Annotated in this window: 61 protein-coding genes (2 of these 61 only partly in view); 43 read left to right on the top strand and 18 right to left on the bottom strand. The window is 24.7% G+C overall.

Annotated features, from left to right (window positions below; translation table 11 throughout):
• Positions 1-795, top strand: partial view of a Nif3-like dinuclear metal center hexameric protein gene (locus BUA19_RS01810; protein ID WP_072723160.1) — the 3' portion only. The gene continues 306 nt to the left of window position 1, outside the view; 795 of the gene's 1,101 nt are visible here — the last part of the coding sequence; its start codon lies off the left edge, out of view; its stop codon occupies positions 793-795.
• 71 nt (positions 796-866) lie between these two features.
• The gene (locus BUA19_RS01805) at positions 867-1,562 is read left to right on the top strand and encodes a zinc ribbon domain-containing protein (protein WP_072723159.1); all 696 of its coding nucleotides are present in this window, start codon (positions 867-869) and stop codon (positions 1,560-1,562) included.
• Between the two features lie 24 nt (positions 1,563-1,586).
• On the opposite strand, the gene BUA19_RS01800 is transcribed toward BUA19_RS01805, so the two are convergent.
• Positions 1,587-1,811 (bottom strand): hypothetical protein, encoded by a 225-nt coding sequence (locus BUA19_RS01800; protein WP_072723158.1) that lies wholly within the window; start codon positions 1,809-1,811, stop codon positions 1,587-1,589.
• Positions 1,812-2,002: 191 nt separating this feature from the next.
• On the opposite strand from BUA19_RS01800, the gene BUA19_RS01795 reads away from it, so the two are divergent.
• From BUA19_RS01795 to BUA19_RS01775, 5 genes are all read left to right on the top strand, one after another.
• Entirely contained in the window at positions 2,003-2,605 is a 603-nt protein-coding gene (locus BUA19_RS01795) for an acetate uptake transporter (RefSeq protein WP_072723157.1), read from the top strand.
• A gap of 194 nt (positions 2,606-2,799) precedes the next feature.
• On the top strand, positions 2,800-2,973 hold the full coding sequence (locus tag BUA19_RS01790) for a XapX domain-containing protein (RefSeq protein ID WP_072723156.1): 174 nt from the start codon (positions 2,800-2,802) through the stop codon (positions 2,971-2,973).
• A gap of 25 nt (positions 2,974-2,998) precedes the next feature.
• Entirely contained in the window at positions 2,999-3,166 is a 168-nt protein-coding gene (locus tag BUA19_RS01785; protein WP_072723155.1) for a DUF1427 family protein, read from the top strand.
• A gap of 83 nt (positions 3,167-3,249) precedes the next feature.
• Positions 3,250-4,071 carry an aminotransferase class IV gene (locus BUA19_RS01780; RefSeq protein WP_242939220.1) on the top strand — a complete coding sequence of 274 codons (822 nt, stop codon included), beginning with the start codon at positions 3,250-3,252 and terminating at the stop codon, positions 4,069-4,071.
• Positions 4,072-4,198: 127 nt separating this feature from the next.
• Positions 4,199-5,299 carry an NAD/NADP-dependent octopine/nopaline dehydrogenase family protein gene (locus BUA19_RS01775; protein WP_072723153.1) on the top strand — a complete coding sequence of 367 codons (1,101 nt, stop codon included), beginning with the start codon at positions 4,199-4,201 and terminating at the stop codon, positions 5,297-5,299.
• A gap of 44 nt (positions 5,300-5,343) precedes the next feature.
• Here the strand turns inward: BUA19_RS01775 and BUA19_RS01770 are convergent, their stop codons facing one another.
• The 3 genes from BUA19_RS01770 to BUA19_RS01760 all read right to left on the bottom strand — a co-directional run bounded on the left by BUA19_RS01770 (position 5,344) and on the right by BUA19_RS01760 (position 7,102).
• A complete protein-coding gene (locus BUA19_RS01770) occupies positions 5,344-5,529 on the bottom strand; it encodes a hypothetical protein (RefSeq protein WP_072723152.1) in 186 nt (61 codons plus the stop codon).
• 81 nt (positions 5,530-5,610) lie between these two features.
• A complete protein-coding gene (locus tag BUA19_RS01765) occupies positions 5,611-6,399 on the bottom strand; it encodes an N-acetylmuramoyl-L-alanine amidase family protein (protein WP_084601884.1) in 789 nt (262 codons plus the stop codon).
• Positions 6,392-7,102 (bottom strand): L,D-transpeptidase family protein, encoded by a 711-nt coding sequence (locus tag BUA19_RS01760; protein ID WP_072723151.1) that lies wholly within the window; start codon positions 7,100-7,102, stop codon positions 6,392-6,394. The genes BUA19_RS01765 and BUA19_RS01760 overlap by 8 nt, the downstream gene beginning before the upstream one ends.
• 101 nt (positions 7,103-7,203) lie before the next feature.
• Here BUA19_RS01760 and larE point away from each other — a divergent pair, with 101 nt between their 5' ends.
• The 6 genes from larE (at position 7,204) to BUA19_RS01725 (ending at position 13,483) form a co-directional block, all read left to right on the top strand.
• Positions 7,204-8,409, top strand: a complete 1,206-nt coding sequence (larE, locus tag BUA19_RS11880; RefSeq protein ID WP_084601883.1) for an ATP-dependent sacrificial sulfur transferase LarE — start codon at positions 7,204-7,206, stop codon at positions 8,407-8,409.
• Positions 8,410-8,474: 65 nt separating this feature from the next.
• Positions 8,475-9,617, top strand: coding sequence for a THUMP domain-containing class I SAM-dependent RNA methyltransferase (locus BUA19_RS01745; protein WP_072723150.1), 1,143 nt, complete (start codon positions 8,475-8,477; stop codon positions 9,615-9,617).
• A gap of 171 nt (positions 9,618-9,788) precedes the next feature.
• Positions 9,789-10,832: a spermidine/putrescine ABC transporter ATP-binding protein gene (gene potA / locus BUA19_RS01740; protein WP_072723149.1), complete on the top strand. Its 1,044-nt coding sequence runs from the start codon at positions 9,789-9,791 to the stop codon at positions 10,830-10,832.
• 4 nt (positions 10,833-10,836) lie between these two features.
• On the top strand, positions 10,837-11,673 hold the full coding sequence (locus BUA19_RS01735) for an ABC transporter permease (RefSeq protein ID WP_072723148.1): 837 nt from the start codon (positions 10,837-10,839) through the stop codon (positions 11,671-11,673).
• Entirely contained in the window at positions 11,667-12,440 is a 774-nt protein-coding gene (locus BUA19_RS01730) for an ABC transporter permease (RefSeq protein WP_072723147.1), read from the top strand. Before BUA19_RS01735 ends, BUA19_RS01730 begins: the two co-directional genes overlap by 7 nt.
• Positions 12,441-12,451: 11 nt before the next feature.
• Positions 12,452-13,483, top strand: coding sequence for an ABC transporter substrate-binding protein (locus tag BUA19_RS01725; protein ID WP_072723146.1), 1,032 nt, complete (start codon positions 12,452-12,454; stop codon positions 13,481-13,483).
• Between the two features lie 56 nt (positions 13,484-13,539).
• On the opposite strand, the gene BUA19_RS01720 is transcribed toward BUA19_RS01725, so the two are convergent.
• Positions 13,540-14,469 (bottom strand): TIGR01212 family radical SAM protein, encoded by a 930-nt coding sequence (locus BUA19_RS01720; RefSeq protein ID WP_072723145.1) that lies wholly within the window; start codon positions 14,467-14,469, stop codon positions 13,540-13,542.
• 160 nt (positions 14,470-14,629) lie between these two features.
• Between BUA19_RS01720 and yyaC the strand changes: the two genes are divergently transcribed.
• Both yyaC and BUA19_RS01710 read left to right on the top strand, forming a co-directional pair.
• Entirely contained in the window at positions 14,630-15,235 is a 606-nt protein-coding gene (yyaC, locus tag BUA19_RS01715; RefSeq protein ID WP_072723144.1) for a spore protease YyaC, read from the top strand.
• A gap of 124 nt (positions 15,236-15,359) precedes the next feature.
• Positions 15,360-15,593: a hypothetical protein gene (locus tag BUA19_RS01710; RefSeq protein WP_072723143.1), complete on the top strand. Its 234-nt coding sequence runs from the start codon at positions 15,360-15,362 to the stop codon at positions 15,591-15,593.
• 34 nt (positions 15,594-15,627) lie between these two features.
• Here BUA19_RS01710 and BUA19_RS01705 read toward each other — a convergent pair whose 3' ends face one another.
• Genes BUA19_RS01705 through BUA19_RS01690 form a run of 4 tightly spaced genes read right to left on the bottom strand, consistent with a single transcriptional unit; the run spans position 15,628 to position 19,953 of the window.
• The gene (locus BUA19_RS01705; protein WP_072723142.1) at positions 15,628-16,761 is read right to left on the bottom strand and encodes a TolC family protein; all 1,134 of its coding nucleotides are present in this window, start codon (positions 16,759-16,761) and stop codon (positions 15,628-15,630) included.
• 23 nt (positions 16,762-16,784) lie between these two features.
• On the bottom strand, positions 16,785-17,984 hold the full coding sequence (locus tag BUA19_RS01700) for an ABC transporter permease (RefSeq protein WP_084601882.1): 1,200 nt from the start codon (positions 17,982-17,984) through the stop codon (positions 16,785-16,787).
• A 23-nt stretch (positions 17,985-18,007) separates the two neighbouring features.
• A complete protein-coding gene (locus BUA19_RS01695; RefSeq protein WP_072723141.1) occupies positions 18,008-18,703 on the bottom strand; it encodes an ABC transporter ATP-binding protein in 696 nt (231 codons plus the stop codon).
• An 11-nt stretch (positions 18,704-18,714) separates the two neighbouring features.
• On the bottom strand, positions 18,715-19,953 hold the full coding sequence (locus tag BUA19_RS01690; RefSeq protein WP_072723140.1) for an efflux RND transporter periplasmic adaptor subunit: 1,239 nt from the start codon (positions 19,951-19,953) through the stop codon (positions 18,715-18,717).
• Positions 19,954-20,410: 457 nt separating this feature from the next.
• Between BUA19_RS01690 and BUA19_RS01685 the strand changes: the two genes are divergently transcribed.
• The 7 genes from BUA19_RS01685 (at position 20,411) to BUA19_RS01655 (ending at position 27,713) form a co-directional block, all read left to right on the top strand.
• Positions 20,411-21,058 (top strand): HDIG domain-containing metalloprotein, encoded by a 648-nt coding sequence (locus BUA19_RS01685; protein ID WP_072723139.1) that lies wholly within the window; start codon positions 20,411-20,413, stop codon positions 21,056-21,058.
• Between the two features lie 168 nt (positions 21,059-21,226).
• Positions 21,227-21,751, top strand: a complete 525-nt coding sequence (locus BUA19_RS01680; protein ID WP_072723138.1) for an FmdE family protein — start codon at positions 21,227-21,229, stop codon at positions 21,749-21,751.
• Positions 21,752-21,754: 3 nt separating this feature from the next.
• Complete coding sequence (locus BUA19_RS01675) at positions 21,755-22,561, top strand: class I SAM-dependent methyltransferase (RefSeq protein ID WP_072723137.1); 807 nt, start codon at positions 21,755-21,757, stop codon at positions 22,559-22,561.
• Positions 22,562-22,581: 20 nt separating this feature from the next.
• Positions 22,582-24,162, top strand: a complete 1,581-nt coding sequence (locus tag BUA19_RS01670) for an ABC transporter substrate-binding protein (protein ID WP_072723136.1) — start codon at positions 22,582-22,584, stop codon at positions 24,160-24,162.
• A 7-nt stretch (positions 24,163-24,169) separates the two neighbouring features.
• Positions 24,170-25,147, top strand: a complete 978-nt coding sequence (locus BUA19_RS01665; protein ID WP_072723135.1) for an ABC transporter permease — start codon at positions 24,170-24,172, stop codon at positions 25,145-25,147.
• Between the two features lies 1 nt (position 25,148).
• On the top strand, positions 25,149-25,985 hold the full coding sequence (locus BUA19_RS01660) for an ABC transporter permease (protein ID WP_072723134.1): 837 nt from the start codon (positions 25,149-25,151) through the stop codon (positions 25,983-25,985).
• A gap of 15 nt (positions 25,986-26,000) precedes the next feature.
• Positions 26,001-27,713, top strand: coding sequence for an ABC transporter ATP-binding protein (locus BUA19_RS01655; protein WP_072723133.1), 1,713 nt, complete (start codon positions 26,001-26,003; stop codon positions 27,711-27,713).
• On the opposite strand, the gene BUA19_RS01650 is transcribed toward BUA19_RS01655, so the two are convergent.
• From BUA19_RS01650 to BUA19_RS01635, 4 genes are read right to left on the bottom strand one after another with little or no spacing between them, the layout of a single operon-like run.
• A complete protein-coding gene (locus BUA19_RS01650) occupies positions 27,706-28,248 on the bottom strand; it encodes a hypothetical protein (protein ID WP_072723132.1) in 543 nt (180 codons plus the stop codon). The genes BUA19_RS01655 and BUA19_RS01650 overlap by 8 nt on opposite strands.
• Positions 28,249-28,269: 21 nt before the next feature.
• Positions 28,270-28,932 carry a DUF1292 domain-containing protein gene (locus BUA19_RS01645; protein WP_072723131.1) on the bottom strand — a complete coding sequence of 221 codons (663 nt, stop codon included), beginning with the start codon at positions 28,930-28,932 and terminating at the stop codon, positions 28,270-28,272.
• Positions 28,933-28,944: 12 nt separating this feature from the next.
• Positions 28,945-29,604: a PspA/IM30 family protein gene (locus BUA19_RS01640; protein WP_072723130.1), complete on the bottom strand. Its 660-nt coding sequence runs from the start codon at positions 29,602-29,604 to the stop codon at positions 28,945-28,947.
• Between the two features lie 24 nt (positions 29,605-29,628).
• Positions 29,629-29,949 (bottom strand): YbjQ family protein, encoded by a 321-nt coding sequence (locus BUA19_RS01635; protein WP_072723129.1) that lies wholly within the window; start codon positions 29,947-29,949, stop codon positions 29,629-29,631.
• Between the two features lie 286 nt (positions 29,950-30,235).
• On the opposite strand from BUA19_RS01635, the gene BUA19_RS01630 reads away from it, so the two are divergent.
• From BUA19_RS01630 to BUA19_RS01595, 8 genes are all read left to right on the top strand, one after another.
• Positions 30,236-30,826 carry a DUF1836 domain-containing protein gene (locus tag BUA19_RS01630; RefSeq protein WP_072723128.1) on the top strand — a complete coding sequence of 197 codons (591 nt, stop codon included), beginning with the start codon at positions 30,236-30,238 and terminating at the stop codon, positions 30,824-30,826.
• A gap of 22 nt (positions 30,827-30,848) precedes the next feature.
• Positions 30,849-31,673 carry a 5'-methylthioadenosine/S-adenosylhomocysteine nucleosidase family protein gene (locus BUA19_RS01625; protein ID WP_072723127.1) on the top strand — a complete coding sequence of 275 codons (825 nt, stop codon included), beginning with the start codon at positions 30,849-30,851 and terminating at the stop codon, positions 31,671-31,673.
• A complete protein-coding gene (locus BUA19_RS01620; RefSeq protein WP_072723126.1) occupies positions 31,645-32,655 on the top strand; it encodes an SPL family radical SAM protein in 1,011 nt (336 codons plus the stop codon). The genes BUA19_RS01625 and BUA19_RS01620 overlap by 29 nt, the downstream gene beginning before the upstream one ends.
• A gap of 14 nt (positions 32,656-32,669) precedes the next feature.
• Positions 32,670-33,368, top strand: coding sequence for an SDR family NAD(P)-dependent oxidoreductase (locus BUA19_RS01615; RefSeq protein ID WP_072723204.1), 699 nt, complete (start codon positions 32,670-32,672; stop codon positions 33,366-33,368).
• A gap of 127 nt (positions 33,369-33,495) precedes the next feature.
• Positions 33,496-33,762 (top strand): metal-sensing transcriptional repressor, encoded by a 267-nt coding sequence (locus BUA19_RS01610; protein ID WP_072723125.1) that lies wholly within the window; start codon positions 33,496-33,498, stop codon positions 33,760-33,762.
• Between the two features lie 8 nt (positions 33,763-33,770).
• A complete protein-coding gene (locus tag BUA19_RS01605) occupies positions 33,771-36,218 on the top strand; it encodes a heavy metal translocating P-type ATPase (protein ID WP_072723124.1) in 2,448 nt (815 codons plus the stop codon).
• A 147-nt stretch (positions 36,219-36,365) separates the two neighbouring features.
• Positions 36,366-36,962, top strand: coding sequence for a DUF3793 family protein (locus tag BUA19_RS01600; RefSeq protein WP_072723123.1), 597 nt, complete (start codon positions 36,366-36,368; stop codon positions 36,960-36,962).
• Positions 36,963-37,056: 94 nt separating this feature from the next.
• Positions 37,057-37,281: a hypothetical protein gene (locus BUA19_RS01595; protein WP_072723122.1), complete on the top strand. Its 225-nt coding sequence runs from the start codon at positions 37,057-37,059 to the stop codon at positions 37,279-37,281.
• Between the two features lie 53 nt (positions 37,282-37,334).
• Here BUA19_RS01595 and BUA19_RS01590 read toward each other — a convergent pair whose 3' ends face one another.
• On the bottom strand, positions 37,335-38,273 hold the full coding sequence (locus tag BUA19_RS01590) for a cache domain-containing protein (RefSeq protein ID WP_072723121.1): 939 nt from the start codon (positions 38,271-38,273) through the stop codon (positions 37,335-37,337).
• A 101-nt stretch (positions 38,274-38,374) separates the two neighbouring features.
• Here BUA19_RS01590 and BUA19_RS01585 point away from each other — a divergent pair, with 101 nt between their 5' ends.
• The 6 genes from BUA19_RS01585 (at position 38,375) to truA (ending at position 43,926) form a co-directional block, all read left to right on the top strand.
• Positions 38,375-38,776, top strand: a complete 402-nt coding sequence (locus BUA19_RS01585; RefSeq protein WP_072723120.1) for a beta/alpha barrel domain-containing protein — start codon at positions 38,375-38,377, stop codon at positions 38,774-38,776.
• A gap of 61 nt (positions 38,777-38,837) precedes the next feature.
• A complete protein-coding gene (locus tag BUA19_RS01580) occupies positions 38,838-39,728 on the top strand; it encodes a TcaA NTF2-like domain-containing protein (RefSeq protein ID WP_143145344.1) in 891 nt (296 codons plus the stop codon).
• 25 nt (positions 39,729-39,753) lie between these two features.
• Positions 39,754-41,085, top strand: coding sequence for a hypothetical protein (locus tag BUA19_RS01575; protein ID WP_072723118.1), 1,332 nt, complete (start codon positions 39,754-39,756; stop codon positions 41,083-41,085).
• Positions 41,086-41,100: 15 nt separating this feature from the next.
• On the top strand, positions 41,101-41,787 hold the full coding sequence (locus BUA19_RS01570) for a response regulator transcription factor (RefSeq protein ID WP_072723117.1): 687 nt from the start codon (positions 41,101-41,103) through the stop codon (positions 41,785-41,787).
• A gap of 1 nt (position 41,788) precedes the next feature.
• Complete coding sequence (locus BUA19_RS01565) at positions 41,789-43,162, top strand: sensor histidine kinase (protein ID WP_178137413.1); 1,374 nt, start codon at positions 41,789-41,791, stop codon at positions 43,160-43,162.
• A gap of 26 nt (positions 43,163-43,188) precedes the next feature.
• Positions 43,189-43,926, top strand: coding sequence for a tRNA pseudouridine(38-40) synthase TruA (gene truA, locus BUA19_RS01560; protein WP_072723115.1), 738 nt, complete (start codon positions 43,189-43,191; stop codon positions 43,924-43,926).
• Positions 43,927-43,975: 49 nt separating this feature from the next.
• Here the strand turns inward: truA and BUA19_RS01555 are convergent, their stop codons facing one another.
• Complete coding sequence (locus BUA19_RS01555) at positions 43,976-44,356, bottom strand: DUF4363 family protein (protein ID WP_072723114.1); 381 nt, start codon at positions 44,354-44,356, stop codon at positions 43,976-43,978.
• 5 nt (positions 44,357-44,361) lie between these two features.
• Positions 44,362-45,009 (bottom strand): DUF421 domain-containing protein, encoded by a 648-nt coding sequence (locus BUA19_RS01550; protein WP_072723113.1) that lies wholly within the window; start codon positions 45,007-45,009, stop codon positions 44,362-44,364.
• A gap of 186 nt (positions 45,010-45,195) precedes the next feature.
• On the opposite strand from BUA19_RS01550, the gene miaB reads away from it, so the two are divergent.
• From miaB to hfq, 5 genes are all read left to right on the top strand, one after another.
• Positions 45,196-46,629, top strand: coding sequence for a tRNA (N6-isopentenyl adenosine(37)-C2)-methylthiotransferase MiaB (miaB, locus tag BUA19_RS01545; protein WP_072723112.1), 1,434 nt, complete (start codon positions 45,196-45,198; stop codon positions 46,627-46,629).
• Between the two features lie 64 nt (positions 46,630-46,693).
• A complete protein-coding gene (mutS, locus tag BUA19_RS01540) occupies positions 46,694-49,309 on the top strand; it encodes a DNA mismatch repair protein MutS (protein ID WP_072723203.1) in 2,616 nt (871 codons plus the stop codon).
• Entirely contained in the window at positions 49,306-51,153 is a 1,848-nt protein-coding gene (mutL, locus tag BUA19_RS01535) for a DNA mismatch repair endonuclease MutL (protein WP_143145343.1), read from the top strand. Before mutS ends, mutL begins: the two co-directional genes overlap by 4 nt.
• Before the next feature lie 12 nt (positions 51,154-51,165).
• Positions 51,166-52,110 carry a tRNA (adenosine(37)-N6)-dimethylallyltransferase MiaA gene (miaA, locus tag BUA19_RS01530; protein WP_072723111.1) on the top strand — a complete coding sequence of 315 codons (945 nt, stop codon included), beginning with the start codon at positions 51,166-51,168 and terminating at the stop codon, positions 52,108-52,110.
• Between the two features lie 39 nt (positions 52,111-52,149).
• Entirely contained in the window at positions 52,150-52,395 is a 246-nt protein-coding gene (gene hfq, locus BUA19_RS01525; protein ID WP_072723110.1) for an RNA chaperone Hfq, read from the top strand.
• Between the two features lie 22 nt (positions 52,396-52,417).
• Here the strand turns inward: hfq and BUA19_RS01520 are convergent, their stop codons facing one another.
• Entirely contained in the window at positions 52,418-53,446 is a 1,029-nt protein-coding gene (locus BUA19_RS01520) for a tyrosine-type recombinase/integrase (RefSeq protein ID WP_084601880.1), read from the bottom strand.
• Between the two features lie 155 nt (positions 53,447-53,601).
• Here BUA19_RS01520 and BUA19_RS01515 point away from each other — a divergent pair, with 155 nt between their 5' ends.
• Entirely contained in the window at positions 53,602-54,903 is a 1,302-nt protein-coding gene (locus BUA19_RS01515) for a methionine gamma-lyase family protein (RefSeq protein WP_072723109.1), read from the top strand.
• A gap of 269 nt (positions 54,904-55,172) precedes the next feature.
• On the top strand, positions 55,173-57,098 hold the full coding sequence (locus BUA19_RS01510) for a type I glutamate--ammonia ligase (protein ID WP_072723108.1): 1,926 nt from the start codon (positions 55,173-55,175) through the stop codon (positions 57,096-57,098).
• Between the two features lie 36 nt (positions 57,099-57,134).
• Here the strand turns inward: BUA19_RS01510 and lexA are convergent, their stop codons facing one another.
• A protein-coding gene (lexA, locus tag BUA19_RS01505) for a transcriptional repressor LexA (RefSeq protein WP_242939219.1) crosses the window boundary here: on the bottom strand, positions 57,135-57,671 show its 3' portion. Its footprint extends 87 nt past the window's final position; 537 of the gene's 624 nt are visible here — the last part of the coding sequence; its start codon lies beyond the right edge, outside the window; the stop codon is at positions 57,135-57,137.

Genomic DNA, 57,671 nt, shown 5'->3' with positions numbered 1-57,671 from the left:
GATATAGCTTATGATGGGTTAAATGATGCAATTGCTAATGTTTTAGATTTAGAAGATGTAAAAATTCTTGATAAAACTTATACAGAAAGTTTATACAAAATAGTAGTTTATACTCCTGTTTCTCATGAAGAAAGTGTAAGAAATGCCATGGCAAAAGCAGGGGCTGGTCATATTGGAAATTATAGTTGCTGTACATTTAATACAAAGGGAATAGGAACTTTTATGCCTCTTGAGAATACAAATCCATATATAGGAAGAAAAGGTGGTTTAGAAACAGTGGAAGAAATAAAAATAGAAACAATATGTAAAAATAGAAATCTAAATAATGTAATAAACGAAATGTTAAAAGTTCATCCTTATGAAGAAGTGGCATATGATATATATAAATTGAAAAATGAAGGCCAAGAATATGGAATTGGTAGAGTGGGTTTAATTAAAGAAAATATGACACTTGGAGTATTTTCACAAATAGTTAAAGAAAAATTAAATCTTAAAGATTTGAGATTTGTAGGTGACCCTAATAAAGAAATAAAAAAAGTAGCTATTGTAAGTGGTTCAGGATCTGAATTTATAATTAAAGCTTATAATAAAGGAGCTGATGTTTTAATTACAGGAGATGTAAAATATCATGATGCTCAAGATGCCGTTGAAATGGGAATGGCAGTAATTGATGCTGGACATTTTGGCAGTGAAAATATATTTTCAGATGTAGTAGTAGAATATTTAAAAAAGGAATTAAAAAATGTATATGTAATAAAATCAGGTATATACATAAATCCGTTTGTAACAATATAAGGAATAGCAGTGTCTATTCCTTTATTATTTGTTAATAAATTAATGGTTTATATAAATTGGAGGGTGGTATTGTGGAAGAGTTAATAATAATACAAAAAAGTTATGATTTAATTTGTGAGATTGAAAAAAGAATAGAATATTTAAAAAATTATCCAAAGCTTATTCAAATACGACAAAAAGCTTATAAAATTGATGATATTCAAAGTAAGTGGAGAAAAAAATTAGATATTTCAAGAAGTAATTTAAAAATACTAGAAGATGATTTAAAATCTAAAGACCAGATATTAAATGATATTGTAAATGAATTGTATAGTGGAAAAATAAATAATATAAAATTGCTTGAAACATTGAAAAATAAGGAAGAGAGAATAAATAAAGAAAAAGAGGTTATAGAAAAGGAAGTTATAGATATAATGGGGAAAATTGATATATATACTAGAGAGGTTAATAAATATAAATATAAGTTAAATTTAATAGAAGAAAACATAGAAAAATTACAATCACAAATAGAAGAAAAAATAAGAATATATGATAAAAAAATATTGGAATTAAATAAAAATATAAAAAACATGAGAAAGGAAATTGATGTTGAAATTTTAAAAAAATATGATTTAATAAGAAAAAAACATAAAAATGCAATAGTAAAAGTAGTAAATCAAACTTGTAGTGGTTGTAATTTAGGAGTATATTTAAATACAATTGATATTTTAACTCGAAAAGGTATAGTAGAGTGTGAAAATTGTGGTAGATTTTTGTATATAGAATAAATTAACCTGTAAAATCAGGTTAATTTATTTATTTTCTTTTATGTATACTTTAGGTATGTATAGGTTGATATTTTCAAGTGAAGTAATATAATTATAGATTATATCAGGATTACTTTCAATGCTTGTGTGCTTGAAAGGTATAGAGCTAATCACATTTCCTTTGTATAAAATTTTTACAATTTCTAATTCCTTTATAAATTCAATTTGGATATGTTTATTAAGTCTTAAAAGGTCATTTAATTTATTCAATTTATTTCACCGCCTGTAGATGTAATAATTTTGATTTTGATGATTACAGTATAGTATTTTTTGCATATATACGTCAAGTGATTATATTTTTTATACATAAAATGTCAAAAAATATTTTAAAATGTCGAAAAATATGATATTATATCAAAGGTGAAAAAATAAAATAATAATATTTAAAGGAGGATTTTAAAATGCAAGATGTAAAAATTTCTACAGCGGATCCATCTGCATTAGGATTATTTGGACTTGCAATAGTAACTTTAGTAGCATCGTCTCAAAAACTTGAGTTTACACAAGGAGTATCTTTTATAATTCCATGGGCAATATTTTTAGGAGCTTTTGCGCAATTATTCGCTTGTATTAATGATTCTAAAAAAGGAAATACTTTTGGAACAACAGCTTTTGGTGGATATGCATTTTTTTGGTTTGCAGTTGCATGTTCTTGGCTTATTCAAAATGGAGTATTTGGGGAAAAACTTGCCTCAAATGTAGACTCTAAACAGCTTGGATTCGCATTTGTTGGGTATTTAATATTTACTATTTATATGACTATTGGTGCTATGGAAACTCATAAGGTATTATTTATTATATTTGTATTAATTGATTTTTTATTTTTAGGATTATCACTTAGTTCATTTGGTATAATGCCTAAAATGGCACATAAGATTGCTGCATATTCAGAATTTTTTATATCGATGTTTGCTTTTTATGGTTCAGCTGCGTCTGTGTTGAATATTCATTTTGGAAGGGTATTTTTACCGGTAGGGAAGCCATTTGGAATATTTAAAAAGTAAATATTATAATAATTTTTACTTCTGTTATTGGATTAACTTACAGTCTGATAACAGAATTTTTTTGTTTTTGACATTTGTATTGAAATTTGTTTTAAAAAAATATATAATAAGCATGAAATCGGTAACATATAAATAAAAAAATAAAAAATGAAAATTTAATAATAGTCATAAATATATTGAAAGGATGTAAGTGTATGAATGATTTAAAAGTAATATTATTATCAATTTTAACTGGTATGGTAACTGGTATAGTATTTACATTTTTGAAATTTCCTTTGCCAGCACCACCAACTCTTCCTGGATTTATGGGGATATTTGGGGTATGGTTTGGAGCATTTATTGTAAATAAAATTTCAAATAATAATTAACATATTTAAAAAGGAGCGAATGAACATGGGAGAATTATTTGTTATATCTTTTAAAGCTGCTTTAGCAGGTTCTATACTTGGAGCTGTATGTCAAAAATTAAAGTTACCTCTTCCTGCTCCACCAGTTTTAGCAGGTGTTATGGGTGTTTTTGGGGTTTTACTTGGAGGTAAAATTGCAGGGTTGTTTTTTTAGTCTACAAAAAGTCCAGTGTATAAATTGGACTTTTTGTATTTATATATTGTAAAAAGGTGTGAAAAGTCGTGGGAGAATTGAATTTGAAATATTATATATATAATGGAAAAATATATTCTGTTAATGAAAAAAAATATTTTGACAAAATATCAAATCCAGTAATATATGAAGTTATACGTATTATAGATGGACAGCCTTTGTTTTTAGAAGAACATTTAAGGAGAATGCAGAAATCGGCAAGTTTGTTAGGTATTAATTTAAACAAATCAAAAGAGTCAATATCAAGTGAAATATATAGATTGATTGATAAAAATAATTGCAATAATATGAATGTAAAACTTTTATGTAGTAATTTGTATGATGACAATCAGGATTTTTTTGTTTATTTTATAAAAAGTTATTATCCAGATAAATCTGTGTATCAAGAAGGAATACGTACCATACTGTATTTTTCAGAAAGAAAAAATCCAAATGCTAAAATTATTGATATTACATTAAGAGAAAAAATAAATAAAAAATTAAAGGAAGAAAATGCTTTTGAGGCTTTGCTTGTAAATCATGAAGGTTTAATTACAGAAGGAAGCAGGTCGAATATATTTTTTGTAAAAAATAGCAAGTTATATACAGCACCTTCGAAAAGTGTATTATTAGGAGTAACGAGAAGTAAAATTATGGATATATGTAAAAAATTAGATATTGAAGTTGTAGAAAAATTTATAAGTAAAGATGAAATCTATAATTTAGATGGAGCTTTTATGACAGGTACTTCTGTGGATGTACTTCCTATAAAAATTATAGGTAATGTACTAATTGATTCTGCTGAAAATACTCTAGTAAATAAAATAAAAAGAGCATATGAAAAAGAGAAAAAAGAATATATTGAGTTAAAAAAAGTATGTGATTAGTAAATTTTAATTATGTTTAATATTTTGTATATTTGGTATAATATAAATGTCGTTATTAAAAATTTAATAACGACATTTATATTTAAATTTGGAAAGGCAGGTGAAAATCCAGATTAATGGATAGTTAATGAAAAAAAATGTTACTATTATTGGAGCGGGAAATGGAGGATTTGCAGCAGCAGCTGATTTAACATTAAAAGGTTATCGGGTTACTCTATATCATGATGATGTAAGAAGGAAAACAGTAGAAGATTTAATGAGGACTAATATTATTCAATTGACAGGAGTAAAAGGAGAAAGAGAAGTTAAAATTTATAAGGTTACAACTAATATAGAAGAAGCCATGGCAGAATCTGATATAATTATGTCAACAATTCCAGCTTATGGACAAGAATATATAGCTAATAAAATGATTCCGTATTTGAGGAAAGAACATAGGATAATTTTAGTTCCTGGAAGTACAGGAGGGGCATTGATTACGGCTAAAATATTTTATGAAGAAGGTAAACTTGATGGAGTGAAAATTTCTGAAATGCACACACTTCCTTATGCATGTAGAAAAATCAGTTCAACTGGAGTTAATATATTATTAGAATGTAAAAAGTTGTATTTTGCTACTTTTCCTGCAAAATATAATAAAGAAATGTATAATATAGTAAAGGAAATGTATCCTGCTATTGAATTAGTTACAGATGTACTAGAAACTTCATTAAATAATGGAAATCCTGTGTCTCATCCAGCACCAGTAGTATTAAATGCTGGTAAAATAGAATACTCTAAAGGAAAACATTATCATTACAGAGAAGGTATAACTCCTTCTGTAGCTCGTGTTAATCAAAAAATAGATTTAGAAAGACAAAAAATATGTAAATTATTTGGATATAAAGTGATAGATATTAAAGATAGATTGTATTTAATGGGGTATGCACCAAAGAGAAATACTTTATATGAATGTTATAGAGATAGTGAAGTTTTTAATCCGCTTAAAGGACCTAAAGATTTAAATGATAGATATTTAACTGAAGATACACCATATTCATTAGTAGCTTTAGCAAGTATTGGTCGTAATTTAGGAATTGAAACACCTGTTATGGATTCGGTAATAACTTTAGCTTCTGCATTAAAAGATGAAGATTATTGGAAAGAAGGAAGAACTTTTGATGATTTAGGATTTAAGGGGATGGATTTAGAAAAAATAAAATATTTTCTTCAAAATGGGTATGATTAAAATCCATAGCTTATTTTTAAGCCATGGATTTTAATTTTTAAAAATTACTTTCTTCCTTTTCTTTTTGCTTTTATAGTTCTGTTATATGCTTCTTTGCTGAGTTTTCCAGTCAAATTGGAATCCTTGATATCAAGACCTAATTCTGCTGCAGTTTCGATATTCATTTCGTTAGAATTTAAAATACTCGGTTTTTTTGTGTTCTTTTCATCGACTTTGTTTCTTTTTTGCATATTAATTTCCTCCCTAATATTTGTACTCATTTATTATTTTTACCTATGTTTAAAAATATATATTAGGAAGAATGTGTAAAATTAATATGAATTTACTAGTTGTATTTTTGAATTATCAAGTTCATTTAAGTATTTTATTATTCCGTTGCTGATAGCTATAGCTATTTGTTGTTTGTATTTTTCATTTTTAAGAAGTTTTCTATCATAATAATTAGTTATAAAACCTATTTCAATTAAAACTCCTGGTGATTTAGTTGTTCGTAATATATAAAAGTTTTGAGGTAGTAATCTAGTTTTGATATTAGAGTTTAAAAATTTTTTGTATACATTGTTATTTATGGATTTAGCTATTTTTTCAGCTAAATATTTACTTTCATATGAGTTTTTATAATAAAATATTATAATACCTCTATCTGGTGTATAATCGGGATTTGAATTAGTGTGTATACTGACAAAAGCATTAGCTTTATTTTTGTTTATTATATTTTTTCTAGCATCTAAGTCTTTTTTGTATCTTGATGAATTGAGTTTGCTTTTATTTTCCAAAGAAATATCTTTTTCTCTTGTCATTATTACATTAGTGATTTTATTTTCTAAAATTTTTTTTATTTTTAAGCTAACATCTAAATTTATATCTTTTTCTAAAAGTTTATTGTATGAAGTTCCGGGGTCTATACCGCCATGGCCAGGATCTATAACTACTGTACTACATAAAAAAGTTTGCGGTTTAAATGTACTGATATAATTTTTTAATATAAATATTATAGATGATAAAATAATTATTAAAATTATAAATAAATACTTTTTATTAATTTTGATTATTATAAAATTATTTTTAAACATAGACTCACCTTTCATTTTATTATTCAAAAAGTTTAACACCTAATGCTTTATAAAACTCATTGTCAATACTATGGTTAATTGTGAGATTATTATTTTTTCTGAATTTGATAACATAATATTTCATTTCATCTCCATATATTCCATTAACATATCCAGGGTAATATCCTTTTTTTTTCATAAGTCTTTGTATTTCATATACATCTGAACCTCTATCTCCTGGATTTATCACTCTAAAACCGTTTCCAAAAGGACCATAAGGACCTCCGGATATTACGACGGTAGTACCATATTCTATTAGTGGGTATAATTCTTCAATATCTTTATTAAACATTCTTATACATCCGTGAGATAAATTTTTTCCTATAGAGTAGGGTTTGTTTGTTCCGTGAATACCATATTTACCCCATGGCACATTAAATCCCATCCATCTAGTTCCGAAACCTTCTCCCCAAGTTCCTTTACTAATAATAGTCCATGTTCCAATAGGTGATGGTGTAGATGGTTTTCCTGTAGCTATAATATAGCTTTTTTCAATTTTTTCATTAGATTTATTTATTAAATAAAGTCTTTTATCGTTTATATCAATGAAGATTTTGTATTTATTTTTATGATTAACTTTATTTTGAATATTGATATAATTACTTGTATGATTTTGAATATATCCATTATATAAGTGGTTAATGTAGAATACAAATAAACTTAATATTAATATATATATGAATTTTTTCAATTACTATCCCCCCTGCATTAAGTATATGATTAATAAATTAAGTTAATTCTATTAGAGTATGCTTTTAATATGATAAAATATATTTAATAGGAGGTAATGTTATGGAAGTTATGCTTTATACAGATGGAGGATCGAGAAATAATCCAGGAGATGCGGGAATTGGGGTAGTAATAATGGATAATGAAGGAAATATAATAAAAGAAATAGGGGAATATATAGGAGTTGAAACAAATAATGTAGCTGAGTATAAAGCTTTTATTAGAGGGTTGGAAGAATGTCTAAATTTAGGATATAGTAGAGTAAAAGCTCATTTGGATAGTCAGCTTATAGTAAAACAAATATTAGGAGAATACAAAGTGAAAAATAAAAATTTAAAAGTTCTTTATGAAAAAGCGAAAAATATTATAAAAAAAATAGAAGAATTTGAAATTGTACATATAAAAAGAGCTTTAAATAAAAAAGCTGATTATTTAGTAAATAAAGCTATTGATAAAAAAAATACATCTCAAACACAATTGAAATTAAAACAACTTAAAACTATATTAAAAGATATGGAAAGTATTGCGGTAGCATTTTCAGGTGGAGTAGATAGTACTTTTCTTTTAAATGTTGCTAAGGAAGTTTTAGGAGATAAAGTAATAGCTATAACTGTTAATGCATTTATACATGCTAAAAGAGAGTTAGAGGAATCAAAAAAATATGCAGATCAAATAAGAGTAAAGCATATAATTCTTCAAATTGATAATATAAATATAAAAGAGTTTGTAGATAATACACCTGATAGATGTTATTATTGTAAAAGAGAAATATTTACTAAAATAAAAGAAATAGCAAAAAAATACGATGTAAAATATATTGTAGATGGAAGTAATGTAGATGATTTAAAAGATTTTAGACCGGGAATGAGGGCTTTAAAAGAGCTTAAAATTATAAGTCCATTAAAGGAAGTAGGTCTTACTAAAAATGAAATTAGACAGTTATCTAAAGAGTTAAATATACCGACATGGGATAAGCCATCTTTTGCATGTCTTGCATCGAGAATACCGTATAATAATAAAATAACAAAAGAAAAGTTAAATATGATTGAATTAAGTGAAGAATTTCTTTTAAGTCTTGGATTTAAACAAGTGAGAGTTAGGCATCACGGTGAAATTGCAAGAATTGAAATATTAAAAGATGATATGAATAAATTTTTTGATTTAAAATTAATAGAAAAAGTAAATTGTAAATTTAAAAAAATAGGGTTTGATTATGTAACATTAGACCTTTCTGGTTATAGAACAGGAAGTATGAATGAAACATTGTAAATTCATAGTAGTATGTGATAAAATAAGTTGACAATTATAGATTTAATACGGTAGGGAGGATATTAATGGAAGATATAACTTTGATAGCTCCATGTTTTTTTGGAGTTGAAAGAGTGCTTAGAAGAGAAATAGAAAATTTGGGTTATGAAATTGAGCGAGTAGAAGATGGAAGAGTATTTTTTAAAGCTGATAAATATGGAATTTGCATTTCAAATATTTGGTTAAGAACTGCAGAGAGAGTATTACTTAAAATAGGGGAATTTGAGGCTAAGAGTTTTGAGGAGTTATTTGAAAATACAAAACAACTTCCTTGGCACAAATATATAAAAGAAGATGCAGTTTTTCCTGTAACAAAAGCTTCTTCTATAAGATCAAAGCTTTACAGTACAACAGATATTCAATCTATTGTAAAAAAAGCAGTAGTTGAAAGTTTAAAGGAAAAATATAATGTAAATTGGTTTTCAGAAGATAGTAAAGAGAAATATCCTATTCATGTATTTATAAATAAAGATAAAGTTACGATATCTATAGACACAACTGGAGATGCTCTTCATAAAAGAGGATATAGAGAAGTTTCTAGTAAAGCACCTATAAGAGAAACACTTGCTGCAGCACTTGTTTATTTGACGCCATGGAAAAGAGGGAGACCTTTAATTGATCCATTTTGCGGTTCAGGTACAATTCTTATAGAAGCTGCTATGATAGGACTTAATATGGCTCCAGGTCTTAATAGAGAATTTATTTCGGAAAATTGGAGTATAATAGATAAAAAGTTTTGGTGGAATGCTAGAAAACAAGCATTTAACTTAATGAAGAAGGATACTGATTTTAAAATATATGGATATGATATAGATGATAGAGTGCTTGAAATTGCTAAAGAGAATGCAAAACTTGCTGATGTAGATAATTACATTCATTTTGAAAAACGAGATATGAGAAATTTAAATAGTGAGGATACATATGGATTTATAATTACAAATCCGCCTTATGGAGAAAGACTTGAAGATAAAGAAAAAGTAAAAAAACTCTATAAAGCCATGGGAGATGTATTTAAAAATTTAGATACTTGGTCTTTTTATATAATAACTTCTTATGATAAATTTGAAGAAGTTTTTGGAAAAAAAGCTACTAAAAAAAGAAAATTATATAATGGTATGTTAAGAACTGATTTATATCAATATTTAGGTCCAAAACCACCGAAAGAGTAGTAAAATTTTGCTACTCTTTTGGTGGTTTTTATATTTTTAGTTTTTATTATTGACAAAATTAGATAAAAGTTTTAAAATTATAACTTGAGTTTAGTTTTAGTAAACTTTTTGTTTACTAAAACTAAATATAAAATATTGATATAAAATGAATTTAATCAAGGAGGGATTTAATTGACTCAATATATAATTGAGCTTAAAAATATATGTAAAGAATTTGAGGAAAAAAAAGTTCTTAATGATATAAATATAAATATAAAGCCAAAGGAGTTTGTAACACTTCTTGGACCTAGTGGTTGTGGTAAAACTACGACATTGAGAATTATAGGTGGGTTTGAAAATGCAACTAGTGGAGATTTATATTTTGAGGGAACAAAGATAAATAATATGCCACCCTACAAAAGACAAATTAACACTGTTTTTCAAAAATATGCATTATTTCCTCATATGAATGTGTTTGATAATATAGCATTTGGACTTAAAATAAAAAAAATTTCTAAAGAAAAAATAAAAGAAAAAGTTGAGTATATGTTAAAATTAGTTAATTTGGAAGGGTTTGGAAAAAGGAAAATAAGCTCTTTAAGTGGAGGACAACAACAAAGAATTGCAATAGCAAGAGCTTTGATTTGTGAACCTAAAGTTTTATTACTTGACGAACCTCTTGGAGCTTTAGATTTAAAGCTGAGAAAAGAAATGCAATTAGAGCTTAAAAATATGCAGAAAAAATTAGGAATTACGTTTATTTATGTAACACATGATCAAGAAGAGGCACTTACCATGTCTGATAGAATAATTGTAATGAGCGAAGGGAAAATTCAACAAATAGGAACACCTGAAGATATATACAATGAACCAAAAAATAAATTTGTAGCAGATTTTATAGGAGAAAGTAATATTATAGAAGGAATAATGCTTAGTGATTATAAAGTAAAGATTGAAAATAGAGTATTTGAATGTCTTGATAAAGGATTTGAAAAAAATGAAGAAGTGGACATAGTAGTAAGACCTGAAGATATACAAATTACAAAACCAGAAAATGCAAAAATAAAAGGAGTAGTAAAGACTGTTGTATTCAAAGGAGTTCATTATGAAATTGTTGTAGAAGATGAAGAAAAAGTAGAGTGGATTATTCATACTATACATATGTCAAAAGCTGGAGAAAAAGTAGGACTTATTATAGAACCAGATGCAATACATGTTATGAAAAAGGGGGTATAAAAAATTGAAAAAAAAATGGCTTACTGTTCCTTATATATTGTGGGGGATAGCATTTACAGTTGCTCCTTTAATATTAATAGCTATATATAGTTTTTGTTCTCGTTCTACTTATGGACAAATAGTTTATAAATTTACATTTGATAATTATAAAAAATTTATGGAGCCTATTTATATAAATGTACTTATTAAATCTATACTTCTTGCATTAGAAAGTACTTTAATATGTTTTGTGTTAGGGTATCCTATGGCTTATATAATATCAAAATCGAATGTAAAAAAGAGAAATTTAATGATTGTATTATTTGTACTTCCACTTTGGACAAATTCTCTTTTAAGAACATATGCATGGATGGGTATTTTGAGAGAAAATGGATTAATTAATCAAATATTGTTATCAATAGGAATGATAAAAGAACCTCTTAAGTTACTTTATAATGATGGAGCAGTACTTTTAGGGCTTGTATATAATTTTCTTCCTTTTATGGTTTTACCAATATACTCTGTTTTATCTAAGATAGATGAAAATTTAATAGAAGCATCTTCAGATTTAGGAGCAAATTCATTTTTTACATTTATAAAGATTATTTTTCCTTTAAGTATACCTGGAGTTATATCGGGAATTACGATGGTTTTTATGCCGGCTGTTAGTACTTTCATTATTTCAGATCTTTTAGGTGGAGGACAAACAATACTTTTAGGAAATCTAGTACAAAATCAATTTTTAGTAGCTAGAAATTGGCAGTTTGGTTCTTCGATTTCAATTATATTAATGGTTATAATAATGATTGGAATGAAAGTGCTTGGAAAGCAAGATAAAGAGGAAGGAGGTACACTATGGTAACTAAATTGATAAAAAAAGTGTACTCGACATCTATATATTTATTTCTATATCTTCCTATATTTTTATTAATACTTTATTCGTTTAATAACTCTAGATACTCAGCTAATTGGAGTGGATTTACTTTAAAATGGTATAAAGAATTAATTGTAGATACTAGTATAATAAGTGCTTTATATAACACTTTAACTATAGGAATATTGTCTGCATTAATAGCTACGATAATTGGAACAATAACTGCTATAGCTGTTCATAATATGACTCCAAATGCAAAAAATACTTTTTTAAATTTAATATATATACCTGTAATAAATCCAGATATAGTAATAGGAATATCTTTGCTTGCATTGTTTGTATGGTTTAAAGTAAAACTTGGATTTTTAACTATTTTAATTGCTCATATAACATTTAATATACCTTATGTTGTTTTGGCAATTTTGCCAAAACTTAAGCAGCTTAATCCTCATCTTGAAGAAGCGGCTTTAGATTTAGGAGCATCGCCTTTATATGCTTTTTTTAAGGTAATACTTCCTGAAATAATGCCTGGAATTATAACTGGAGCATTGTTTGCTTTTACATTATCTCTTGATGATTTTATAGTAACTTTTTTTAATACAGGTTCAGGTATTAATACATTACCTATAAAAGTATATTCAATGACGAAGAGAGGAGTAAGTCCTAAAATAAATGCTGTTTCAACAATAATGTTTATGAGTGTTTTGATTTTGCTTTTAATATTACAAAAAAGAACAAAAAAAATTGATGAGTAGGAGGGATTTAATTGAAAAAGATATTGACTTTTTTTATTGCTGTTATTTTAATATTTTCTTTAACTGCTTGTGGAGAAAAAAAAGCTGTTCTTAATGTTTATAATGCAGGAGATTATATTGATCCACAAGTATTAAAAGATTTTGAAAAGGAATTTGGAATTAAAATAAATTATGAAGAATATGGAAGTAATGAGGAAATGCTTGCTAAAGTTCAAGCTGGTGGAACTGCTTATGATGTTATAGTTGCATCGGATTATATGATACAAGCTATGATAAGACAAGGATTACTTGAAGAAATAGATATGAACAGCTTTGAAAATTATAAAAATATAGGTAGTGAATTTAAAAATTTAGCACATGATCCAGAAAATAAGTATTCAGTACCATATTTTTGGGGAACTATGGGGATTATTTATGATCCTGCAAAAGTTGATGAAAAAATAGATAGCTGGAGTGCTTTATGGAATCCTAAATATAAAGGACAAATTATAATGCTTGATAGTCCAAGAGATACTATTGGTGTTGCTCTTAAAAAATTAGGATATTCATTTAATACTAGAGATTTAGAAAAACTTGAAGAAGCTAAAAAAGAACTTATAAAACAAAGAGCATTAGTAAAGGCATATGCTGTTGATGCGATTAAGCAAATAATGCTTTCTAAAGAAGCTGCTATAGCACTTGCTTGGTCTGGAGATGGTATAGCAGTAACAAGGGAAAATCCAAATTTAAAATATATAATACCTAAAGAGGGAACTAATCTTTGGTTTGATTGTTTTGCAGTACCAACTACAACTAAACAAAAAGAGAATGCGAAGTTATTTATAAATTATATGATGAGACCAGATGTTGCTGCAAAATGTTCAAATTATGTAGGATATTCAACTGCTAATAAAGAGGGGATGAAGCTTTTACCAAAAGATTTAAGAGAAAACGAGAGTGCTTATCCAAAAGGGAATATATTTGAAAAAGGAGAAATATTTGAAGATTTAGGTGATTTTACAACAGAATACGATAGAATATGGACAGAAATTAAGTCTTATTAATTTAACAAAAAATCTCACATAAAAAATTTTTTATGTGAGATTTTTTGTTGTGAATATTATTTTGTTTTTTGAAAATATTTACCTTGGTAAGAATTTCTTGATTTTAATTCTTTATCTATACCATTTAAAATACTTCTTTTATCAAGGCTCCACCATGGTTCAAGAAGTGTATCTTTTGATCCATCACCTGTTACTCTATGAACTGTTATTTTGGGATTTAGTCTTTCTAAAATATCACATATTAAGTGTATATATTCTTCTTTTTCTAATAATTTAAATTTATTTTCTAGATAATACTTTTCTAGATCAGTTCCTTTTATAATGTGAAGAAGATGAAGTTTTACACCTTGAATGTCCATTTCAGAAATTTTATCTATAGATTCAAACATCATTTCTTTTGTTTCATTAGGTATACCTAATATTAAATGAGTTACTATATTTATATTTTTTTCTCTTAATTTTTTTACTTTTTCTTCAAATAAAGAAAAATCATATCCTCTTCTTAAAAATTTAGCACTTTTATCATGGATAGTTTGAAGTCCAATTTCAACCCATAAATAAGTTTTTTTATTGAATTTTTCTAATAAATCTATGACATCATCATCTAAACAATCGGCTCTTGTAGCTATCGCAAGTCCAACTACATTTTTGTAAGAAAGAGCAGTTTCGTATTTTTCTTTTAAAATATTAATTGGCGCATAAGTGTTTGTGAAGTTTTGAAAGTAAGCTATATATTTTTTACCGTTCCATTTGTTTTTTAAAATATTTATTTGATATTGGATTTGTTTTTGTATGGATAGATTTCTATCTGAAGCATATTCTCCAGAACCTTTATCGCTACAAAATATACATCCATTAATTCCTATTTTTCCATCTCTATTAGGACAGGTAAATCCTCCATCAAGAGATAATTTAAATACTTTTTCACCAAATATTTTTCTTAATTCATAATTTAAAGTATGATATCTTTTGTCTAACCAATGCAATTTATCGTTCACCTCTTTTTTATAACTTGTATTGTTTATTTTACTTGAAATAGCAGATTGAAACAAGCATAAATAAAAATTAAGTTATATATTTTTGAATTTTTTAAACGAATGATGGGAAAAATTTTATTGTATAGATTTGAAAGTAGGTGAGGGAAAGATGAATGAAGTCAATATAAATAACAGTAATTCAACAATACACTTTGCTAAAATATTAGAAAAATATATAAATAAGTATTATACATCTGATTATAAAGAAATAATAATTTTATGTATAGGTACGGATAGGTGTACTGGAGATTCTTTAGGACCTTTAATAGGATATAAATTAGAGAGAAGAATAAAAGGTTATAATAATGTTTTTCTTTATGGAACATTGGATGAACCTGTTCATGCTAAAAATTTAGAAGAAACTATAAATTTAATAAACATTTCTCATAAAAAACCATTTGTTATAGCAGTAGATGCTTGTTTAGGATCTATCAATAGAATTGGATGTATAAAAGTATCTAATGAACCATTAAAGCCAGGAGCTGGAGTAAATAAAACTCTTCCGTCGGTAGGAGATATAAGTATATTGGGAATAGTAAATTTAGCAGGATTTATGGAATTTATGGTTCTTCAAAATACAAGACTTCAACTGGTAATGAAAATGGCTGATAGTATATCCAAAGGTATTGAATATGCTTTATGGAAAATTATAAAAAGTAAAGATTATATAATTAATAAAGATTTTGAAAATACAACTATTTTTAATTATATGTAAAATATTTTATATTTTTTTACATGTTAATTTCCTAGTAGAAATAAAAAACTAAAAAAATAAAAAGTAACAATTAATAAAAAAAAACATAAAATAAAATGTATAAAAAACATAAAGGAGGTAAACTATGAGTTTATTCAGATTATTAAAAAAGAAAAAAACTAAAAAAACAAAACGTAAAAACTGTTCAACTAAAAATACAACAAAAGAAAGACAAACAGAAACAATTGATGAAATAAAATTAGAAGAAACAGAAAACATAAACACTAAACCTAAAAGAAAAAAAAATAAAAATAAAGAACATAGAAATAATCAATATATAGGAAAACTTGAAGTATTAGAAGAAGATAATCAAAAATAAATAAAACCAGCATACTTGCTGGTTTTATTTTAAATTAACTACCAAATGTATAGCTAAAAATATATTTATTTAAAAGTCTATCATATTCAAAAACATTAGAAATATATTCTAATTTTTTTTTCAAAATTTCTATTTTTAAATTATCTAATTCTATTTTGCTAATTCTTCCATATTTATAAAGAATATTTTTCTTCTTTAAATCTTCTTTTATTGTCTCTAAAGAAGATTTAATATTATCATTTCTTAACTTAGAAATAAGCAATTCTGAATATATACTTTCTATTTCTTTTTTAATTTCATTTTTTTTATCTTCATATTTTTCTTTTGCATTATTTAACATTCTTTCTCTTTTCTTATATTCATATGTATTGGGAGTATATTTTATACTTATATTTTCAATATCCATTTTTAAAAATTCTATATCATTTTTTAATGATAATATATCGTATCTACTTTCTAAAGCTTTTTTAAAAGCTTCTTCTTGATTTAAAACTGTATCTAAAGAAGAAATATTAATTGTATCTACAGAAAGGATAGGTCTTTCTTTTAAAGATACTCCTCTTAAAATATTTAATTTTACATATGAATTTTCTAATTCTTGTTGTTTAGATTTTAAAGATAAAATAAAATTATTATAATCATTTTCAGTTTTTTCAAATTCATTTAACGATATTTTCCCAAGTTCACTTTGAAATTTTTTTATATCTAAAAGAATTTTTTGATATTTAATATTTTCTTTTTCTATTTCGAGTTCTTTTTGTTTTAATAAAACATCTTGATAAGCTAAAAGAACATCTAATTTTATTTGTTCTTCATCTTTTTTTAATTTTAATTTATTACATTTAATTTTCATATCAATTTCTTTAGTTTTATATCCGTATTTATATTTGTAATCTTCTAAAGATACATCCCAATCATTTTGTTTCATATAATCTTTAATTTTTTTTTCTTGTCTACGAATTTGGGAATAATCATCTTCAAGTGATTTCAAATTTCTCATATCTTCTTTTAATATACTTGAATTTTTGATTGCTTCTTCTTGAGCTTGTTTTAAAGAAAGAAAATTAGATTTTTTATTCTGAGCAAATGATTTAAAAAATATTATAGAATTAAAAAGTGTAAATATTATTAATATAAAAACTAATATAATTTTGTGAAATTTTTTCATAAAAGAGCCCCTTTCTTATATTTTTATTCATATCTAAGAGCTTCAATTGGATCAAGCTTAGCAGCTTTATTAGCTGGATATATTCCAAAGAAAATTCCTACAATAGCTGAAAATGAAACAGCTATAATCACAACTCCAATAGGAATTTTAGGACTTACTTTTAAAAATATTGCTATTAAATTAGATATACCAAGCCCTAAAGAAATTCCAATAAGTCCTCCTACAGCAGATATTATCATAGATTCTACTAAAAATTGAAATAGTATATCTTTTCTTTTTGCACCTAAAGCTTTTCTTATTCCTATTTCTTTAGTTCTTTCAGTAACAGAAACAAGCATTATATTCATAACACCTATTCCTCCAACTAATAAAGATATAGCTGCAATTGCTCCTATTCCTAAAGATATCTTATTTAAAACATTATCTATGATATTCATTTGTTTTTTAGCAGATTCTGTTTTAAAAATATCTTTTTTACCTTTTATTCTAGATAAAAATTTTGAAATTTTATCACAAGTTTCATCAACATTACATTTTTCAGACAATTGTATTTCTAATGAATCATATAAATTATCATACATTACTATACTTATAGGTAAATAAACTTCTGTTTTGTCGCTTTTACCAAATCTATCAAATATTGAAGGTGGATTTTCATAAATTCCAACAATAGTATAACTTTGTCCAAAATCTGAATCTTCTATTTTTATAGTTTCTCCTACAACATTAATTCTTTTAAATAATTTTTGAGCAAGTTCTTTATTTATCACTACTACATTTTTTCTTGATTTAATATCGGGTTTATTTAAAAATCTACCTTTTATTACATTTATTTTACTTATAAATTTGTATTCTTCGTTTACTCCTGTAATATATATATTTCCAAAAGCTTTATTTTTTTTAGCTTTACCAGATCCTCCCCAAATTTGAGGAGATAAATACTCTATTTCTTTTGAAAAAACTTTTCTTAATTTTTTAATATCATTATTATTTATAAAATCAGTTTGTTTTATATCGTCATTCCAGTTTATGCCAACATATACTCTTCTAGTGCCAAAACCTTCAAATTCTTTTCCTATACTGGCTTTTCCTATTTCTCCTAAAGTCATTATAGTTATAACAGAACTAATTCCTATTATTATTCCAAGCATTGTTAAAAAAGATCTCATTTTATTTGCTCTTAGACTAGAAATAGCTAATTTAAAGTTTTCTATAAAAAACAATTTAAAACCTCCGATCTAAAAAATTATAATCGATTTTTAACTAATTCATCACCTATTAAATTACCGTCTTTAAATGTTACTATTCTTTTACAATGTTGAGCGATATCTAATTCGTGAGTTACTATTATTATTGTTACACCTTCATTATTTAATTTTTTAAAAATTTCCATTACTTCTTCTCCAGATTTTGAATCAAGATTTCCGGTTGGTTCATCGGCAAGTATCAAAGGAGGTTCATTAGCTAATGCCCTAGCTATTGCAACTCTTTGTCTTTGTCCCCCAGACATTTCATTAGGCATATGATATATTCTATCTTTTAGTCCAACTTTTTCTAATAATTCCATAGCTTTTTTTCTTCTATAATTTTGTTTTTTTCTAGCATATAAAAGAGGTAGTTCTACATTTTTAAGTGCAGTTGTTCTTGGTATAAGATTAAAGGATTGAAATACAAATCCAATTTTTAAATTTCTTATTTCAGAAAGTTCTTCTTCAGTTCTTTCTTGGATTGGTATTCCATCTAAAAGATATTCACCAGAAGTCAATCTGTCAAGACAGCCTAAAATGTTCATAAAAGTAGATTTTCCAGATCCAGAAGAACCCATTATAGCTACAAATTCTCCTTCTTTTATAGTGAGAGAAATATTTTTTAAAGCTGATACTTTTACATCTCCATTTTGATATATTTTTTGTAAGTTTTTAACTTCTATCATTTTATACATTTTCCTCCTAACTACTGAATAACATTTACTTTCATACCATCATAAAAAGTTTCATTAGGGTTAAGTACAACTTTATCACCAGGTTTTATATCTTTTGAAATTACTTCAACTATTAAATCACTTTGAATTCCAATTTTGATAGGTATTTCTTTTAAAACTCCATTTTTCACTAAGAATATACAATTAGTTTTATCTGGTTTTTCGTATATTGCTTCGTAAGGAACTGTTAAAGCTCCTTTTTGTTTTTGAATTTCTATATTTGATTCAATAATAAGTCCTGGTCTTAATCCTTTAACATCTCCAATTAAATCTATTTCTACTGGAATTATTATTTGTTTTCCTGAAGAAGAACCTTCTTTTATTCTTGCAGTAGGATAAATATTAGTTATTTTACCTTTGAAAACTTTACCTTCAAGAGATTCTGTAGTTAAATTAACATTTTGACCTATATGTAATTTATTTATATCAAACTCATTTATATCCAATGTTGCTTTTAATTTTGTTAAATCTTCTATAACAAATAATCCTCCTGCACCTTTAGGAATTGATCCAATTTTTGCATTAATAGCTGTAACAGTTCCATCGATTGGACTTATAATTGTTGATTTGCTTAAATCATCTATTTTTTGTTTTAAATTTAATTTCTTAAGCTCTAATAACTTAGCATCTGAATTATTATTTTTTTCTTTTATAGCTTTATTTAATTCAGCTTTTATTCTATCAAGATTATTTTTAGCTTTTTTATATGTATTGTAATCAGAATCAAGTTCATCTTTACTTATACTTCCTAATTCATATAGTTTTTTAGATGCTTCATATTTGTTTTTAGCTGTTTCAAAATCTATAGTTTGATTTTCTACATCTTTTTCTAAAAGTAATATACGTTCTTCATTATTTTTTTCTTTATATTGTGCTTCTTGAATTGCAAGTTCAAGTTTTGCAGTTTCAATATCGTAATTTAGTTCTTTCATATCAAATGTCGCTAATTTATCTCCTTTTTTTACTTTATCGCCTATTTTTACAAATATATTGTTTATTCTATATGCAAGATCTGAAGATATTTCTGATTTTATTTTGCTTTCTAATTTTCCTTTTACTAATATGTTAGAGCTTATATCTTGTTTTTGTATATTTGCAGTTGTAACTACTATATTTTTTTTAGATGATTTTATACTTATACCAATGTAAGTTCCTCCTAGAATAAGTATTGCTAAAATAGATGTTAAAATAATTAATAATTTTTTTTTCAAATTAAGCACCTCCTGTTATTTATAAAATTGTATTTATTAAACATAAAGCTATTATATCATGTAAATAATTAAATTTATCTTAATTCATTCTTAAATTTATCTTAAGAAAAAATATAAGAAAATAACTCAGAGGTGATAAATATAGATAAATATATAAAAAGCTTAGAAATCATTTGATTTCTAAGCTTTCTCTATGTGAAACGAGAAAAAGCAATTATTTTGACCATGTACATGATCTTAAAAAACTTATATAAAACTATTTTTCTATATGAAGTTTTTAAATTTATATAAAATAATTGCTTTTTTCTCGTTATAGTATTATATTAACCTTTTTTAAAATATATATTCTGGAAAAATTTAATGTTTTTCAACAAATAATTACATATACAAAACATAAAAATATTATTTAAAGTAAATGAAATAATAAATATAAAATATTTAAAAGGAGGATTTGGTAATGAGAGATATATTTAAAGAATTTGAAATACATTTAATGAATGATGAAAAGCCTTCAGAGTATTTTAATAAAATGGCTAAAAGTGGTTTGTTCAACGAAAAATATCCACTAACTTTATTAGGAGATTTAATAAAAACACCACAATCACCAAAATATCATCCTGAAGGTACTGTATGGAATCATACAATGCTTGTTATAGACAATGCAGCTAAAAAAAAGCATTTAAGCGAAGATCCTCGTTCATTTATGTGGGCTGCACTTCTTCATGATTTAGGAAAACCATCTACAACTAAAATAAAAAAAGGTAAAATAACTTCATATGATCACGATAAAATAGGAGCTAAATTAGCTAGAGATTTTTTAAGAGAATTTACAAATGATGAAAAATTAATTCATAGAGTATCAATTCTTGTAAGATGGCATATGCAAGTATTATTCGTAGTTAAAGATTTATCTTTTGCTGATATAGAAAATATGGCATCTCAAATTTCTATAGATGAAATAGCTCTACTTTCTACGTGTGATAGATTTGGAAGAGGTGGTATGACTAAAGAAAAATTCGAAGAAGAAGAAAAAAACATTCAAATTTTTATAAAAAAATGTAAAGAACATATAGCAAAAAAGCACAATAAAAAAGCAATACAATAAATTGATTTTATTATATTGACAAAACATGTTATTTAATGTAATATTTAACTCGAGAATAATTATATAAATATTAATAAATTGACCATGAAGGTTGATTTAATCGTTGAAACGGTTAAACTACTTTCGTGGTTTTTTTATTTTAACATATTAATAATAGGGGTGAATAATATGAATCAAAAACAATGGAAAAAGTGTATTGAGTTTCATGGACATGAATGTCCTGGTCTTGCAATAGGATTTAAAGCTTGTGAAGCCGTAATGGAAAAAATGAATATTAAATTTTCAACTGATGAAGAAATAGTTTGTGTTACAGAAAATGATGCATGTGGAGTTGATGCTATTCAAATATTAACAGGATGTACTTTTGGAAAAGGTAATCTTATATATAAAAATACAGGAAAACATGCATATACTTTTTTTAATAGACAAACTGGCGAGAAAATTAGATTAATATTAAAACCTTTTAAAGATGAAATGAGTAGAGAAGAAAGACAAAATTATATATTAAATTCTAATGCAGTTGATTTATTTGAATTTAAAACTCCTAAATTTGATTTACCAGATAAAGCGAAAATATTTAACAGTATAATATGTGAAATTTGCAAAGAAGCTGCGCCTGAACATAAGATTCGATTAATGAATGGAAAAAAAGTATGTATTGACTGTTTTGATGATTATTCAAGGGGATGGTAAGAATTGGACATAAATGTTTTTTTAAAACTTTGGAAAAATGAAAATACAAATAAAGAAGCAATTGAAATATTTTGGGATAATAGAGCAGAAGAATTTAATAAAAAAGAAAATTTTGCAAACGATATTGTTAATTTTTTACTAAACAATAAAATGATTGACAAAAATAGTAAAATTTTAGATATAGGGTGTGGACCTGGGAAATATTCGATAAAATTTGCAAAATTATGTAATCAAGTAGTAGCAATAGATATCTCAAATAAAATGTTAAAATTTGCAGAATATAATGCAACTAAAAACAACATTTACAACATTGAGTTTAAAAAATCATTTTGGGATAATATTGATTTAAAAGAAAATAATCTAGAAAATAAATTTGATTTAGTATTTGCATCTATGTGTCCAGGTATAAATGATTACGAAACTTTAAATAAAATGATAAAAGCTAGTAAAAAATATTGTTTTATGAGTGGATTTGTTAAAAGAGATAATTTTTTATGGAATAAATTAAATCAATATTTAAAAAAAGATAATATTAATAAAAACATCGATAAAAAAATTTATTGTGCATTTAATATTCTTTATCTTAAAGGATATTATCCACAAATAAAATATATAAATAAAGATTGGGAAAATGTATATCCGTTGGATTATTTAGCAAATCAATATATAACTTATTTAGAAATGAAAGAAAAATTAACTAATAAGGATAAAGAAAAAATATATAATTATTTAAATAAAGTTTCTGAGAATGGATATGTTAAAGAAAATATAAATTCAAAAATAGCATGGATATATTGGAAAGTTAATTAAAAAGGGGGAATAAATTATTTATGATAAACGTTTTAAAAAAGTTTTCTATAATTACATTTTTAGTACTAATAATTTGTTTATTAACAGTAGGTTGTGATACTAAATCTATAGATACAAACTCATCAAATGAAGATGCTAATAAAAATTTAGTTATTAGACTTGCAGGTGGAGATTGGGGATATCCAAATCCTTATAAACATTACCCAAGAGGTCCTGGTGGATTTAAAATGGAACTTATATTTGACAGTCTTTTAGAAAAAGATGAGAAAGGTATTATACCATGGCTCGCAAAAGACTGGAAAATTGAAAATAACGGAAAAGAATATATATTTACTTTAAGAGATAATGTTAAATGGCATGATGGAAAAAATTTCAACGCAGAAGATGTTAAATTCACATTCGATTACTATAAAAATCATCCTCCTGTTTGGAATAGCCTTTTAGTAGATGGAAAATACATAATAGAAAATGTTGAAATTTTAAATGAAAATAAAGTAAAAATTTATGTTAATAGTTCTAATGCTACATATTTAGATAGAATAGGAAAAATGAGAATTATTCCTAAGCATATATGGGAAAAAGTTGATGATCCTCAAAAATTTAATTCTAATAAATCTCTTATAGGATGTGGACCGTATAAATTCGTATCATATAATAGTGAACAAGGAACATATAAATTAGAAGCTTTTAAAGATTATTGGGGACCTAAACAAAAGGTAAGTGCTATTGAATGGATTCCTGTAAGTGATCCTGTACTTGCTTTTGAAAAAGGTGAAATAGATTTAATTTCAGTGTCTCCTGACATAATTTCAAGATATGAAAATAATGATGAATTTAAAATAAGTAGAAATAAACCTTTTTGGGGATATAGACTTATTTTTAATATGAATAAAAGACCTGAACTTAAAGATGTAAATCTCAGAAAAGCTTTTGCTTATGGAATAGATAGAGAAGAAATTCTTCAAAAAGTAGGAAGAGGTTCAGGAATAGTTGCAAGTATGGGTTATATACCTAAAGGACATAGATGGTATAATGATAAAGTTGAAAAATATAGTTTAAATATTAGCAAAGCTAAAAATTTCATTAAAGGTAAAAAATATACATTTGAACTCCTTATAGGAAATTCAAATAAAGAAGTTAAAATGGCAGAATTAATGAAATTAACTCTTCAAAAAGTAGGAATTAATATTAACATTAAAAGTGTTGATATGAAAACTAGAGATAGTCTAGTTAAAAATTCTGATTTTGAACTTGCTATAATTGGCCATGGAGGGTGGGGAAAAGACCCAGACTCTTTAAGAGAATTATATGCTTCAAATACTAAAGAAAGTAAAAGTCCTGCATCGGGATGTATACCAGGATATTACAATGAAGAAATAAATAAATTAGCTAAAAAACAAATGTATGAATTAAATCCTCAAAAAAGAAAGGAAATAATATTCAAACTTCAAGAACTTATTTCAAAAGAAGTGCCTCAAATTCCTATATATAATACAATAGAAAATTTTGTATACAGACCTTCAAAATACAATGGTTGGATGTATAGATACGATCATCACTATGCAGAACATTGTAAATTATCTTATTTAGAAAGAAAGTAGGAATACTATGAAAAAGAAGATACTTCAAAAATTTTCACAATATTTTATCGCTTTTATATTTATAAGCACATTAAATTTTTTTATTCCCAGGTTAATGCCTGGGGATCCTTTTACATTTCTTTCAAGTGAGAGTAATAGTGATTTAGTTACTTTTTCAGATGAACAAATTCAAAAATATAAAGCTTATTATGGACTTGACAAGCCTATAAGTGTTCAATATATAAACTATTTAAAAAATATATTTAAAGGTTATTTAGGATATAGTATAATTTTAAACCAAGAAGTTTTAAGTATAATAATGGATAGAATTTTATGGACAATATCTCTAGTATTAATTTCTACTATAACAAGTGCTATTTTAGGAATGTTTTTGGGATGCATTTCAGCTTATTATAGAAATAAAATAATTGATAAAATTTTTTATTTTTTATTTGTTATTTTTTCTGAAATTCCATCATTTTTAATAGGGGTATTATTTTTATTTTACTTTTCAGCTTATTTGAAAATATTTCCTTTATCTGGAGGGATAAGCGCTTTTGTAAATTACAATTCCATTTATGAATATATATTTGACTTAGGATATCATGCAATACTCCCAATAATAACTTTAAGTTTTACAAATATAGGAGGATTTTATCTCCTTTCAAGAAATAGTATGATATCTGTTTTAGAAAAAGATTATATGATTACAGCAAGAGCTAAAGGACTTAATAAAAAAAGAATTATATTTTCCCATGCTCTAAAAAATGCAATACTTCCTGTAATTACAAAAGTATTTTTAAATTTTGGATATGTAATTGGAGGATCTATTTTAATAGAAAATGTATTTAATTATCCCGGAATTGGTATGCTTATGAAAAATGCTGTATTTTACAGAGATTATCCATTAATACAAGGTATATTTTTGTTACTTGCTATAATGGTACTTACAATGAATTTATTTGCAGATTTAATATACAAAAAATTAGATCCGAGGTTGAAATAATATGAAAAAAATATTGAATTTTATAAAAGGATTCTCAATAATTGGGAAAATTTCCGTTTTGATTTTTATAGTCATTATTTTTATAGCTATATTTTCTCCTTATTTATTAAAAACTTCACATATTTTACCTTCAGGTAATTCTTTAGAACCTCCATCTAAAAACCACATATTGGGAACTGATGATATAGGAATTGATTTGTATTCTCAATTATGTTACGGAGCAAGAATGAGTATAATTATAGGATTGGGTACAGCTTTTTTATCGATATTAATAGGAAGCATTATTGGTATTTTATCGGGATATTTAGGAGGATGGATAGATAATTTTTTAATGAGATTTACAGATATGATGATAACTTTACCAGATCTTCCTACTATGATTGTTCTTGGAGCTTTTTTTGGTCCTAGTATAAAAAATATAATTTTTGTTTTAAGTGTTTTTTCATGGACTTCACTTGCTAGAATAATACGTTCTAAAATTTTATCTATAAAAGAAGAAAATTATATAAAAGTAGTAAGAGGGTATGGAGGTGGATTTTTTTATATTACTATAAATCACTTCCTACCTCAAATTTATCCTATAATTATGGTGAGTTTTATTAGACTTATTAGTAAAGCTATAATTGCCGAAGCATCTCTTTCTTTTTTAGGATTAGGAGATCCTACTTCAAAAAGTTGGGGACTTATTCTTCATTATGCTTTAAATTTTACAGGAATATATTTTACTCCTTACTGGAAATGGTGGGTACTTTCTCCTCTTATAGCTATTCTCATAATGGTTATTTCTATAGCTTTTATCGGTAGAGAATTTGAAAATAAATTTAATTATAAATTATAAAAAAGAGGGATGAATATGAAAAATACATTGCTTGAAATTAAAAATCTTAAAATTACATATAATTCAAAAGATAATACAGTGGAAGCTGTAAAAGGAATTTCTTTTAATGTTAATAAAGGGGAAACGTTAGGTATTATAGGAGAATCTGGAAGTGGCAAAAGTTCAATAGCCATGGCTATAACATCTTTACTCGACAATAAAGCAAAAATAAGCGGAGAAATAATTTACAATGGCATAGATATTACAAAACTTTCAGAAAAAGAAAAAAATAAATATAGATGGAATAAAATTGCTATTGTATTCCAAAATAGATTAGAAGTTTTAAATCCAGTACTTACTATTAAAGAGCAAATTGAAGAAACATTAAAAGAACACACTAATTTTTCTAAAGAAAAAATAAAAAATAAAATACAATCACTTTTGAATATGGTTGGGCTCGATGAAATATGGATTAACAGGTATCCTCATGAGCTTTCAGGAGGTATGAGGCAAAAAGTTCTAATAGCCATGGCTATCGCTTGTGACCCAGAGCTTTTAATATTAGATGAACCAACTTGTGCACTTGATCCAATATCTAGAAATCAAATTATAAATTTATTAAAAAACATACAAAGTAAAAATAAATTTTCTATGATAATAATATCTCATGAAATCTCTACAATAATTAAAATTACTTCAAATATAGAAGTTCTCTATAAAGGATACATATTAGAGGAAGGATTAACAAAAGAAGTTATTAAAAATCCTATGCATCCATATACAAGAGGACTTATAAATTCATCTCCTGAAGTAAATCCATATCATGATTTATGGGGAATACCATCAAATATAAAAAATAAAAAAAATAACGGTTGTGTTTTTTATGAAAGATGTAATCAATCTATAGATAAATGTTTTAATAATATTCCGATTTTAGAATACGTATCATTAGAAAGAAAAGTAGCATGTAATCGAGGAGGGATAGTTACTGTACTTGAAGCTAAAAATATAAACAAAAATTATAAACTAAAAAATAAATTAATAAAAGCATGTAAAAATTGCAATATTGATCTTAAATCTGGAGAAATAATTGCATTAATAGGACAATCTGGTTCAGGCAAAACTACTCTTGCAAATATTATTTCAGGTTATTTAAAACAAGACAGCGGAATTGTATTATTTGAAGGAAACAAAATAAACAAATATGAAGCAATAAGACAGAAAAAGGGCATTCAAATGGTATTTCAAGACCCTTTTTCTTCTATAAATGAAAATTTTACTGTTGAAAATGCAATAAAAGAACCTCTAGATATACTGAAAATAGAAAAAGAAGAAAAAAGAAAAGACAGCGTAATAAAAGTACTAAAAAATGTTCAACTTCCTACTGATAATGAATTCATAAATAAAAAAATATATACTCTAAGTGGAGGACAAAGGCAGAGAATTGCCATTGCTAGAAGTTTAATAATGGAACCAAAAGTTTTAATTGCTGATGAAATAAGTTCTATGCTAGATCCTTCAACAAAAGCTAATATACTGAGATTATTAAAAGAACTTCAAAATAAAAATGGATTTTCAATGATATATATAACTCATGATTTAACTATTGCTAGAAAAATAGCAAATAGAATTTTTATAATGAATGATGGAGAAATTATAGAAAATGGAATAAGTACAGACATATTTAACAACCCTAAATGTAATTTTACTAAAACCTTATTAAAAGAAGGATTGTTTGAAACTATCTAATATAATATTTAAAAATAACAATTATAAACACAATTATTATTATAGTTAAAAATGAATACATAAACATTTCAAAAAAACCGAGTCTTGACATACTAAAATGATTGCTATTTCTGTAATTTGTATGTACATAAGGAATATTTATTTTAACAGTTTTATCTGCATTTTTAATATCACCATGATTATCTTGTGGATATATAGTATTTGTATTATTATTTTTTTTAGAATTAGAAAAACTTCCTGTTTTCATTTTACCATTTGTTGATTTACTATTATTAGAATTAGAAAAATTACCTGATTTTAAACCGCTACTTGTCGATTTACTTATCTTATTCCAAGAACTAGAACTAGTAGTTTTTTTAACACTTGAAAAACTACTAGTTTTTGGTTTGGAAAAACTATTGGATTTTGCATATACTATACCTATATTACTTTGATCATTATTAAAATACACAATACTACCAACTATTACATTTGAAAATAAAAATGCCAATATAAAAAAAATCATTAAAAAATATTTTTTAAAATTTTTGCTCATTAAATTTCAACCCCTGAATTTTTATTCTAAATTACAAGAACTAAATATTTGTGCAATATAATCAAATTCTTCAACATCTGTAATTTCTCCGTAACTATCTTCTATAATTCCTGGATAATAATATAAAATATATTTTTCATTAAAATCATTAATATTTCTAATTACTATATACCTTTTATCTTTGCTTATATCTTGTATAGTAGCTAATACTTCGTATTTATCTTTTTCCCCTGTATTATTATTAATTAAATCTAATATAAAGTTATGATGAGCAGTTACATTTATTTTTTCATGATCACAATATACTATTTTAGAATCAAATCTACATCCTAAACACGTATCAAAATTACACTCTTTCACACAATTTAAGCATGAGCATTTTAAGCAGTTGTTTAACTGCTTAAAATCTCTATCATGCTCAATTTTATATTTGATTAAATCATTTTTATATTTATCTTTATTATTAAATAATTTGAATATACTTTTTTTGTTTAATTTATCATTTGTATTTTTTATCAAATCTAAATAATTTTTAATAACACCAAGTTTTGACACGTATTTTCTCTTAGAAATATTTTCTTTCGATATAAAATCTGATATATTATCTATTGCATAATTAATGTCTATGTATATTTTTTCGTATTTATCTTGCTCTTCTTTTAAAAAATTTTCTATATTAGCCATTTTAATCACCTATTATGATTGGTTTTTATATTTTTGAAGTTCTGCATCTAAATCTATTTCACTTTCTAATTTTTCAAATTCTTTATCCAATGACATTGTATTATCTTTTAGTTCAGCAATACCTTCAGCTAAAGCTTCTTTGTTTTGAATCTTTCTTTCTATATCATCTATATTTATACTATTATGACCTGCATCTATATTTGATAGTATTTCATTTACTTTCTTAGAAGCTTCAGCACTATTAAGTCTGGCAGCTGCTTCATCTCTATACTGTCTAGTTTTTATTATTTCTTCTTCTAAACTTATTAATTTTTTCTTTAATTCATCAGCTTTAGCCCTAGATTCTTCATAAGATTTTTTTAAACTTTCATATTTTTTATCTAAATCTAATTTTCTTTGTAAAGCTTTTTTAGCTAATTCTTCATTGTTTTTACTTAAAGCTAGTTTGATTTTTTCATCATAATCTTGAACTTCTTTTTGTACCTGTTCTAATTGTTTTTTTATAGTATGACAATTTCCTATAACCTCAGCAGAAGAGAGTTTTGCTTTGTTTAAACTTTCTTCCATTTCTTTGATTTTTAAATCTAAAAGTTCAATCGGATTTTCTATATTATCAAGTGCTGAATTAGCTTTTCCTTTTATTATATTACTTATCCTTTTTAAAATTCCCATTTTTATCCCTCCGATTTATAAATTTTATTCAAATACAACAGCAGTTCCAGAAACTGTAACCATCATAATACTTCCACTTTGACCTAAAACTTCGTAATCAATATCAATTCCTATTATAGCATCTGCTCCTAAATTTCTAGCTTTTATTTTCATTTCTTCTATAGCTTCTTCTCTAGCTTTTATAAGTTCATTTTCGTAAGATTGAGACCTTCCACCAAATATATCTCTAATTCCTGCCATGAAATCTTTAACTATATTTACTCCTGTTATAACTTCACCAAATACTACTCCTTTATACTCCTTAATTTTTTTTCCTTCGATATTGTTAGTTGTAGTAATTATCATTTTAATACACTCCTTTTATTTTAAAATTTAATCACAACATAATGTGTTGTTGATAATTATAATAAATAGTTTTAAAAACTACTTATCTGCATATTTATATGATAATATATAGATGAAAAAATATAAAGTTTTATTTTGCTATATTATTGCTTAATATTATAGATTAGATTAAATTATATCTATAATTCTTTTGTTTTCTTAAAATTTCTATAAATATAGCATGATAAATCATCTACATATTGATATATAGTTTTAAATACTATATTATATAGATGAGGTGATATTTATGATAAATGAAACTGAATTAATCAAACTAGTAAAAGATTTATATTTAGGTGATAAAGTTCTTCTAACAGATATTCCAGATTTAAAATTATATATGGATCAAGTAACTAATTTTATAGATGAAAAATTAGGTAATTTAAAAAGACATGAAAATGATAAAATTCTAACTAAAACGATGATTAATAATTATACAAAACACGGAATTTTAATGCCCCCAGAAAATAAAAAATACACTAAACAACATATTATATTAATGATTTTGGTATATTATTTAAAGCAAATATTAACATTAGATGATATTAAAGAATTATTTGGTCCTATTTTAAAAGATATGACAAACACAGAAGATGATATTATATCTTTAGAAGATATTTATTCTATTTTTTTAGAACTTAAAGATAATGCAATTGATGAATTTGAAAATTCTCTTTCAAAGAACATATATTCTATAAAAGAAAAAGTAAAAAACTTAGATAATGAAAACCAAGATTTAGCACAACTTTTTTTAATAGTTATAATGTTAATTGCTCAAGCTAATACTCAAAAAAGATTAGCTGAAAAAATTATCGACACTTATTTTAAAAATAATTAAATACAATAGTGAGGTAATTAACATGATATTTATATGTACATCCATGTATTATGAAGCATATCCGTTTATAAAAAAATTAAATTTAAAAAAAGACTGTAACTCTCGTAAATTTCAAATATTTAAAAATGAAAATGTAATATTACTTATTACAGGAGTAGGAAAAATAAAAGCTACTATTGCAGTTACGTATTTATTTTCAAAATATAAGCCAAAAAATTCTGATTTGTTCATTAATATTGGTGTATGTGGTGCAAAAAATAAAAATACATCAATAGGATCTGTATTTCTATGCAATAAAATCATAGAAAGTGATACAAAAAAAACTTTTTATCCTGATATAATTTTTAAACATCCTTTTAAAGAAGCAAGCATAGAAACTTGTTCTTTAGTTGTTGACAATAACAACATAAAATTTGAAGGTCAACTTTTAGACATGGAATCTTCAGGTATATATCAAGCAGCTACAGTATTTTTACAAACTCATCAGATTTTTTTTATAAAAATAGTTTCAGATCATTTAAATACTGAAAATTTAAATCAAAATATAGTTTTAAAATTAATTGAAGATAAAGCTACACAAATTATAAATTGGGTAACCGAAATAAAACTTGGATTTTTATATGACTCAAATGTATTATCCCAAAAAGAACAAGAAACATTAGATTGTTTAGTAAAAAATTTAAAATTATCTTCTACCATGAAAAATCAATTAAAACAATTATTTATATATTACAAACTTCAGTATAATGACTTTACAAATATAATAAATACATATATAAATATAAAATGTAAATCTAAAAATGAGGGGAAGAGGTACTTTGCAGAAATTAAACAAAAACTTATTTAATCCTTATTTTTCACATATATACATTGAAAAAAATGCGTTAAATCATCCTAATACAAGTAAAATATTAAATCATTTTTCTAAAATTGAAATTATTGAAATTAACCATTATAAAGATGTGTTTTCTAGAAGTCATCAAAATTTTAGTTTGCAAAAGCAAAGTCCTAAATTAATTCTTGCAATAAAAAATGATAATTTAATATATAAAGGAGCTTCAGTTTGTGAAGACTTTGGAAATAATTATTTTTATTATACTTCAACTATAATGAATTGTATATATGATTGTGAATATTGTTATTTGCAAGGAATGTATACATCAGCTAATATAGTAATATTTGTAAACATTGAAGATATTTTTAGTGAAGTTGAAAGACTTTTAAAAAAACATCCTATATATCTTTGTATTTCTTATGATACAGATATTCTAGCTTTTGAAAATATAATTGGTTATGGAAATAAATGGATTAATTTTGCCAAAAAACACAATGACTTAAATGTTGAATTGAGAACAAAAAGCGCTAATTTTAATTCAATAAAAAATGTAGAACCAATAGAAAATATTATTTTAGCATGGACATTATCTCCAAATGAAATTATAAAAAAATATGAAAAAAGAACTCCTTCTTTACAAGATAGATTATTAGCTATAAATGAAGCTATTGATAAAGGTTGGAAAGTTAGATTGTGTTTTGATCCAATGCTTTATGTAAAAGAATGGAAGAAATATTATAAAAATCTAATAGAAGCTACTTTTTTAAATTTGCCAAGAGAAAAAATACACGATATTAGTATAGGTGTTTTTAGAGTTTCAAAAGATTATTTAAAAAAGATGAGAAAACAAAGATTTGATTCTGTTATATTAAATTATCCTTTTGAAACAGTTGATGGTATATGCAGTTATGATTATAAATTATCTGAAAATATGATTAAATATGTTTATCAACTTATAAAAAAATATGTACCAGAAGAAAAAATATATATATGAAAGGAATAGTAATTATGAAAACAGCTATCGTTACAGGTGCTTCCTCTGGAATTGGATTTGAAATTAGTAAAATTTTAATAAAATTAGGTTATAAAGTTTATGGGATAGGAAGGGATTTTTCTCGAAATAATATTAAAAATGAATATTTTATACCAATTATTTGTGATATTATGAACATTTCTATGCTTTGCGAAAAAATAAGAGAAATAAGAAAAAATGAGGAAATATATATTCTCGTAAATAATGCTGGTGTTGGTTATTTTGGTTTTCATGAAGAATTAAATCCTAAAAAAATTCACGAAATGGTTGTAATTAATTTTGAAGCACCACTTATAATAACTCAATTACTTCTTAGAGATTTAAAAAAGAATTCAGGTTTTATAATAAATATATCTTCCATAACAGCTAAAAAATCTAGTGTTTATGGTTGTGCATATGGAGCTACAAAAGCAGGACTTTCACATTTTTCTAATAGTTTATTTGATGAAGCGAGAAAATATGGACTTAAAGTAATTACTATACATCCAGATATAACTAAATCTAACTTTTATAGAAATGCTAACTTTCAAGAAGGAGATACTCCTGAAAGTTATATTAAACCAGAAGAAATAGCCATGGCTGTTGAAATGATATTAAATCAAAGAGAAGGAGTTGTCATTACAGATATAACTTTAAAACCTCAAAAACACATGATTAAAAGAAAAAAATTATAGATGAATAACAAAAAGCATCTACTAAAAAGTAGGTGTTTTTTGTTATATAAAATATTGACATTGATTATCATTTGTGGTTTAATAAAATTAAAGAACACCCCCCTGAGGGGTAGGGAGGAGGGTTATAATGACTGATCAACATAAAAAAGCAATACAAATGTTAAAAACCTCTAAAGGTCAGATAGACGGCATTATAAAAATGATAGAAGAAGGTAGATATTGTGTTGACATATCAAATCAAATAATAGCGGCACAATCGCTTCTAAAAAAAGCAAATATGATTATTTTAAAACAACATTTAAATAGTTGTGTTAAAGAAGCATTTAAAAATGATCAAGGTGAAGAAAAAATAGAAGAAGTTATGAAAATTTTAGAGAAAATAACTGGAAAGTAGGTGAATACATGAAAGAAAAAATTTTCAAAATAGAAGGTATGAGCTGTGCTGCGTGTGCAAGATCAGTAGAAAAAACTATAAAAAAATTAGACGGGGTTAATGAAGCTAGTGTAAATTTAGCATCTGAAAAACTTAAAGTAGTTTTTGATGAAAAAAAATCTACTGTTATAGATATTAAAAAAGCAGTAGAAAAAATTGGTTTCAATATAAAAACTGAAGATAGAACAGAAGTTTTAAAAATAGAAGGAATGAGTTGCGCTGCATGCGCAAAATCAATAGAAAATATTACAAAAAAATTAGATGGAGTAATTGAATCAAGCATAAATATTGCTAATGAAAAATTAACTATTACTTTTGATTCATCTAAAGTTAAATTAAGAGATATTAAGAAAACTATAGAGAAAGCTGGGTTTAAGGCAATAGAAGAAATTGTTCAAATTGATGAAGATAGAAAGAAAAAACAAAAGGAAATAAAAATTCTGTGGATGAGATTTATTATATCTTTAATATTTATTTTACCAGCTATGACAATCTCAATGGGTCCTATGGTAGGATTAAATCTTCCCAATTTTATAAATCCAAATACAAATCCACTTAATTTTGCGTTAATTCAACTTTTATTAATAACACCAATATTAATTGTAGGAAATAAATTTTTTAGTGTAGGATTTAAATCTTTACTTAAAGGAAATCCTAACATGGATTCACTAATAGCAATAGGAAGTACAGCTGCATATTTATATGGAATATTTGCAGTATATCAAATATTTAAAGGAAATTTAAATTATGTTCATCAATTATATTTTGAATCAGCAGGTGGAATTCTTACATTTATAACTTTAGGCAAATATTTAGAAGCTGTTTCAAAAGGAAAAACATCAGAAGCTATTAAAAAACTTATGGATCTTCAACCTAAAACAGCAACAATAATTAAAAATGGAAAAGAAGAAGTAATTTCTATAGATGAAGTTGAAGTTGGAGATATTATAATAGTTAAACCAGGTGAAAAAATTCCAGTAGATGGAGAAGTTATAGAAGGTACAACTTCTGTTGATGAGTCAATGCTGACAGGAGAAAGTATACCAGTTGAAAAAATTAAGGGAAGCAAAATAATTGGTGCAAGTATAAATAAAAATGGAGTTATAAAGTACAGAGCAACTAAAATAGGAAAAGATACTGCTTTATCTCAAATAATCAAACTTGTTGAAGATGCTCAAGGGTCTAAAGCACCTATAGCAAAACTTGCAGATATTATTTCGGGATATTTTGTACCAATAGTTATATCACTTGCAATAATTTCTTCACTTTTATGGCTTGTTTCGGGAAAATCGATAGCATTTTCGCTTACAATATTTATATCAGTACTTGTTATAGCTTGCCCTTGTGCTTTAGGTCTTGCAACTCCAACTGCTATAATGGTTGGTACAGGTAAAGGGGCTGAATATGGAGTTTTAATAAAGTCTGGGGAAGCATTAGAAACTTCTCACAAAATAAATACTGTTATTTTTGACAAGACAGGTACTATAACAGAAGGTAAACCTAAAGTAACAGATATTATAACTATAGACAGTATTAAAGAAGATTATATTTTACAAATTGCAGCTTCTGCAGAAAAAGGTTCTGAACATCCACTTGGAGAGGCAATTGTAAAAGAAGCTGAAAAGAAAGGTTTAACATTTATAAATATTGAATATTTTAATGCTATTCCTGGACATGGAATAGAAGTAAAAATAAAAGAAAAAGAAATTTTACTTGGAAATAAAAAATTAATGAATGATAAAAATATCGATTTGATAAATTTTGAATATATTTCAGATAAATTGGCTAATGAAGGAAAAACTCCTATGTTTATAGCTATAGATAATAATATAGCTGGAATAATAGCTGTTGCTGATACCGTTAAAGATAGCAGTAAAAAAGCTATTAAAAAACTACATGAAATGGGAATAGAAGTTGTAATGATAACAGGTGATAATAAAAGAACTGCTAATGCAATAGCTAAACAAGTGGGTATTGATTTAGTGCTTGCAGAAGTTCTTCCTCAAGATAAAGCAAATAAAGTTAAAAAAATTCAAGAACAAGGTAAAATAGTAGCTATGGTTGGGGATGGAATAAATGATGCTCCCGCACTTGCTCAAGCTGATATAGGAATAGCTATCGGTTCAGGAACTGATATTGCTATGGAATCAGCTGATATTGTTCTTATGAAAAGTGATTTATTAGATGTAGTAACAGCTATTCAATTAAGTAAAAGTACAGTTAAAAATATAAAACAAAATCTGTTTTGGGCATTTGCATATAATACTATTGGAATACCGGTTGCCATGGGAATACTATATATATTTAAAGGGCCTCTTTTAAATCCTATGATTGCAGCTGGAGCTATGAGTTTGAGTTCTGTTTCAGTACTTACAAATGCTTTAAGACTTAAAAAATTCAAACCAAATAAACAATAAAAATAGTGTGTATAAATACACACTATTTTTATTGTTTTAAAATATTTACAAAAGAATTGACATTGCTTATTAAAATATAATAATATAATTATATAATTGAAAATGATATTCATCATCAATATATTTTTCAAAGAAAGGATGATTTTTATGAACAAAAATTTAAATAATTGTTTTTGTTTTAATAATGCAAATGATAATTTTATAAAATGGATTATAGAATTACTGGGACCTGTTATTTTAAGCGCAAAACCAGCAGAAATAGTTAGTTTTCCAAATAAAGAAAAACTTAGTATGTCGAAAATAAATCAAGTTAAACATATTATAAGTAAAACTAATAAAATTTTATTTAGAGAATTTAGTTATTGTAATAAATGTACAAAAATGTTTTTTTATAATCCAATATTACTTGACAACACTTTAAATGAACATAGAAATTTAAAATTTCTTAAAAGCATTGGATATCCTAACGAGTATAGTTTGAATAAATATTTAGATTATATTATAGATAAAATGAAAAGTGGAAATATACCAGATGAGATAGGTGTTTTTTTAGGATATCCATTAAAAGATGTAATTGGTTTTATTGGACATCCTTCTTTAAAACTTACAAAAATAAATGGTTGGAGAGTGTATGGAGATTCGAGATTGTCAGATAAAAGATATATGGAATTTTTAAATGCAAGAAAACAAATGAAAAAATTATTAGAAATTGGCAATCCAGAAAATATATTGTTATTAGCATAAAATATTAAAATTTTTTATTAAAAATTGAACCTTTAAAATAAAAAAGCATATATATTTAGTAAAGATAAATATTATTTTAAAGGTGGTTTTTTAGATGAATAGATGGAAAAATTACGGTCTTTGGTTGTCTATATTTTCTTTTATTCCAATTTTATTTGATAGTTTGAAAGTATATGATATTAATTTAATTTTGCCTGGCAATTACGATGAACTTGTAAAAGCATTTTTGGGATTACTATCTTTAGCAGGAATTATATCTAATCCCAAAGAAGGAACTTGGTTTTTAGATGAAAAGCTCAAGCAAAAAGAAAATGAATGATATTTTTTAAATAAAAATTTGCTAACTTGTATTATAAACAAGTTAGCAAATTTTTATTTTGTATTACTTTCTTCTTGTTCATCATCTTCTGTTGTAGATATTTTAAATTTTGTTTTTAAAATTTTCTGAAAAACTCCAACTAAAACGATTTCTAATGCAGATAATAATTCTCCTGTTGCTATTATTTTATTATTGTTACGATGAACATCATCTGCATCTTGTTCAATTATTAATGTCCAATTATTATAAGGAAGAGCAAAATAAAGTCCATATACAGAAGTGCTTCTATAATCTAAATATGGAGTTTTATTTGAATAATCAATGTTAAGTTTAGTATTTGCAATATCAATTCGTTTTTTACCAATAGCATCTGGTATAAATCTTGATTCAGTTATAAATATTCCCTGTTTATTTACAATATAGCTTTCAGTTGATTCATTCATTAATCTTGAAAATTGCATTATTGTATTTAATGAAGATATATTAATTTTTGAATAAATTATACCTACTATAATGTTATTATTGTATATAGGAACTGCAACTTCTACAAAAGGATTATTTGAAAAAAATATTATATCTGAAAAAGATATGTTTCCAGCCATGGCATCTCTAACATGTTTTTTTTCTTTAAAATTCCTGTTATCATAATTATATCCATATATTACATTAAAATCTTTATCTAATATAAAAATATCCTTATATATATCTCTATTTGTTTTTATATATTCTATAACAGGAGCTAATTTATCTTTCTGAAGATTTTTGACAGATTCTATTTCTCTTAAAAAGTTCATATCATAAACTATTTCGTTAAACCAATCGTTTATTTTTTTTTCTTGCTCTTTTCCTATAGCGTATAAAGATTTAACCGTTAAATCTACTGTAGTTTTTTTATCTATACTTAAAAAAGATATACTAGCCAATACTGTTGGAAGGATAGAAACTACAAGTAAAATTGCAATATGAACATATTTATGATTGTATTTAGGCATGTATATCACCTCTTGGTTTATTTTATTCAATTTAATTTTGAAATGTTAAGCGAATAATATATAATATAAATGAAAAAGTATAAATTACAGGAGGAATAATCTTGAAAAAACTAATATTATTCATATTTATAATAGGATTTTCTATGGGTTTAATTGTGAGTTCTTCTATAAATATCATAAATAATAGAACTATTGATAAACAAAATATAACAAAAAATAAAACAGAAAAAACAAAAATAGAAATGCCTAAAAAAATTGAAACGCCTAAAAATACTATTTCTAAAGAAAACAAAAAAGAAGAATTTATTACTATAGTCATTCAAAATGGATATACTTCAGAGAAAGTTGCAGATATACTTTTAGATAATGGGTTAATACAGCATAAGCAAGATTTTTTAACTTTATTGAAATCTTTAAATTTAAGTTCTAAAATACGAGTAGGAGAAAAAAGTATAAAAAAAGGAATAAGTATGTTAGAAATAATAAATATTATAACAAGTTAGACTGCTGATTAAATTCAGCGGTTTTTTAATTTGATTTTATGGATATGGAGGGTAGATGAAAATGTTAAATAAAAAAATATACAAGCATGTATTTTTAATAAGTGTTATAATAATTTTTGTTTTTAGTGTAAAATTAATCAAAGAAAATACGCACAAATCATCAAAATACATTAATAATATAGAAAATGTAAATCAACAAAAAAATCTAGAATTAACAAATAAATATATTCAAAATAATATTATAGATTTAATAAGAAATTATGAAAATGCCATGGTAAAATCTATAAATAAAAATAATTTTTCTATTGTAGAGCCATATTTAATTCCCAATAGTAATTTATATAAATCACAGAAATATTTAGTAACTAATTTATATAAAAGAAATATTAAAGAGCAATTATTAGATGTTCAAGTTGAAAATATTGAATTTATAAATGGAGTATACAATGTATATGTTTACGAAAAATTCAATATAACATATGGGAAAAAAGGTTCTAAAATTAAAGAATTTAATTACATATATGAAGTTAAAAAAAACAATGAAAAATTAGGATTAAGCGATATTTTTTCAGTTAATGAAAAATTTAATACTTATTCTAAACATTTAGAAAAACAATTTCAAATTAATTACAATAATGAAGATTACTATAAACCCTTAAAAAATATAGATAATGCAAATAAAATATATGAAAATCCGTCTAAATATATAGGGAAAAAAATCGAAATTTCTGGAACGATTATTTATATTAAAGAAAATTTCAATTCTGAAAACATACTTATAAGTAATGGGAAAAATATATTTCATGTGTTTTGTTATAAAAATGTGAAGCATTTTAAAGGAGATAAAGTAATTGTATATGGAAAAATCATAGGAGAAACTAGTGATTATAATATAAATAATATTTCAAAATCTATTCCTTCTATATATGGAAACTATATATATGTATATTAGAATATTTTAACCAAGGAGGAAATATATGTATAAATTATTTAAATGTATAACTTTATTTATATTAACATCTTTATTATTAACAGGATGTTATAAATTTTCAACTCCTGAACAATTAATTCAAAAACCTAAAACAAATAAAGAAAAGGAACTAATAAAAAAATCAATTGAGAAGTTTTTACCTCCTGGAGCTAATCTAACTATTCCTCTTGATTGTAAAGAAGCAGGAGCAATAAATGAGGTTGATATTGATGGAGATAATAAAAATGAAATCATAGCATTTTATGAAGAACAAGAAAAAAGTTTTGAAATAGGATTTATTGTACTGAAAAAAATCAACAACACTTGGGAAATGATGGATTCAATACAAGGAGAGGGTTTTGATATAAGTTATGCTAGTTTTTATGATTTGAACCAAGATGGAAAAAGTGAAATAATAATAAGTTGGGATTATGGTGACTATACTAAAATTCAATCTATATATACTATGGACCAAAATAAAATAAAAAGAGTTTTTAACGGTAAACACATAGGTATAAAAATTGATGATTTGAATAATGACAAAAAATTGGATATTTTCCTTTTTAATTATAATTCTAAAAAATCTATTTTCACTTTAAGTGTATATAATTATAATGTAAATAAATTTAAACTTATAGATAAAATAAATATTTCATCTAATTATGAAGTAAAATATTCTAATATTGAAATTGGAAAAGCTTCTAAAAATAAAAAAGGAGTATTTGTTGATATTCCTTTAAAAACACATAGTGCTTATACAGAGCTTATATTTTTAAATAATAATAAACTTGAAAAAGCTTTTAAAAATTCTATTTCTAAAACTTATCAAATATATCCTGTTGGAAGTAATGATATAGATAATGATGGAATAATAGAAATAGGAGTTTTAACTCAGCCAGTAGGATATGAAAAAGAAGCTTTAGTAAATATACCATGGATTAATACTTGGTATAAATGGGATGAAAAAAAAGAACTGAGTTTTGTTGTTGAAAATTATTACGATTATGATGAAGGTTACAGATTTAATCTGCCGAAAAATTGGAAAGGTAAATTTACTTTAAAAGAATGTATTGTTAAAAATAAAAAAGAAGTAATTTTTTATAGTTTAGAAAAAAATAAAAAAATAGGAAATAAACTTTTAACTATAGTGTATTTTAATAAAAGTAGTTGGAAGGACGAAGAAAGAAAATTAATTGAACAAAATAAAGAGTTTATATATTTAGGTGAAAATAAAAATACAGTTTTTATTGGTTTTTTAAACAACAATTATATAAATAAAAATAAAAGATTTTTTACAACTAAAGAAGATATATATATAAACTTTAAATTGCTATATTAAAATTGGGGTGGTAATATGAGTTTCAAAGTGTTGGTTTTAGAAGATGAAATTGGAATAAGGAGTTTTGTTAGTATTAACTTAAAAAGAGAAGGTTATGAAGTTGTTGAATCATCAAACGGAGAAGAAGCTATAGAAAAAATTAAAAATAATAATATAGATATTGCGTTATTAGATGTTATGCTTCCAGGAATAAGTGGTATAGAAGTATGTAAATTTATAAGAAAAAATTATGAAGATATAGGAATTATAATGCTAACAGCTAAAGGACAAGAAAATGATAAAATAATTGGGTTGAATTCTGGTGCTGATGATTATATAGTTAAACCATTTAGTCCTAAAGAGTTATTAGCTCGAATTGCATCTCTTTTAAGAAGGATAAAAAGACATAGTCAAAGTGAATTAATAGTATGTTCTCCTTTTACTTTAGATTTAAATCAAAGAAAATTATTTAAAGGGAATAAAGAGATAGAAGTTACACCAACTGAATTTTCTATATTAAAATATTTAATGATAAATGAAAGTAAATCTTTAAGTAGAGATGAAATTTTAGATGAGATATGGGGGAAAAATTACATTGGAGATTTAAAAATCGTAGATGTTAATATAAGAAGAATTAGAAGTAAAATTGAAGAAAATCCATCTAATCCTAAATATCTTCAAACAGTATGGGGCCATGGCTATTGCTTTAGAAAGGAAGATTAATTTGAATGGAATAAAGAAAAAAATACTTTTAAATTCATGTATAATAATTTTTATTACTGTTTTTGTTTTAGAATCCTTTTTTATTTTTTATGTTAGGCATTATTATTACAATTCTATTGAATATTATTTGCTAAATAAAGCTAAATTATCGTTTGATTTTTACAATAAATATATGGCTTATTCTCCATTTGAGAATAAAATAAAACACATTTATAAAAATCTCATATCAAAAGACGAAAAAACAAGAATACAAGTTATTGACAACAATGAAAATGTATTGATTGATTCATATGGATTTTATATAAAAGAAAAAATAAACGCTTTAGATGTTAAAGAAGCGTTAAAAGGAAATATGCACGTATTTAAATATAAAGATAATAATACAAAAGAAAATATTATGTCTATATCAATTCCTCTTAAATTTAACGAAAAAACAGAAGGAATATTGAGATATAGTGTTTCAATTGAAAAAATAAATAAAACACTTATTAATATAGAATTAGTTGTTTTTATCGCTGGATTAGCAGTTCTTACTTTTGTTTTAATTTTTAGTCTTCTTTTAGGAAAAAGCATAATTGATCCAATAACTGAACTAAAAAATGCTGCAAAAGAAATGGCTAATGGTAATTACAAAGTGAGACCAAAAAAATTATCAAATGATGAAATAGGAGAACTTGCTCAAACTTTTAGTTATATGGCTGAAGAGATCCAAAAAAGTGAACAAATAAAAAATGAATTTATATCATCTGTATCTCATGAATTACGAACACCTCTTACTTCTATAAAAGGATGGAGTGAAACTCTTTCTTACGGAGGAAGTGAAGAAGAAATTCAAATGGGTCTTAAAATAATACAAGATGAAACAAATAGACTAATTAAGTTAGTAGAAGAATTGCTTGATTTTTCAAAATTACAAGGTAAAAATATTAAAATTAATATAGAAAATGTTAATTTAAAAAATATTTTAGAAGATGTAGTAAATCAATTTAAAGTAAAATCTGATAAAAAAAATATTGATCTTTCATTAAATATTATAAATAATATAAAAGAAATAAAAGGAGATAAAAATAGATTAAAACAGGTTTTTATAAATTTAATTGAAAATTCTTTAAAATTCACAAAATCAAATGGATATATACATATAAGACTTTTTCAAAATGAAAAACACACATTTATAGAAATTGAAGATAATGGAGAAGGAATTGAAAAGCAAAATATAAAAAAAGTAATGAAAAAGTTTTATCAAGAAAACCCTAATAAATCTGGAAGTGGTTTAGGCCTTTCTATATCTTATGAAATAATTAAACTTCATGGTGGGGAAATGGAAATAGAAAGCGAAAAAGGAAAAGGAACTACTGTTAAGATAAAACTTTAAAATTTTAAAAAGGAGTGTATTAAAAAATGAGAAATATAAAACTTACTATTCAATACGATGGTTCAAGATATAAAGGTTGGCAAAGACTTGGTCATACTGATATGACTATACAATCTAAAATAGAGAGTGTACTTTCAAAAATGACAAATGAAAATATAGAGATTATAGGATCGGGAAGAACTGATGTAGGGGTTCATGCAATAAAACAAGTTGCAAATTTTAAAACTAACTCAAATATGTCTACATTACAAATGAAAGAATATTTATACAGATATCTTCCAGAAGATATAGTAATTACAAATGTAGACGAAGTTGAAGAAAGATTTCATTCAAGATACAATGTTGTATCAAAAAAATATATGTATAAAATATATAATAATGAATATCATAATCCTTTTTTAAGAAAATATACTGTACATATACCTAAAAAATTAGATTTAGAATTAATGAAAAAAGCTTCTTCTTTTCTCATTGGAGAACATGATTTTACAAGTTTTAGATCTTCAAAATCTAAGAAAAAATCTAATATAAGAATTATATATTCAATAGAAATAATAAAAAAAGATAAATTAATAGAAATAATTGTTCATGGAAATGGATTTTTATATAACATGGTAAGAATAATTGTAGGAACACTCATAGAGGTAGGACTTAAAAATATACAACCAGAATATGTTAATCACATATTACTTAGCAAAGATAGAAAATTAGCAGGTCCGACAGCTCCAGCTAAAGGATTGTATTTATTAGAAGTAAAATATTAATAATATAAAATATAATAAAAAACACCTATTTTATAAAATAGGTGTTTCTTTACAATATATTTGTCAATTTAATACTTTCTTTTTCTATCATAATTCTAAATATTTCTTTTAATACAGTTATTTCATTAAGAGTTAAATCTACATTTTTTAAATCCATATATGTATTTATTTTTTTTATAATTAAATTTACACTTTCAATCTCTTTGCGGTCTATAATCAAGTCTAAAGTATTTTTTATATTAACCCATTTCTCTTTCATTTTTAAAAATTCATTTTGAGAATTTTTCCAATCATTGTTTTTTATATTTTTACTCATTATATTTAAAGAATGTATAAAGTCTAAGGAATTATTTTCAATATATTTATACGAAAAAAACCACCCTCCAATTACGAAAATAATCATTATGAATACAGAAATAACAGATTTCATAAAAATTACTCCTTTTTTTGAACAAATAAATTTTTATTTTTATCTATATAACAAAAAAATACATCTTCAATATCATTGATTCTTTGTTTTTTTAATTCATTTTTGAGCCATAAAGTATCTTTGTTTATTTTTTTAAGACCTTCGTAATCTATATGTCCATCAATAATAAGCGATATAGGTAATCCTTCAACAGAAGTTGTTTTTTCTTCTGTTGTTTTTGGTATTACTGTTAAATCTCCACTAGTTTCAAGTATTGCATATTCAATATCTTTAATAACAGGATGGTTTTTAATTCTCAATTGTTCGATTAAATCATTCATATTAATTCTAAGATTTTTAAGTTCTTTTTCATTGATTACTCCTTTATTAATTAATATACTCGGTTTTCCACAAATAATTTTTCTTGCTTTTTCACTTTTTAAATTTAAATATGAAATAATTATTTGAGCAAATAATATTGTAATTATAGCAACAATTCCATTGATTAAAGGTAATCGCACATCTTCCATAGGAAGTGCAGCAAGTTCAGCTATCATTAATGTAACAACTAATTCAAAAGGTTGCATTTCAGACAATTCGCCTTTACCCATAATCCTCATACTAATTAATACAAATGTGTATAAAATTAAAGTTCTTATTAATATGATAATCATTTATAATATCTCCTCAAAATATAATTTTGATAATTAGATTTTTTCCATATAATATTTTTTTATTCTACATCGTTATTAAAAAACTAAAAAATTTATTATCTTCTTTTTTATGTATACTTTTGATATAATAAGTTTTGAATTTAAAAAAACAGATAAAAGATTAATTAGAATCAAGGAGGAATTATAGTGAGTGAAAGAAAACAAGTATATGTTCCCATAGAAAAAATAAGAGAACAAGATAAATATATAAAAATTATTAGAGAACAAAATGATAGATATTTTTCAATTACAGGAAAAAGAAAAAAACATCTCATTGTAACATATGGTTGTCAAATGAATGAACATGATTCTGAAAAGTTAGATGCTACACTTATAAAAATGGGGTATGAAAAAACAAATGAAATAAATGAAGCAGATATTATAATATATAATACCTGTGCAGTAAGAGAAAATGCTGAACTTAAAGTATATGGCAATTTAGGTCACTTAAAAACTTTAAAACAGAAAAATCCAAATCTTGTAATAGCCGTATGTGGATGTATGATGCAACAACCTCATGTTGTAGAAGAAATAAAGAAAAAATATAATCATGTTAACTTAGTATTCGGAACGCATAATATATATATATTCCCACAACTTCTTTCTAAATCTTTACAAGCTGACGAAATATTAATTGATGTTTGGGATGTGGATGGAGAAATTATAGAAGGTCTTGAAAGTAATAGGAAATATGAAATTAAAGCGTTTGTAAATGTAACATATGGATGTAATAATTTTTGTACTTATTGTATAGTTCCTTATACAAGAGGAAGAGAGAGAAGCCGAAAGCCAGAAGATATAATAAATGAAGTTAAAGAACTAGCTCAAAGAGGAACTAAAGAAATAACACTTCTTGGTCAAAATGTAAATTCATATGGAAATACTTTGGATATAAATTATTCATTTGCAGATCTTTTAAGAGATTTAGATAAAATAGAAGGAATAGAAAGAATAAGATTTATGACTTCTCATCCTAAAGATTTATCAGATGATCTTATATATGCAATGAGAGATTGTAAAAAAGTATGTGAATTTTTACATCTTCCTGTTCAAGCCGGAAGTACTAGAGTTTTAAAAGAAATGAATAGAAAATATACTAAAGAAGATTATCTTTCTTTAGTAGAAAAAATAAAAAAAGAAATACCGGATATAGCTTTATCAACTGATATAATGGTTGGTTTCCCTGGTGAAACTGAAGAAGATTTTTTGGATACATTAGATGTTGTTGAAAAAGTTAGATATGATTCGGCATTTACTTTTATATATTCTATAAGAAAAGGTACTCCTGCTGCTAAAATGGAAAATCAAATACCAGATGATATAAAGCATGAAAGATTTAATCGACTTGTAGAACTTGTTAATAATATAAGTAAAGAAAAAAATATGAAATACAAGGACAAAATAGTAGAAGTTTTGGTTGAAGGTCAAAGTAAAACGGATGCTAATAAACTTACTGGTAGAACAAGACAAAACAAATTGGTTAATTTTGAAGGAAATAAAAATTTGATAGGAAAACTTGTAAATGTAAAAATAACAGAAGTTAAGACATTTTCTTTAAATGGAATTGTTGTTGAAGAATAGCACTCAAAATTTGAGTGCTATTCTTCTAAAGATTGGGGGTTTTAAATTGAAAAAAGTAACACCGATGATGAGACAGTATTTAGAAATTAAAAAAAATTATAAAGATAGTATATTATTTTTTAGACTTGGAGATTTTTATGAAATGTTTTTTGAAGATGCAATTATTGCATCACGAGTTTTAGAAATAGCTTTAACAGGAAGGGATTGTGGCCTTGAAGAACGAGCTCCTATGTGTGGAGTTCCTTATCATTCTTCTAATTCGTATATTTCTAAATTAATTGAAAATGGATATAAAGTTGCAATATGCGAACAAGTAGAAGATCCATCAACTTCTAAAGGAATTGTAAAAAGAGAAGTAATAAGAGTTATAAGTCCTGGAACTGTAATGGAAGAAAATTTACTTGATAATAAGAAAAATAATTATTTAATGTCTATTTATAAAAACAATGATAAATTAGGTGTTTCATATATAGATATAACAACTGGAGATTGTTATGCAACAATTATAGAAGAACAAAATTTAATAGAAGAAATAGCTAAAGTTCAACCAAGAGAAATAATTTATAGTGATGATGTTTTAAATCAAAAGTTAGATAAAATATCTATTTTAAATAATATATATTTAAACAAAAAATCTAGTTGTTATTATTCTTTAGATGAAGATATATTATTTAAATATTTTACAAAAGAATATATTGAAAAATTAAATTTATTAAACACTGTTGAAATTAAGTACAGTCTTATAGGTCTTTTAAATTATATATTTAATACTCAAAAACAAATAACATCTAATATAAATAATATAAATATATATAAGTCTAAAGATTATATGTCAATTGATATATTTACAAGAACTAATTTGGAACTTACTCAAACATTGAGAAATAAACAAAAAAAAGGCTCTTTATTATATGTTTTAGATAAAACTAATACAGCCATGGGTGGACGACTTTTAAGAAAATGGATTGAACAACCTTTAGTAAATAAAGAAAAAATAGAAAAAAGACTTAATTTAATTGAAGAAATAAAAGATAATTTTAATCTCAGAGAAGATATATCAGAAGAATTAAAAAATATATATGATATAGAAAGACTTTGTGGAAAAATTGCTTTTGAAAAGATAAATCCTAAAGAAATGATTAGTTTAAAAGAATCCATAGAAAAAATACCTAACGTAAAAAATATACTCTTAAACTCTGATACTAAGCATATAAAAAGTTTAGCAAATGAAATAGATGAATTAAAAGATATACATTTATTAATAGATAATTCAATACTAAATGAACCTTCTATTACATTAAAAGATGGAAATATAATTAAATCTAGCTTTGATGAAAGAGTAAAAAATTTAAGAGAATTAACTACTAATGGAACTTATCTGATAAAAGAAATAGAGACTAGAGAAAAAGAAAAAACTGGTATTAAATCTTTGAAAATTGGATTTAACAAAGTATTTGGATATTATATAGAAATAACTAAAGCAAATTTAAAACAATTTCAAGTTCCAAGTAATTATATTAGAAAACAAACTTTAAGTAATTCTGAAAGATTTATCACTGATGAACTCAAACAAATTGAAGAAAAAATATTAAATGCAGAAGAAAAAATAAAAGAATTAGAGTATGAATTATTTATAAACATTAGAACTGAAGTTTATAAGAATATAAATAGAATTCAAAAAGTTGCAAAGATAATAGCTTATATAGATGTTTTAAATTGTTTTGCAAAAGTTGCATATGAAAATAATTACTGCAAACCTAATATAAATACATCTGGTAAACTTTCTATATTAAATGGAAGACATCCGGTTGTTGAAAGTATAATAGGAGAAGAAAATTTTGTTCCAAATGATACTGAACTTGATACAGATAATTTTAAAATTGGAATAATAACTGGTCCTAATATGGCTGGAAAATCTACTTATATGAGACAAGTTTCTTTAATTACTTTGCTTGCACATATAGGATCATTTGTTCCTGCTCAAAATGCTGATATTCCAATAGTTGATAGGATATTTACTAGAGTTGGCGCCAGTGATGATTTATCACAAGGTCAAAGTACTTTTATGGTTGAAATGACTGAAGTATCTCATATACTAAAAAATGCAACAAAAAATAGTCTAGTAATACTTGATGAAATAGGTAGAGGTACTAGCACTTATGATGGATTAAGTCTTGCATGGGCAATTGTTGAATATATAAATGAAAAAATAGGATGTAAAACTTTATTTGCAACTCATTATCATGAACTCACTGAACTTGAAAATAAATTTAAGGGAATAAAAAATTATTGTGTTGCTGTTGAAGAAAAAGGAGAAGATATTATATTCCTCAGAAAAATAATAAGAGGTGGTTCTGATCAAAGTTATGGAATACATGTAGCTAAACTTGCAAATTTACCATGTGAAATTATAAAAAGAGCAAATGAAATTTTAAAAGATTTAGAAAAAAATGATATAATTGAGAAAAATATCAATTCTTCTGAAGTTGCTATAACTAATCAAAATTTTTCTGATAAAAATGAAGAGTTAAAACAGATAAATTTTTTAAATTATGAAAAAGAAAATATATTAAAAGAAATTAAATCATTAAACATTATAAATATGACTCCTATTGAGGCTATGAATGTACTTTACAATCTTCAAAATAAAGTAAAAGCAATTGGAGATGATACGCTTTGATAAAAAAAATAAATTTACTAGATGAATATACTGTAAATAAAATTGCTGCAGGAGAAGTTGTCGAAAGACCTTCTTCTGTAGTAAAGGAATTGATTGAAAACTCTATAGATGCAAATTCTAGTAAAATAACTATTGAAATACAAGATGGAGGAAAAAATTTTATAAGAATTACTGACAATGGCCATGGCATTCCTTCAGAAGAAGTAGAGAAATCATTTTTAAGGCATGCTACTAGTAAAATTTCAAAAATAGATGATTTATATTCTTTAAATTCTTTGGGATTTAGAGGTGAGGCTTTAGCTAGTATTGCTTCAGTATCTAAAATTGATTTGATAACTAAAACAAATAATGAAAGAATAGGAACAAAAATTTGTCTTGAAGGTGGAAATATAATAAATAAAGAACCAATAGGCAGTTCAGTAGGTACTACTATTATAGTTAAAGATTTATTTTTTAATACTCCTGCAAGAAAAAAATTTTTAAAATCTTCAACTGCTGAAACTATAAGTATAACTGATATGATAAACAAACTCGCTATTGGAAATTACAGTATTCAATTTAAATATATAAACAATAATAAAATTATGTTAACTACTCCCGGTGATAACAGTCTGCAAAATGCAATAAGAAGTATATATGGAAAAAATATAGCTAATAATTTAATTCCGATATCTATAAATTCTGAACATTTAAACATTACCGGATTTATAGGAAATAACAGTATATATAGAAATAATAAAACACTCCAACATGTATATGTAAATAAAAGATATGTAAAAAGTAAATTAATATTAAATGCCATATATGAAGCGTATAAAGGCATAATACCTATTAACAAACACGCTATATGTTTTTTGAATTTAGAAATAAATCCTAAAAAAATAGATGTAAATATACATCCTACTAAACTTGAAATTAAATTTGAAGATGAACAATATATATTTAATCTTATTAAAAATGAAATCAATAAATCTCTTTTAAATTCGACTTTAATACCTGAATATCAAAGACAAAATTCTAATTTAGAAAGTAAAAATAAAATTAAAACAAGCAATATAATAAATACAGATGATTTATTAAGAAATTTTAATATTAATAAAATAGAAAATAAAATTGAAAAAAATAATGATAAAAAATCTAAAATTATTGAAGAACAAATAAAAATAGATAACATTAAAGAAAATAGTGAAATATATAAAAATAAAACAACTAATAATATAATAAACAGCAAATGTACAAAACAAAAAGAAATTAATAAAATTGACAAGAAAATACCTGATTTTAATGTTATAGGAACATTATTTAATACTTATATTATATGTCAGGAACAAGATTCATTATTTTTAATTGATCAACATGCAGCTCACGAAAGAATACTTTATGAAAAATACATGGAAAAATTTTATAACGAAACTATATCAAGTCAAATATTGCTAGAACCTATAATTCTAGAATTATCAAATAAAGACATGTTAATTATAGAAGATAAATTGAATATATTTAAAAAATTTGGTTTTGAAGTTGAATTATTTGGGAATAATTCTATTGTAATAAGATCGGTTCCAAATATGTTTGGAGTTCCTGAATCTGAAAAATTTATATTAGATATAATAGATAATTTAAATGAGTTATTAAATAACTATGCTCTTAAAAAAGAAAAAATAGCATCAATAGCTTGCAAAAGCGCTATTAAAGCTTATGATAATATACAAGATATAGAGATTAATAAACTTATAAGTGATTTAAAAAAATGTAATAATCCTTTTACTTGTCCTCATGGAAGACCTATAATAGTTGAAATGAAAAAATATGAAATAGAAAAAATGTTTAAAAGAATTATTTAGAAGGGGGAAAAAATGAATAAAATACCTTTGATAATTATTGCAGGACCTACTGCTGTTGGTAAAACAAGTTTATCAATAGAAATAGCTAAAAATTTTAATACAGATATAATTTCAGCAGATTCAATGCAAATATATAAATATATGGACATTGGAACTGCTAAAATTACAAAAGAAGAAATGCAAGGTATAAAACATTATTTAATTGATGAAATTACTCCTGATGTTGAATTTTCGGTAGCGGAATTTCAAAATAGAGCAAAACGATATATAAATGAAATATATTCAAATAAAAAAATTCCTTTAGTAGTAGGAGGAACTGGACTTTATATAAATTCTTTAATTTACAATATGGATTTTACTTCTACTAAATCAAATAACGAATTGAGAAATGAGCTGCAAAGAGAAGTAGAAAAATATGGTGTAGAATATCTTCATGAAAAATTAAAAGAATTAGATCTTGAAAGTGCATTGAGAATACACCCTAATAATGTAAAAAGGGTTATAAGAGCTATTGAAGTTTGTTTAAATGGTAAAGATAAAATAGGAGATTTTAAAAAAGATTTGAAAATTAATACAAATTACCATCCGATATTTATTGTACTTAATAGAGATAGAAATATACTTTATGAAAGAATAAATAAAAGAGTAGATATTATGATAAATTCAGGTCTTATAGAAGAAGTAAAAAAACTTATAAATATGGGGTATACTGAAGATATGACGTCTATGAAAGGTATTGGTTATAAAGAAATAATAAAATATCTAAAAGGAGAATATTCTTTAGATGAAGCTATATATATTATAAAAAGAGACAGCAGAAGATATGCAAAAAGGCAAATAACATGGTTTAAAAGGTATGATATTGCAAATTGGTTTAATTTAGATGAATATAAAGATTTAAGTGAAATAAAATCATCAATTTTATCTTTCATAGAAGGAAAATTGAAAGTTTTATAGAATATTAATTAAGATTCCAAAGATATAGGAGGGGTAACAGTGAAAAACAATGCATTAAACCTACAAGATTTATTTTTAAATCAAGCAAGAAAAGAAAAAATAGGTATAACTATATTTTTAATGAATGGAGTTCAATTAAAAGGATTAGTAAGAGGATTTGATAGTTATATAATAATTCTTGAAAATGAAGGAAAACAACAAATGATTTATAAACATGCTATATCTACAATAATACCAAATAAAAATATAAATTTAATTAATAACAATCAAGCAACTAATAAATAATAAAGGAGTGCATAGCACTCCTTTATATTATGTTTTTTAAATCTAATTTATATTCTTTTAATGTATTTTTTAAATCTTCTATTTTTATATGTGTATATATTTGTGTTGTTGATATAGATGAATGTCCTAAAAGTTCTTGAACTCTTCTAATGTCTGCACCGTTTTTTATCAAATGAGTAGCAAATGTATGTCTTAATTTGTGAGGTGTAATATCTTTGTTCAAATTAGCACTTTTGGAATATTTTTTTACAAGCATTTGGATTCCTCTGGTAGTTATTCTATATTTTTTGCTTGATATAAATAGAGCATTTGTTTGTGCTTTAATTTTTATTCTTTCTTTATAATAATCGTATAGATATTTTAAACTTCCTTGTAACAATTCTTCTTTAATCAAAGGTATTTTTCTTTCTTTGTTTCCTTTACCTATTATTGATAAAATTTCGTGCTTTATGGCATAGTCTAAATCATTTAAATTGATATTGACAATTTCTGAAACTCTAAGTCCGCTGTAAAGCATTAAAGAAAATATGCTTAAATTTCTAAGTTTATAAAAATTATTAGTTTCTTTTTTTATGCAATTAAAAAATTTTTTTATTTCATCTTTTTCTAAATAAACAGGAGTTGTTTTTTTATTTTTTATTTTGCTTTTAATCACTTCTTCTTTTATTATAGGGTTTTGTCTTTCTAAGATTATTCCTTGTTCTATTAAATATTTAAAAAATAAATCAAGAACCATTTTTTTGCGGATAATAGACTTATGCGAATTCTTTTTTTCAGTTTCTAGATATGTATAAAAACGAGTAAGGTTTATAGGGCGAATATCAGAGAGATATTCAATACCATTATAGTTTAATACTATATAATCAAAAAACGTCTTTAAATCGAAATAATAAGCTTTTATAGTGTTTATAGATTTTTGAGCTGAAATTAAAGCATCAATAAACACTTCAAAACTATCCTTAAATTCCATTGGATAATTGTTTAAATTACAAGGAAATAATTTTCTTCTAAGATGTAAGTTTTTTATTAAATCTTCTATTGTATATTTCATAACATCTCTCCTTTATTTAATATATAACTTCGCATAAGGTATCTTATGCGAAGTTATATATTAAATTATATACTACATTATAAAAAAATTGAATATAATTTTTCTTTATGATAAAATCCTAATGTTGCAATAATATTTTAAAGTAGGTGATATAAGTGCTTAATGAAACAAAAGATATACTTTTAAATTTTTATAATATTGATGATAAAATCCTCAAATTATCTGAAACTATAGAAAATGAAATCGAAGATCAATTTAAAAAAATCGATTATGTAAGAGAATACAATCAATATAAGGTTTTAAGCGCGATGCAAAAAGCAAAACTTAGCGATATACATTTTAATTGGACTACAGGATATGGTTATAATGATATAGGAAGAGAAAAAGTAGAAGAAATATATTCTTATATATTTAACACTGAAGATGCAATAGTAAGACCTATTATAGTCAATGGAACTCATGCTTTGTCTTTATGTATAAGCGGAATTGTAAGACCAGGAGATGAAATACTATCTGTTACAGGTAAACCATACGACACTTTAGAAGAAGTTATAGGAATTAGAGAGTCGAAAGGTTCTTTAAAAGAATTTGGGGTTACATATAAACAAGTAGATTTTTTAGATAATGGCGATCCAGATTATGATAATATAAAAAATAGTGTAAATGAAAAAACTAAACTTGTTTTAATACAAAGATCTAAAGGATATAGTTGGAGGAAATCTTTAACTATAGAAGATATAGAAAAGATAATAAAAACTGTAAAATCTATAAGAGAAGATGTAATAGTTATGGTAGATAATTGTTATGGTGAATTTTTAGAAACCAAGGAACCTACAGATGTTGGCGCTGATATTATGGCGGGTTCTTTAATAAAAAATCCTGGAGGAGGACTTGCTCTAACAGGGGGATATATAGTAGGTAGGAAGGAATTGGTTGAATTAATATCTTTTAGACTTACTTCTCCTGGCATAGGAAAAGAATGTGGACTTACTTTTGGAACAACACGAACTGTACTTCAAGGATTGTTTTTAGCCCCTTATATAGTATCTCAAGCTTTAAAAGGTGCAATATTTTGTGCTAGATTTTTTGAAAAATTAGGATATACAGTTCTTCCAAAATACAACGAGGTAAGAAGTGATATAATACAAAGTATAAAATTAAAAAACGCTGATGAAGTAATATCTTTTTGCAAAGGAATTCAATATGCTGCTCCTGTAGATTCTTTTGTTAGTCCTGAGCCATGGGCTATGCCGGGATATGATAGTGATGTAATTATGGCAGCAGGAGCGTTTGTCCAAGGATCTTCTATAGAGCTTAGCGCTGATGCTCCTATCAAACCTCCATATATTGTTTATTTTCAAGGAGGGCTTACATATACTCATTCTAAATTTGGAGTTTTAAAAGCTTTATCTCAAATGATAAACGATAATAATTTTAATAGTGACAATATTTTATAGGTAATACAATATTTTTAAGCATTAAAGCATAGATACGCTTTAATGCTTTTTTTATAATAAAACAGTATTTATTAAATATATTATTTTTTAAATCTTTACAAATGTCAAAATATATAATATAATTTCAATATTAATAATCGCAAATATCTTAATTATATTATGCTTTATCTGATCATTATACATATTATAACGAATTATATCTTTAAAAAGTATAATATAATTCACATTTTAATTTGATGCCGTATAAATCATATAAGGGAGGACATACTATGTTAAAAGAATTTAAAAAAGGTTTTTTATCTAATCTAGTATACTTTATACCTAAAAGTAATCATAATCCAACTGATATTAAACAAATTCTTACTTCTCATCCAGAAATTCAATTCGTATCATTAATGGGTGTAGATTTAAGAGGAAATGATACAGATGAAAAAATTCCTGTAAAAACTTTTTTAGATGATATAGACAAATTTCTTGAATTTGGAATACAAACAGATGGCTCTAGTGTTGTTCTTCATAATATTGCTACATTAAACGATGCAAAAGTAGATATTCTTCCAGATAAAAGTGTAAACTGGTTTGTAGATTATAATTTTGAAAATTTAGATGATAAAACAGGACTTCCTGTAGGAACTCTGAGAATACCTTCTTTTTTAGTTCATAACAATAAAATGGTTTGCTCAAGATCGATATTAAAAAAATCAATTGATAATTTCAAAAATAAAATATTAAATTTATTGTCTGAAAATAAATATGTTTTAAAAACTGTAGGAATTGATAATTTTCAAGATATAGAAGAAGTACTTCTTACTTCAGCTACAGAACTTGAATTTTGGGTTAAAACTCCTGAAAATAAAGCTGATGAAGAAAAGCTTTCTACTTCTCAAAATTTAAAAGAACAATATTGGAAAAGAACTCAAGGAATAGTTAGGACTGCACTTGAAAAAACAATATGGCTTATAGAAAAATATGGAGTCAACCCTGAGATGGGTCACAAAGAAGTTGGAGGTATTAGATCAACTATAGGTGTAACTGGCAAATCGAAACATGTTCTTGAACAACTTGAAATAGATTGGCAATATAGCAATGCTTTACAAGCTGCAGATAACGAACTGATTATAAGAAATTTAGTTACAGATGTATTTCAAAGCCATGGCCTTGAAGTTAGTTTTTTAGCAAAGCCAATTGAAGGAGTAGCCGGAAACGGAGAACATACTCATTTAGGAGTTGCAGTTAAACTTACAAGCGGAAAAATAATAAATTTATTTTCTCCAATTGATATGAAAAAAGAATACTTAAGTCCTATTGGTTTTGGAGCATTAATGGGAATACTTAAAAACTACGAGGTAGTAAATCCTTTTGTAACATCATCAAATGATGCTTTAAACAGATTGAAACCTGGATTTGAAGCTCCTGTTTGCATAGTATCTTCTCTTGGAAAAAGTACAGAAATTCCTTCGAGAAATAGATCAATTTTAGTTGGTTTAATAAGAGATATAGAAAATCCTTTAGCTACTAGATTTGAACTTAGAGCTCCAAATCCTTTATCAAATACTTATTTAGTACTAGCAGCATCATACCAAACTATGCTTGATGGTATAAAATATTCTTTGAAAAATCAAAAAACATCTAAAGAATTAGAAATTGAATTTTCTAAAAAACCTGGAGAAAAAAGTGGTTATTTAGAAATTAACAGGCAATATAGAAGTGAAGAAGATGTATTTGAATTTTATACAGAAGAAGAGAGAAATGAATTATTCGGTTTACCGCCTAAAACAGTATGGGATAATGCTAAAAATTTAGATTTATGTAAAGAAAAAAGAGAAGTATTAATAGAAGGAAATGTATTCTCATGTGAAATAGTAAATTCTTTTAAAGAGTCAATAATAGATCAATGGTTAACAGAATTAAAAGATAGAATTTTAGGAGAAAATATGGAAATAATAAGATCTTGTAAAAAACTTCATAATCACGAAAATGTATCTGATTTAGATGTCGTTACTTGGGAACAAATATATCAATTGAAATGTTATTTAATGAAAGATAAAATAAATCAAAAATCTTTATTTACTAAAATAAGAAATGCAATTGATGATAAAAATTATGATTTGGTATCCATTCTTCAAATAGAAATGAATGAAAAAATAAAAGAATTAAAAGAACTCTATTCTGTTTATAAGAGAAATTTATTTTAAAAAAAAGACATGGGCTATTTTATCCATGTCTTTTTTTTATTTTATAATTCTAAAAACACCTTTTACAACTCCAAGTATTTTAACATTATCTAAATATATAGATTTCATATAAGGATTTTCAGGTTGTAATCTTACTTTATCTTTTTCTTTAAAAAATCTTTTAACGGTAGTTTCATTATCTTCTGTTAAAGCAACTATAATTTCTCCATTTTCAGCAACGGATTTTTTATTAACAATAATATAATCTCCATCTAATATACCCGCGTTTATCATACTATCTCCTTTTACTTTTAGCATGAAATTATTATTTCCTTCTATAAAATTAGCTGGTAAAGGAATTATATCTTCTATATTTTCTATAGCTAAAATAGGATCACCCGCAGTAACACTTCCAACCAAAGGAATATCTATTGTTTCTTTTTTGCTAAAAAAATTTTCATTGTTAAAATCTAAAATTTCAATAGCTCTCGGTTTGGTAGGATCTTTTCTTATATATCCTTTTTTTTCTAATTTATTTAGATGAGAGTGTACTGTAGAAGTTGACTTCAAATTTACTGCACTACATATTTCTCT

Source organism: Tepidibacter thalassicus DSM 15285 (assembly GCF_900129915.1).
In the GTDB taxonomy this organism is placed as follows: domain Bacteria; phylum Bacillota; class Clostridia; order Peptostreptococcales; family Peptostreptococcaceae; genus Tepidibacter; species Tepidibacter thalassicus.
The sequence above is the reverse complement of the archived record's forward strand: the minus strand, read 5'-3'. Positions and strand labels throughout refer to the sequence as shown.

Coding starts and splice junctions, on each gene's coding strand:
- BUA19_RS01795 (WP_072723157.1), top strand. CDS start 2,003: ATGCAAGATGTAAAAATTTCTACAGCGGATCCATCTGCATTAGGATTA.
- BUA19_RS01790 (WP_072723156.1), top strand. CDS start 2,800: ATGAATGATTTAAAAGTAATATTATTATCAATTTTAACTGGTATGGTA.
- BUA19_RS01785 (WP_072723155.1), top strand. CDS start 2,999: ATGGGAGAATTATTTGTTATATCTTTTAAAGCTGCTTTAGCAGGTTCT.
- BUA19_RS01775 (WP_072723153.1), top strand. CDS start 4,199: ATGAAAAAAAATGTTACTATTATTGGAGCGGGAAATGGAGGATTTGCA.
- BUA19_RS01770 (WP_072723152.1), bottom strand. CDS start 5,529: ATGCAAAAAAGAAACAAAGTCGATGAAAAGAACACAAAAAAACCGAGT.
- larE (WP_084601883.1), top strand. CDS start 7,204: ATGGAAGTTATGCTTTATACAGATGGAGGATCGAGAAATAATCCAGGA.
- BUA19_RS01745 (WP_072723150.1), top strand. CDS start 8,475: ATGGAAGATATAACTTTGATAGCTCCATGTTTTTTTGGAGTTGAAAGA.
- BUA19_RS01730 (WP_072723147.1), top strand. CDS start 11,667: ATGGTAACTAAATTGATAAAAAAAGTGTACTCGACATCTATATATTTA.
- yyaC (WP_072723144.1), top strand. CDS start 14,630: ATGAATGAAGTCAATATAAATAACAGTAATTCAACAATACACTTTGCT.
- BUA19_RS01710 (WP_072723143.1), top strand. CDS start 15,360: ATGAGTTTATTCAGATTATTAAAAAAGAAAAAAACTAAAAAAACAAAA.
- BUA19_RS01705 (WP_072723142.1), bottom strand. CDS start 16,761: ATGAAAAAATTTCACAAAATTATATTAGTTTTTATATTAATAATATTT.
- BUA19_RS01695 (WP_072723141.1), bottom strand. CDS start 18,703: ATGTATAAAATGATAGAAGTTAAAAACTTACAAAAAATATATCAAAAT.
- BUA19_RS01685 (WP_072723139.1), top strand. CDS start 20,411: ATGAGAGATATATTTAAAGAATTTGAAATACATTTAATGAATGATGAA.
- BUA19_RS01680 (WP_072723138.1), top strand. CDS start 21,227: ATGAATCAAAAACAATGGAAAAAGTGTATTGAGTTTCATGGACATGAA.
- BUA19_RS01670 (WP_072723136.1), top strand. CDS start 22,582: ATGATAAACGTTTTAAAAAAGTTTTCTATAATTACATTTTTAGTACTA.
- BUA19_RS01665 (WP_072723135.1), top strand. CDS start 24,170: ATGAAAAAGAAGATACTTCAAAAATTTTCACAATATTTTATCGCTTTT.
- BUA19_RS01660 (WP_072723134.1), top strand. CDS start 25,149: ATGAAAAAAATATTGAATTTTATAAAAGGATTCTCAATAATTGGGAAA.
- BUA19_RS01655 (WP_072723133.1), top strand. CDS start 26,001: ATGAAAAATACATTGCTTGAAATTAAAAATCTTAAAATTACATATAAT.
- BUA19_RS01650 (WP_072723132.1), bottom strand. CDS start 28,248: ATGAGCAAAAATTTTAAAAAATATTTTTTAATGATTTTTTTTATATTG.
- BUA19_RS01645 (WP_072723131.1), bottom strand. CDS start 28,932: ATGGCTAATATAGAAAATTTTTTAAAAGAAGAGCAAGATAAATACGAA.
- BUA19_RS01640 (WP_072723130.1), bottom strand. CDS start 29,604: ATGGGAATTTTAAAAAGGATAAGTAATATAATAAAAGGAAAAGCTAAT.
- BUA19_RS01635 (WP_072723129.1), bottom strand. CDS start 29,949: ATGATAATTACTACAACTAACAATATCGAAGGAAAAAAAATTAAGGAG.
- BUA19_RS01630 (WP_072723128.1), top strand. CDS start 30,236: ATGATAAATGAAACTGAATTAATCAAACTAGTAAAAGATTTATATTTA.
- BUA19_RS01625 (WP_072723127.1), top strand. CDS start 30,849: ATGATATTTATATGTACATCCATGTATTATGAAGCATATCCGTTTATA.
- BUA19_RS01615 (WP_072723204.1), top strand. CDS start 32,670: ATGAAAACAGCTATCGTTACAGGTGCTTCCTCTGGAATTGGATTTGAA.
- BUA19_RS01610 (WP_072723125.1), top strand. CDS start 33,496: ATGACTGATCAACATAAAAAAGCAATACAAATGTTAAAAACCTCTAAA.
- BUA19_RS01605 (WP_072723124.1), top strand. CDS start 33,771: ATGAAAGAAAAAATTTTCAAAATAGAAGGTATGAGCTGTGCTGCGTGT.
- BUA19_RS01600 (WP_072723123.1), top strand. CDS start 36,366: ATGAACAAAAATTTAAATAATTGTTTTTGTTTTAATAATGCAAATGAT.
- BUA19_RS01595 (WP_072723122.1), top strand. CDS start 37,057: ATGAATAGATGGAAAAATTACGGTCTTTGGTTGTCTATATTTTCTTTT.
- BUA19_RS01590 (WP_072723121.1), bottom strand. CDS start 38,273: ATGCCTAAATACAATCATAAATATGTTCATATTGCAATTTTACTTGTA.
- BUA19_RS01580 (WP_143145344.1), top strand. CDS start 38,838: ATGTTAAATAAAAAAATATACAAGCATGTATTTTTAATAAGTGTTATA.
- BUA19_RS01575 (WP_072723118.1), top strand. CDS start 39,754: ATGTATAAATTATTTAAATGTATAACTTTATTTATATTAACATCTTTA.
- BUA19_RS01570 (WP_072723117.1), top strand. CDS start 41,101: ATGAGTTTCAAAGTGTTGGTTTTAGAAGATGAAATTGGAATAAGGAGT.
- truA (WP_072723115.1), top strand. CDS start 43,189: ATGAGAAATATAAAACTTACTATTCAATACGATGGTTCAAGATATAAA.
- BUA19_RS01555 (WP_072723114.1), bottom strand. CDS start 44,356: ATGAAATCTGTTATTTCTGTATTCATAATGATTATTTTCGTAATTGGA.
- BUA19_RS01550 (WP_072723113.1), bottom strand. CDS start 45,009: ATGATTATCATATTAATAAGAACTTTAATTTTATACACATTTGTATTA.
- mutS (WP_072723203.1), top strand. CDS start 46,694: ATGATGAGACAGTATTTAGAAATTAAAAAAAATTATAAAGATAGTATA.
- miaA (WP_072723111.1), top strand. CDS start 51,166: ATGAATAAAATACCTTTGATAATTATTGCAGGACCTACTGCTGTTGGT.
- BUA19_RS01520 (WP_084601880.1), bottom strand. CDS start 53,446: ATGAAATATACAATAGAAGATTTAATAAAAAACTTACATCTTAGAAGA.
- BUA19_RS01510 (WP_072723108.1), top strand. CDS start 55,173: ATGTTAAAAGAATTTAAAAAAGGTTTTTTATCTAATCTAGTATACTTT.